Source organism: Paenarthrobacter sp. YJN-D, from assembly GCF_015040335.1.
Taxonomy (GTDB): domain Bacteria; phylum Actinomycetota; class Actinomycetes; order Actinomycetales; family Micrococcaceae; genus Arthrobacter; species Arthrobacter nicotinovorans.
In genome coordinates this window covers 3033236-3088710 of the sequence record NZ_CP053549.1, presented here as the reverse complement: position 1 = coordinate 3088710, position 55475 = coordinate 3033236, and the positions used below count along the sequence as shown (strand labels likewise).

Sequence of the window (55475 nt, the reverse complement as noted above, 5' to 3'; positions counted from 1 at the left end):
GCATGGTGTCCTCCGGTGCACGTGGTAACTGGATGCAGGTCCGCCAGATCGCGGGTATCCGTGGTCTTGTGGCCAACCCGAAGGGTGAGATCATTCCTCGCCCGATCAAGTCCTCCTACCGTGAGGGCCTGTCGGTTCTGGAATACTTCATCGCCACGCACGGTGCCCGTAAGGGTCTGGCCGATACCGCTCTGCGTACCGCCAACTCGGGTTACCTGACCCGTCGTCTGGTGGACGTTTCGCAGGACGTCATCGTCCGTGAAGAGGACTGTGGCACTGAGCGCGGTCTGGTCACCCCGATCGCCGTGCCGGATTCCAACGGTGAGCTCGTCCTGGACGAGAACGTCGAGAACAGCGCCTACGCACGTACGCTGGCTGTCGACGTCGTCGATGCCCAGGGCAACGTCCTGGCTGCCGGCGGCACCGACTGCGGCGACGTCGTCATCGACCAGCTGCTGGCTGCAGGCATCACCGAGGTCAAGGTCCGCTCCGTACTCACCTGTGAGTCCAAGGTCGGCACCTGCGCGCTCTGCTACGGCCGTTCGCTGGCCACCGGCAAGACCGTTGACATCGGCGAGGCTGTTGGCATCATCGCCGCGCAGTCCATCGGTGAGCCCGGTACCCAGCTGACCATGCGTACGTTCCACACCGGTGGTGCTGTTTCCGCCGGTGGTGGCGACGACATCACCCAGGGTCTGCCCCGTATCCAGGAGCTCTTCGAAGCCCGTACTCCGAAGGGTGTCGCACCGATTGCTGAAGCAGCCGGCCGCATCACCATCGAAGAGTCCGAGCGCCAGATGCGCCTGGTCATCACTCCGGACGATGGTTCCGAAGAGATCGCCTACCCGGTGCTGCGCCGTTCCCGCCTCCTCATCGAGGATGGCGAGCACGTCAGCGTCGGCCAGAAGCTGATCAACGGTCCGGTGGACCCGAAGCAGGTTCTGCGCATCATGGGCCCGCGTGCCGCACAGAAGTTCCTCGTGGACGAAGTGCAGGGCGTTTACCGCAGCCAGGGTATTGGTATCCACGACAAGCACGTCGAGGTTATCGTCCGCCAGATGCTGCGCCGCGTGACCGTCATCGAGTCCGGCGACTCCGACTTGCTCCCCGGTGAGCTTGCAGAGCGCGCCCGCTTCGAAGACGAGAACCGCCGCGTCGTGTCCGAGGGCAAGTCCCCGGCTTCGGGTCGTCCGGAACTCATGGGTATCACCAAGGCTTCCTTGGCTACCGAGTCCTGGCTGTCGGCAGCTTCCTTCCAGGAGACCACCCGCGTCCTGACGCAGGCGGCCATGGAAGGCAAGAGCGATCCTCTGCTCGGCCTGAAGGAAAACGTCATCATCGGTAAGCTCATCCCGGCTGGTACGGGTCTGCCCCGCTACACAGAGGTCACTGTGGAGCCGACGGAAGAAGCAAAGGCAAGCCTGTTCACGGGCCCCAGCGCTTTCACCGACTTCTCCTATGACGCCCTGGGTGGCGACGGCGCTCCCGAGTTCCACGCCATCCCGCTGGATGACTACGATCTCGGCAACGACTTCCGCTAGAAGCGGCAGTCGGCGTTATGACGGTCAGGCCCCGCACTTTCGAGTGCGGGGCCTGGCCCGTTAACGTCGCTTTTCCCCGGGTACCCGGGGGAGCGGGGCGACGACGGCGGCAGTCACCTGCCGCCGTCGTCCTCCATACACCCGATTAAGGCTCCAGATCAAGCCGTGCTAGACTTTCTGTAATTGTTCTGTGTGGCAGTGGATGAAGGCCGCCGCAGCATCATTTTGGTTTTGTTCTCATGGTGCTGGGTGGAGCCTGTTTCCGGGTTGCGGGCAACATGCGCAACGAATGCCGCACTTTTGCACGCCTACCGGAGTTTCGGCCGGCTGCACGAGCAACGCCAAAGTTCCCACGTTTACACCGGCTGGCGCCTGTGTGTGGGGGCAGAGATCAAACAACGGAGAACACGAAAGTGCCTACGATTAACCAGCTGGTCCGCAAGGGCCGCACGCCGAAGGTCTCCAAGACCAAGGCTCCCGCGCTGAAGGGCAGCCCGATGCGCCGCGGTGTTTGCACCCGCGTTTACACCACCACCCCCAAGAAGCCGAACTCGGCTCTCCGTAAGGTGGCACGTGTGCGCCTCAACGGTGGCGTGGAAGTTACCGCTTACATCCCCGGTGTTGGCCACAACCTCCAGGAGCACTCCATCGTGCTCGTCCGTGGTGGTCGTGTGAAGGACCTTCCGGGTGTCCGCTACAAGATCGTCCGCGGCGCACTCGACACCCAGGGTGTCAAGAACCGCAAGCAGGCCCGCAGCCGTTACGGCGCAAAGATGGAGAAGAAGTAATATGCCTCGCAAGGGTCCGGCCCCGAAGCGGCCGCTAGTTTCCGATCCCGTTTACGGCTCCCCGTTGGTCACTCAGCTGATCAACAAGGTTCTGGTTGACGGCAAGAAGTCCACCGCAGAGCGCATCGTTTACGGCGCACTCGAAGGTGCACGTGCCAAGTCCGGCGGCGACCCCGTTGCCGCTCTCAAGAAGGCCATGGACAACGTCAAGCCTTCCCTCGAGGTGCGTTCACGCCGCGTTGGTGGCGCCACCTACCAGGTTCCGGTTGAGGTCAAGCCGGGCCGCTCCACCGCCCTCGCTCTGCGTTGGCTCGTGGGCTACTCCAAGGCCCGCCGGGAGAAGACCATGACCGAGCGCCTCCAGAACGAAATCCTGGATGCCTCCAACGGTCTCGGTGCCGCTGTCAAGCGTCGCGAAGACACCCACAAGATGGCCGAGTCGAACAAGGCCTTCGCACACTACCGCTGGTAAAACTTCCCGAACGCCGCCGGCTCCACCGAGCCGGCGGCGGACGTGTAGTCCATCCGAAAGGGAGACCCCGTGGCACAGGACGTGCTTACCGACCTTAACAAGGTCCGCAATATCGGCATCATGGCCCACATCGATGCCGGCAAGACCACCACTACCGAGCGCATCCTGTTCTACACGGGTGTGAACCACAAGATCGGCGAGACGCACGACGGCGCCTCGACGACTGACTGGATGGAACAGGAAAAGGAACGCGGCATCACCATCACGTCTGCCGCCGTGACTTGCTTCTGGAACCAGAACCAGATCAACATCATCGATACCCCGGGCCACGTGGACTTCACGGTCGAGGTTGAGCGCTCCCTGCGTGTCCTCGACGGCGCAGTCGCAGTGTTCGACGGCAAGGAAGGCGTGGAGCCGCAGTCCGAGACTGTTTGGCGCCAGGCTGACAAGTACAACGTTCCGCGTATCTGCTTCGTCAACAAGATGGACAAGCTGGGTGCCGACTTCTACTTCACCGTAGACACCATCATTTCCCGCCTTGGTGCCAAGCCGCTGGTCATGCAGCTGCCGATCGGTGCCGAGAACGACTTCATCGGTGTGGTTGACCTCCTCGAAATGCGCGCCCTGGTTTGGCCTGGCGACGCAAAGGGTGACGTCACCATGGGCGCTTCCTACGAAGTGCAGGAAATCCCGGCGGACCTCCAGGCCAAGGCCGAAGAGTACCGCGCACAGCTCGTTGAGACTGTGGCCGAGGCTTCCGAAGAACTCATGGAGAAGTACCTCGAAGGTGAAGAACTCACCCTTGAGGAACTCAAGGCCGGCATCCGCAAGATGACCATCAACTCCGAGCTCTACCCCGTGTTCTGTGGCTCTGCCTTCAAGAACCGCGGTGTACAGCCGATGCTTGACGCTGTTGTCGACTACCTGCCGAACCCGCTCGACGTCCCGCCGATGATCGGTCACGATCCCCGCGACGAAGAGAAGGAACTGACCCGCAAGCCGTCTGCAGACGAGCCGTTCTCGGCCCTCGCCTTCAAGATTGCTGCGCACCCGTTCTTCGGCCAGCTGACCTTCGTCCGCGTGTACTCCGGTCACGTTGAGGCCGGCGCCCAGGTGGTTAACTCCACCAAGGGCAAGAAAGAACGTATCGGCAAGCTGTTCCAGATGCACGCCAACAAGGAAATGCCTGTTGAAGGCGCTACCGCGGGCCACATCTACGCAGCCATCGGTCTGAAGGACACCACCACGGGTGACACCCTGTGTGATGCCAACAACCAGATCGTCCTCGAGTCCATGAGCTTCCCGGAGCCCGTGATCTCGGTTGCCATCGAGCCCAACACCAAGGGTGACCAGGAGAAGCTCTCCACGGCCATCCAGAAGCTCTCCGCCGAGGACCCGACCTTCCAGGTCTCCCTCAACGAAGACACGGGCCAGACCATCATCGCCGGCATGGGCGAGCTCCACCTGGACATCCTGGTGGACCGCATGCGCCGCGAATTCAAGGTCGAGGCAAACGTCGGCAAGCCGCAGGTTGCTTACCGCGAAACCATCAAGCGCGCAGTCGAGCGTCATGACTACACGCACAAGAAGCAGACCGGTGGTTCGGGCCAGTTCGCAAAGATCCAGATTGCGATCGAACCGATGGACACCTCTTCGGGCGAACTGTACGAGTTCGAGAACAAGGTCACTGGTGGCCGCGTTCCGCGCGAATACATCCCGTCTGTCGACGCCGGTATCCAGGATGCACTGAACGACGGCGTCCTGGCCGGTTACCCGGTTGTCGGCATCAAGGCCACGCTGATCGACGGCGCGTCCCACGATGTTGACTCCTCGGAAATGGCGTTCAAGATCGCCGGACGTATGGCTTTCAAGGAAGCTGCACGCAAGGCGAACCCTGTTCTGCTTGAACCGCTGATGGATGTTGAGGTCCGCACACCTGAGGAATACATGGGTGATGTTATTGGTGACCTGAACGCCCGCCGTGGCCAGATGCAGTCCATGGAGGACGCAGCAGGTGTGAAGGTTATCCGTGCACACGTTCCGCTGTCCGGCATGTTCGGCTACATCGGTGACCTGCGGTCCAAGACACAGGGTCGCGCCGTGTACTCCATGACGTTCAACAGCTACGCGGAGGTCCCGAAGGCAGTAGCCGACGAGATCATCCAGAAAACCCGCGGCGAGTAATCTCCCGGTAACGGATGCAATTCCGGTATCGGGAAGGCATCTAAGCGCTTGAGGCGGGGCTGTGGCGAGAGCCGCAGCCCGGCCCCTGCGCAAACAGGCTCTAGGAACTATCATTGGTTCCTGAATCTGCAATTTCACCAAAACCAAGCCCCCAAGTAGACTTGCTAAAGTTTCTGCCGCGAAAAGCGCGGCCGAGGAGCACTTCACTTGAAATCGTTCTAGGAGGAACCTGTGGCAAAGGCAAAGTTCGAGCGGACTAAGCCGCACGTCAACATCGGCACCATTGGTCACGTTGACCACGGTAAGACGACGCTGACTGCCGCCATTTCCAAGGTGCTGTACGACCAGTACCCGGATCTCAACGAGCAGCGCGACTTCGCGTCGATCGACTCCGCTCCGGAAGAGCGCCAGCGCGGTATTACCATCAACATCTCCCACGTGGAGTACCAGACCGAGAAGCGCCACTACGCACACGTAGACGCCCCCGGTCACGCTGACTACATCAAGAACATGATCACCGGTGCTGCCCAGATGGACGGCGCAATCCTCGTGGTTGCTGCAACCGATGGTCCGATGGCTCAGACCCGTGAGCACGTTCTGCTCGCCCGCCAGGTTGGTGTTCCCTACCTGCTGGTCGCACTGAACAAGTCCGACATGGTTGATGACGAAGAACTCCTCGACCTCGTCGAAATGGAAGTTCGTGAGCTCCTGAGCTCGCAGGGCTTCGATGGCGATGAGGCTCCGGTTGTTCGCGTTTCCGGTCTCAAGGCTCTGGAAGGCGACCCGGTTTGGGTCAAGTCCGTCCAGGACCTGATGGCAGCTGTCGACGAGTCCGTTCCGGACCCCGTACGTGACCGCGACAAGCCGTTCCTGATGCCGATCGAAGACGTCTTCACGATCACCGGTCGTGGAACCGTTGTTACGGGCCGCGCCGAGCGTGGAACCCTCGCCATCAACTCCGAGGTCGAGATCGTTGGCATCCGCCCGATCCAGAAGACCACGGTTACCGGTATCGAGATGTTCCACAAGCAGCTCGACGAAGCATGGGCCGGCGAGAACTGTGGCCTCCTGCTCCGCGGTCTCAAGCGCGACGATGTCGAGCGTGGCCAGGTTGTCGTCAAGCCGGGTTCCATCACCCCGCACACCGACTTCGAGGCAAACGTCTACATCCTTTCCAAGGACGAAGGCGGACGTCACAACCCGTTCTACTCCAACTACCGCCCGCAGTTCTACTTCCGTACCACGGACGTAACCGGCGTTATCACCCTGCCGGAAGGCACGGAAATGGTTATGCCTGGCGACAACACTGAGATGACCGTTGCGCTCATCCAGCCGATCGCTATGGAAGAGGGCCTCGGCTTCGCTATCCGCGAAGGCGGCCGCACCGTTGGTTCGGGACGTGTCACCAAGATCATCAAGTAGTCACTGCTTGTAGATCGGTGATCTCCCGGCCCAGCCGGTAGTTTGCTCGGAAGAACCCCACCGCTTCTGTGGTGGGGTTCTTCTTTGCTATTATTTATCTATCGAATGGATAAAACGCTGGTTGACGCCCTATGCCAGTGATACCGAGGAGTCACAATGAACGCCCTGCTGATCGTGATGCTTCTTGCCATAGCCGGGGTGGTCGGCAATGCATTGGGCCGGAGCCAAGGGCGCCGGGCGGCGCTTCGCGATGGCACCCGCCCCGGGATGCCGAGCGCCCAGTACCAGGCGGGCTACCTGGCCGGACATATGGCAGGTTGGCGTGACGCCGAGGCCAAGCGCCAAGGGAGCAGTGCACAGCCACCGGCACAGCCTGCGCCTGCCATTGTCCTGCCCACGAGCCAGGGGACTGTTGCACCCCAGCCCGTCCCTGTGCCGTTCCCACCCGGGCGCCCTTCGTATGCAGGGCCAGCGCCCGTACATCAGCGGCCGGCCCAGCCGGCAGGAGCCCCGGTGCAGGGGCCGCCACCGGTGCAGGGTCCGCCCCCGGTGCAGGGACCACCGCCGGTGCGGGAGTCGCCCGCAGAGGTGGCGGCGAGGAAAGCCCGCCGCGACCAACAGAACATCAACATCACCCTCTATGTCGCCAGCCTCCTGTTGGTGGCCGCGGGGGCCCTGTTTGTAGGAACCAGTCTTCCGGAACTGTTCCGTTTCGCGGGGATCTGGTTCATCACGGCGTTGTTCTACGTCTCGGGATTGGTTATCCATGCGAAGATCCCGCGACTGCGGCCGGCGGCCACGGCCTTTGTAGGGACCGGACTCGCCCTCATTCCCGTTACCGGCCTTGCCATGTACAACTTCGTTCTGCACAACGGCCCCGCTGCCTGGCTGGCCACCTCATTGCTGGGGACCGCGGTCTATGCGTATACGGCGGTCAAGCTGGACAACAAGATCCTGGCCTACTTGTCGATCAGTTTCGTTGTCTCCACCGCATGGTCGGGAGTCTCCATCCTTGGCGGTGCGCTGGTGTGGTATTTTACTGCGCTCATCGGTGTTGCCATCGTCCTGACATTGGGTGCGTTGCTTCGTCCACGTTGGATTCCTCCGCTTTACGTGCGCCCCCTGATGGTGCTGCACCCCTATGTTGTTCCGCTGGTGGCCTTGGCAGTGACCTGCACGCCGCACCTTTTGTCCCACGGTGAGTATGCCCTGGTGATGCTGATGTGTGGTTGCTACTTCACAGTGATGGTCCTGGTGCCCCGCGCCCGGTACAGGCTTCAACACTTCTATGCGGCCAGGGCGGCGCTGACCCTGTCCTTCCTGGGTCTGGTGTGGGATGCCACAGCCGACGTCAGCGCAGTGCTGCTGGCGGCGGTGCTCTGCCTCGGCGTCCAGTCACTGGGGGTTGCGTTCGGTGGCGCCATGCTGGCTCCCCGCCTGCGATGGAATGACGCGGTGTCGTGCTGGGGCCTGCAACTGGCGGCCGCTGCCGTACTGACGGCGGCTCTGGGCTTCGGCAACTTCGATCTCCCCGTCCAGATGCCCCTGTACGTGAGCATGCTGACCTCCATGGTGTTGGGTTGGAGGCTTGCCAGGGGACCGGTGCCCGCCGCCGCTGTCCTTTTTGCGCCAGCTGCCGTCGCGGGGACCGGCCTCGTCTTCGCAGTCCTGTTGGGGGCACTGCCGGTTGCCGTGCTCTTGGCAGCGGCTGGTTCCTACTGGCTTCTGACCGCTTTGCTTCGACCAGCAGCCAACCGTCAGCACTTGGTCCTGGCTGGCCGGATAGCACTGACCGCGGCCGTCCCCAGTACTGTGGCAGCCATCTTTGAGCACAGCCAGGAAAGGGCTGCCTACACCCTGCTGGCGCTTATTGCTGCGGCGGCCGTTCAGGAACTTGGCAGTGCAATAATGAGGCGGCGCGGTGTCCGGCTTGTGGCACCGCAGGCAACTGCAGCTGTGTTCGGGGGCGTCGCGATGGCCACGCTCCTGCTGCTGCCCTTCGTTGACCACGCCGCGGGGCGTCCGAGTGTTTCGGTGGCGGTTCTTTTGGTCCTGGCCGCGGGGCTGGCCTCCGGAATGCTGCTTTTGCCCTCGGGAAAGGGCGTCGGAACCGGCCGGGAGACGTGGACGCCAACCGTCGGGGAGGTGCTGGCCCCCGTCACTGCCATCGTTGCCGGTGCCGTAGCCGCCGCTGCTGCTGTATCACTCACATTGGCCAACTTGGTGCTCCTGGTAACAACCGCATACTTCGGCGTTACCGCGCTGCGGGTCCGGTCGGCGAATCCTCGCCAGGGGTACTGGTGGCTTGCACGCGCGGCCGGAACCTTGCTGATGGCCTCTGCCTATGTGGACGCGCTGCGTGGTGGGTGGAACCTGCAGATCGCGGGGGAGACCCCTGGCGTTCCGCTTGTCGTAGCAGTTGCTGCAGCATTGCAGTTGGCTTTCCCCCTGACAGGCCGGTTCCAGCAAAGGTTCCCTCGGGCTTCCGTGGTGGACGCAGCGGTGACGGTCGCGGTCATGGCGGGAGCCACCACCGCATTGTCGTTTGCTGTGGCAGCGGGAGGGTGGTTGCCCAGGGACAGTTGGCAAGCAGGGGTGGCAGCCGTCGCCACCGCTTTCGCTGCGGCGGCGTGCACCGTGGCCCTGCGTGGTCGCGCTGGCGCCTGGATTTTTGCTCCGGCAGCGTTGGCACTGCTTTTGCCGCTTCGGCTCGGGCACGTCCGCGACGTCGAGATCCTCCTGGGCATCTTTGCCGGCTGCAGCGCCGTCATGATGGGCCTGGCCCGGGATTCCCGCATACGTGGCGCCTATCTGCTGGGGCTTCGGATTCTCGGGGCGTCCCTCATCACCGTAGTGGTGGCGGACGCTACGGACTCGTCGGCTGCTGTGACCATCGTGCTGGCCCTGCTTCTGCTGCTCCAGCACCTTGTGACCTTATATCTGCGTCACCGCCACGTTGATGTTGCCTTCCAACAACCGACGACGTGGGCCGCCTTGGGTGCGCAACTGTTGCTTCCTTTGACCTACTTGGCGTCCGGGGATTACGACGGCGGCGGCCGTTGGGTGGTCATGGCCTGCTTGGTCATCGTCCCGGCAGCGGTGGCTATCGCCTGGCGGTTCCTTGGGCTCCGTGGCGCCCAATACCTGGGTGCCGCTGCTGTCGGGGTCCTGGTACTGGTTTCGGGGCCGGCGCTTCGATTCCCTTCTTATACGTGGCTGGCCCAGCCGCTCTTGAATGGGTCGCAGGTGCCCGTGGCCTTGTTCGGACTCGCTGCTTGCCTGGTTGTCTTCCGGATTGCCTTCCCGCCGCGGATCCAAAAGCCTGGCTCGACGACCCTGATCGCGGCGGAGCGCTGGTTCTGGTTGGCGTCGTCGCTGGCCTTCGTTCTCGTCGGCGGTGTGCTGACCTTGCGCATTGACTACGCCCTGACCGGGTTGTCGGTGCTGACACTGGCCGGCGTCCTGTTCGCTGCCTCCCACGTGGAACGCCTGCCTCGTCTTTACGCTGCGGCCGCACCAGCGGCCCTGTTTGGTGCGGTACCCGCCGTCGAGGGCTTGCTCCGCAACCTGCCGTCGGACGTGTGGGCCCACTACGCCGTCTGGCTCCTGGGCGCCGGAGGTACGGCAGCCGGCTTGTACGCGGCGAAGGTCTTTGGCCCGCCTTCGATTCGCCGTCAGCTATGGCGCCAGAGATCCCTGGCCGGCACCGCGGTCGCCGGCCTGGCGACCGCGGCGGTGGCGGGTATGATCCACGACGAGACTGCCCTGATGGCCTTCGTAGTGGTGTTGGCTGCGGGCGCAGTGGTGGTGGCTGAAGTTCCCCGAGGGAAATGGCTGGCCGGAGAAGTTGCCGGGGTGATAGCCGTGGCTGCCCTGCAGCGGGCTTTGCTGTTCGTTGGTGGTGCCAGCCCCGACTGGTTCTGGACTGCCCAGTGGTACGTCGTGGCAGCTGCTGTTTTGGCAGGACTGCGCTACATCAGGGGACAGCGCGGGGAAGGCCTGCTGCGCCTGTGCATCGGAGCCGGGATCCTGTCCCTGACATCCGCGGGCACCATCTTCGGTGGAAGCTCCGGGCAGCAACTCTATGTACTTGTGGCACACGTGGTGCTGCTCGCCGTGGGACTTGTCGTAGCCGAGCGCCTGCTGGTGGCTTGGGGGGCCATCGGCGTGGTGCTGAGCATCATGTGGGCGCTTCGCACCTATGCCTTCGCAATGCTGGCCCTGGTAGCCGTGGGCCTCATTGTGCTTGCGGTGTGGCGCTTGAACCGTAAGCCGCCCGCTGGTCCCCAAGGCCCGGCCGCCGACGATGGTTCGGATGACACGGCGTCCTCGCGGGGCTATGGTGGCGTCCGATAGGGTTGGATTCTACGAAGAGGAGCACGGTGTGGAATTCCTGATTTTCCTGGCAGTGATAGCGGCCATCGGCGGTGGGGTGCTGTGGGGGCGCAAGAACTTCCGGCAAGAGATCGAGCGTGCCAAGCGCATCCGGCGCGCCAACAAGAACCAGTAGCTTCGGGCGGTGACGCCGGCTGCCTGACCAGCGCCCGCGGTCAAACCCGATAGCGATTTAACCCGGTAGCGATTTAACCCTGCTGCGCTACTCGTTGCGGCTACGCGCGCGAGCCAGCGCCCTGAGCCAGTAGAACGATTCCTTCGGGGTCCGTTCCAGGGTTTCAAAGTCAACGTGGACCAGGCCGAACCTCTGCGAGTAGCCCGCTGCCCACTCGAAGTTGTCCAGGAGCGTCCACACGTAATAACCGCGCAGATCCACGCCTTCCGCAGCGCCGCCGGGACCCGTCGCGGTGACGGCGTGGCCCAGATGCTCAGCCAGATACGCGATGCGGTTGGTGTCCGGGACAGGTCCGTCGACATGGGCGGGCTCCGGGAAACTCGCGCCGCCCTCCGTGATGAAAATTGGTGGCAGGGCCTCCCCGTACCGCTGCTTCATCTCCTGGAGAACCGTGGCGAGTTGTTCCGGGGCCTCGGGCCAGCCGAAGCCGGTGGTCTCGTACTCTTGGTAGGCGGCAAGGTGGAAAGGGATGTTGGCCATCTCTTCTGCCTGCCCGGTAGGGATCTCGGCAGGCCCCCGCCCGGAAGCCACCTTGATGGGGTAGTAGTAGTTCAAGCCGTAGAAATCCAAGGGCTGGTTTATTGTCTCGAGGTCACCGTCGAGCACGGGACCCAGGGAGCGGAACCAAGGCCACAGGGGAAGCGAAGGCTTGGGGTATTGGCCAAGAAGGACCGCGTCGGCGTAAATGCGGTTCAGTATCAGGTCCAAGGCCTCAGCCATCAGACGGTCCGAGAGCCGGTTGCTGGCCGGCCGTACGGGGGAGTGCATATTGGACAGACCGATCTTGCCCTTGGCCCCCTCTGCCCTGAGTGCTTTGACTGCCAAGCCATGGCCCAGCAGCTGATGATGGGCTGCAGGCAGGCTGTCGAACAGGAGCTGGCGGCCCGGGGCGTGCGCACCCAATGCGTAACCCTGCAGGGTAACGGAAACGGGCTCGTTCACTGTGACCCAGTGGTCCACCCGGTCGCCGAACCGGCGTGCGGCCACAGCGGCATACTCGGCGAGCCTCTGGGCAGTGTCCCTGTTCATCCAGCCGCCCTCATGTTCAAGGGCCAACGGGGTGTCCCAGTGGTACAGGGTGACCATGGGTGAAATGCCGGCGGCCAGGAGCTTGTCCAACAAGCGGTCGTAAAAGTCCAGGCCGCGCTGGTTGACCGCGCCCCGACCGTCGGGTTGGATCCTCGGCCATGACAATGACAAACGGTAGGAATCGACGCCCAGCTCCTGCATCAGGGCTATGTCTTCATCCGCGCGGTTGTAATGGTCGCACGCCACGGTGGGGGAGCCGCCGTCGACGATTGCTCCTGGCTTTTCCGCGAAAGCGTCCCACCCGGACGGGCCGCGTCCATCAGCCGTGAGGGAACCCTCAATCTGGAAGGCGGCCGCCGCTACCCCTAATGTGAAACCAGGCCGCAGGCGTGCAGCGAGATCTTCCACTGAGCCTGAATCCTGGACGGACATGCCACCATCATCCCCAGTTGGCGGGGGCCGGGCAATGCCCAATGCGGGCCGATTGGCCTTTGCTCCGGATTTCCGCCATACTGGATGAGTTGTTCAAGCGCTTCTTCGTGTCCCGATCCGGATAATGCCGGGTGTCAGGGTCCAGGTTGAAGCCCAAACATAACCCTGAACCCCATGGAATGCGGTCGAGTCTGCGTGGAAATCGCGACACGCCCGACCGCGGGGGTCGGTGCGCCGGCAGGTTGAGGAACCCGGGAATATCCGGATTCAGCTTGTGCGGCGTGTGGTGGTAAAACCTCAAACGCCTCGGCGGCCACATCAACAGGTAAGTAAACAGAGCAGCCCTAACTAGAGCAGCACTAGCTGAAAGAGAGTCAGGCGACATGGCGGGACAAAAAATCCGCATCCGGCTGAAGTCATATGACCACGAGGTCATTGATGTTTCAGCGCGGAAGATCGTTGAGACGGTCACGCGCGCAGGCGCAACGGTAGTCGGCCCGGTGCCGCTGCCCACGGAGAAGAACGTTTACTGCGTTATTCGCTCTCCTCACAAGTACAAGGACAGCCGTGAGCACTTCGAAATGCGTACTCACAAGCGTCTGATCGACATCATCGACCCCACGCCGAAGGCCGTTGACTCGCTTATGCGTCTCGACCTGCCTGCAGACGTGAACATCGAAATCAAGCTCTAGGGAGGTGCTGAGAGACTATGACCGCAACCCGTAACGTAAAGGGCCTGCTGGGCACGAAGCTCGGCATGACCCAGGTCTGGGACGAGAACAACAAGCTCATCCCGGTAACTGTCGTCCAGGCTGACTCCAACGTCATCACGCAGCTGCGCAACGCAGATGTCGATGGCTATGTCGCCGTCCAGATCGGCTACGGCCAGATCGACCCCCGCAAGGTCACCAAGCCGCTGGCTGGTCACTTTGAAAAGGCTGGCGTTACCCCTCGCCGCCACGTCGTCGAACTGCGTACCGCAGACGCCGCATCCTACGAGCTGGGCCAGGAGCTCTCTGTTGAGATCTTCGAAGCCGGCCAGAAGATCGACGTCGTCGGCACCTCCAAGGGTAAGGGCTTCGCCGGTGTTATGAAGCGTCACGGCTTCCACGGCGTTGGCGCTTCCCACGGTGCCCACAAGAACCACCGTAAGCCTGGCTCCATCGGTGGCGCATCCACCCCGAGCCGCGTCTTCAAGGGCCTGAAAATGGCCGGCCGCATGGGCGCCGAGCGTCACACCACGCTGAACCTCACGGTTCACGCTGTTGACGTTGAGAAGTCGCTGCTCCTTATCAAGGGTGCCGTCCCCGGTGCCCGCGGCCAGGTCGTACTCGTACGCACCGCCGTGAAGGGAGCCTAGTTCAATGACTAGCACTGTCAAGGTAGACCTGCCTGCAGAGATCTTCGACGTCCAGACCAACGTGCCGCTGCTGCACCAGGTCGTCGTCGCACAGCTCGCTGCTGCTCGCCAGGGTACTCACAAGACGAAGACCCGCGCCGAGGTTTCCGGTGCAGGTCGCAAGCCGTTCAAGCAGAAGGGCACCGGCCGCGCCCGTCAGGGTTCCATCCGTGCTCCTCACATGACCGGCGGTGGCGTTGTCCACGGTCCGACACCTCGTGACTACAGCCAGCGCACCCCCAAGAAGATGAAGGCTGCTGCACTCCGCGGCGCCCTGTCTGACCGCGCCCGCAACGGACGCATCCACGTCATCGCTGAACTGGTAGCCGGCACCAAGCCGTCCGCCAAGGACGCACTGGCTTCGCTGCGCTCTGTCACTGAGCGCAAGAACCTGCTCGTCGTTATCGAGCGCGCCAACGATGTTGCTGCACTTTCCGTGCGCAACCTCCAGGATGTTCACGTTCTGTACGCAGACCAGCTGAACACCTACGACGTGCTCATCTCCGACGACGTGGTCTTCACAAAGGCTGCTTTCGAGGCGTTCGTCGCTGACAAGGCAAAGAACGAGGAGGCCTCCAAGTGAGCGTAACCACCATCAAGGATCCGCGCGACGTCGTGCTTGCACCCGTCGTTTCGGAAAAGAGCTACGGTCTGATCGACGAAGGCAAGTACACCTTCCTGGTGGACCCTCGCTCGAACAAGACCGAGATCAAGCTGGCCGTAGAGAAGATCTTCTCGGTCAAAGTTGACTCGATCAACACCATCAACCGTGCCGGTAAGCGCAAGCGCACCAAATTCGGCTGGGGACAGCGCAAGAGCACCAAGCGTGCGATTGTCACCCTCAAAGAAGGCACAATCGACATCTTCGGCGGTCCGCTCGCGTAGCGGAGACCACTTTAACGAGGAAATAAATTATGGGAATCCGTAAATACAAGCCGACTACCCCGGGCCGTCGCGGCTCGAGCGTAGCCGACTTTGCTGAAATCACGCGATCGACTCCGGAAAAGTCGTTGCTGCGTCCGCTGCACAAGACCGGCGGCCGTAACAACTCCGGTAAGATCACCACCCGTCACAAGGGTGGTGGGCACAAGCGCCAGTACCGTCTGATCGACTTCCGTCGTCACGACAAGGACGGCATCAACGCCCGCGTTGCCGAAATCGAGTACGACCCGAACCGCACGGCTCGCATCGCACTCCTGCACTACGTTGATGGCACCAAGCGTTACATCATCGCCCCCAACAAGCTGTCCCAGGGTGACTTCGTCGAGGCTGGCCCCGACGCTGACATCAAGCCGGGCAACAACCTGCCGCTGCGCAACATCCCGGTTGGTACCGTAATCCACGCAGTTGAACTGCGTCCGGGTGGCGGCGCCAAGATGGCACGTTCCGCAGGTGCTTCGGTACAGCTCGTTGCCAAGGAAGGCCGTTTCGCCCAGCTGCGTCTGCCCTCCGGTGAAATCCGCAACGTTGACGTGCGCTGCCGCGCAACCGTCGGCGAGGTCGGCAACGCCGAGCAGTCGAACATCAACTGGGGCAAGGCCGGCCGCATGCGCTGGAAGGGCGTTCGCCCGACCGTCCGTGGTGTAGCCATGAACCCGGTTGACCACCCGCACGGTGGTGGTGAAGGTAAGACTTCCGGTGGACGTCACCCGGTTAACCCGAACGGCAAGCCTGAGGGCCGTACCCGCCGTCCGAACAAAGAGAGCGACAAGCTTATTGTTCGTCGCCGCCGTACTGGCAAGAACAAGCGATAGGAGCCTGGACACATGCCACGCAGCCTGAAAAAAGGTCCTTTCGTTGACCAGCACCTCTTTGTGAAGGTCGCACGGGAAAACGATAAGGGCACCAAGAACGTCATCAAGACCTGGTCCCGTCGTTCGATGATCATCCCCGACATGCTCGGGCACACGATCGCCGTACACGACGGACGCAAGCACATCCCGGTGTTTGTCACAGAGTCGATGGTCGGGCACAAGCTCGGCGAATTCGCTCCCACGCGGACATTCCGCGGCCATGTTAAGGACGACCGTAAGGGCAAGCGCCGCTAAGGCGCCTGACTTTACGTCTTAGACGAGAGAAGGAAAGCAATGGAAGCCAAGGCTATTGCGCGTCACATCCGCGTAACGCCTATGAAGGCCCGGCGCGTCGTCAACCTTGTTCGTGGTAAGCAAGCGAATGAGGCTCTGGCAATTCTGAAGTTTGCCCCCCAGGCAGCTTCGGAGCCGGTATTCAAGGTACTTCAGTCGGCAATGGCCAACGCACGTGTCCTCGCGGACCGTGACGGCGTTGCATTCGACGACAGCGACCTGTTCATCAGCGAAGCATTCGTTGATGAAGGCCCGACCATGAAGCGGTTCCAGCCGCGTGCCCAAGGCCGCGCCTACCGCATCAGGAAGCGGACCAGCCACATCACGTTGGTCGTGGCAACCCCCGAGAAAGAGGAGGCTCGCTAAGTGGGACAGAAAGTAAACCCGCACGGGTTCCGACTCGGCATCACCACCGACCACGTTTCGCACTGGTTCGCTGACAGCACCAAGCCCGGACAGCGCTACAAGGACTTCGTCCGCGAGGACATCAAGATCCGTCAGCTCATGTCCACCGGCATGGAGCGCGCCGGCATCGCCAAGGTCGAGATCGAGCGCACCCGTGACCGTGTCCGCGTGGATATCCACACGGCACGCCCGGGCATCGTCATCGGTCGCCGCGGCGCCGAAGCAGACCGCATCCGCGGCGAGCTCGAAAAGCTCACGGGCAAGCAGGTCCAGCTGAACATCCTCGAGGTCAAGAACCCCGAGATGGAAGCACAGCTTGTTGCCCAGGGCATCGCTGAGCAGCTGACTTCCCGCGTGGCTTTCCGCCGTGCGATGAAGAAGGCCATGCAGTCCGCACAGCGTGCGGGTGCCAAGGGCATCCGTGTTGCTTGCTCGGGTCGTCTGGGTGGCGCAGAAATGTCCCGCTCGGAGTTCTACCGCGAAGGCCGTGTGCCCCTGCACACCCTCCGCGCGAACATCGACTACGGCTTCTACGAAGCCAAGACCACCTTCGGCCGCATCGGTGTGAAGGTTTGGATCTACAAGGGTGACGTAACCGCCAAGGAACTGGCTCAGCAGGCAGCTGCTGCTCCGTCCCGTGGCCGTGCAGGAGACCGTCCGGGCCGCCCGGGTGGCGACCGCCGTCGTCGTAACGACCGTCCGGCAGCTGAGGCAGCACCTGCTGCCGTTGAAGCACCGGCCGCTGAAGCTGCTGCCCCCGCAGCAGAAGGAGGACAGGCTTAAATGCTTATCCCACGTCGAGTCAAGCACCGTAAGCAGCACCACCCGGGTCGTTCCGGCGCTGCTACGGGCGGCACGAAGGTCAGCTTCGGTGAGTACGGTATCCAGGCCCTGAGCCCGGCATACGTAACCAACCGTCAGATCGAGTCCGCTCGTATCGCGATGACCCGCCACATCAAGCGTGGCGGCAAGGTCTGGATCAACATCTACCCGGACCGTCCGCTGACGAAGAAGCCTGCTGAAACCCGTATGGGTTCCGGTAAGGGTTCTCCGGAATGGTGGGTCGCAAACGTCAAGCCGGGCCGGGTTCTCTTCGAACTCTCCGGTGTCAATGAAGAGGTAGCTCGCGAGGCCCTGCGCCTGGCAATCCACAAGCTGCCGTTGAAGGCACGCATTGTGCGTCGCGAAGGTGGTGAATAGAAATGGCAGTAGGGTCGAAGGATCTCGCACCCGCACAGCTGGACGGTTTCGACAACGAGCGTCTCGTTGAAGAACTCCGCAAGTCCAAGGAAGAGCTGTTCAACCTGCGTTTCCAGTCCGCCACCGGACAGCTGGAGAACCACGGTCGCCTGCGCGCGGTAAAGAAGGACATCGCACGCATCTACACCGTTCTCCGTGAGCGCGAGCTGGGCATTCGTGCCGAGGTTGCCGCACCGGTTGTGGAAGCCAAGGAAGAAAAGAAGTCCAAGAAGGCTGCCAAGGCTGAAAAGGCCGAGGTTGAAGCTGGAGAGGACGCCAAGTGAGCGAGAAGGAAACTGTGACGGAAGCAGCAGCCAGCGCTGAACAGCGCGGTTACCGTAAGACGCGTCGCGGCTACGTTGTCTCTGACAAGATGGAAAAGACCATCGTTGTTCAGGTTGAAGACCGCGTAAAGCACGCTCTGTACGGCAAGGTTATTCGCCGCACCTCGAAGATCAAGGCTCACGACGAAGAGAACACCGCCGGCATCGGCGACCTCGTTCTCATCTCTGAGACCCGCCCGCTGTCCGCTACCAAGCGGTGGCGTCTGGTGGAGATCCTCGAAAAGGCCAAGTAAATCCGACGCCGGGCGCGCCTGGCAGAGATTCACTGGAAAGGTCCGCATTCCCTATGGAATGCGGGCCTTTCCGCTTTCCCGGCCGTTTCGGTTACTGGCCCTGAACGTGCTAGGATATTGAGTTTGTATGGCGCCACTTGTGCGTCGTCCACTACCTCGTAAACAATCGTGCCGCTGCATACTGCCCCGCGCAGAGTTTTCTGCAAGGGAAGCTGATGCTTGTGGCACGGGCGTTTAGGCCTGTTCTGGCAAAATCCAGGCAGGTCAAGAGACACCCCGATCAACCGTTCCGCAAGGCTCATTCCGTATGCATGATTTCGGTCTGAGAACCGGCGCGACGCAAGGAGTAGAAATTGATTCAGCAGGAGTCGCGACTCAAGGTCGCCGACAACACGGGTGCTAAGGAAATCCTTACCATTCGCGTTCTCGGTGGATCCGGTCGTCGCTACGCAGGCATCGGCGACGTCATCGTCGCCACCGTCAAGGACGCTATCCCTGGCGGCAACGTAAAGAAGGGTGACGTCGTCAAGGCTGTCATCGTTCGTACCAAGAAGGAACGCCGCCGTGCGGATGGTTCCTACATCAAGTTTGACGAAAACGCAGCTGTGATCCTGAAGAACGACGGTGACCCCCGCGGTACCCGTATCTTCGGCCCGGTTGGTCGTGAACTTCGCGACAAGAAGTTCATGAAGATCGTTTCGCTGGCCCCGGAGGTGCTTTAGTCCATGGCTAAGATCAAGAAGGGTGACCTCGTTCAGGTCATCACCGGCGCCAAGCAGGAACGCGGCGGCGACCGCGGCAAGCAGGGCAAGGTCCTGCGCGTATTCCCGGCCACCAACCGCGTGCTGGTAGAGGGAATCAACCGCGTCACCAAGCACACCAAGGTCGGTCAGTCGCAGCGCGGCACCAAGACCGGTGGCATCGAGGTCGTTGAGGCCCCGATCCACGTTTCCAACGTTGCTCTGGTTGACCCGTCGACCAAGAAGCCGACCCGTGTTGGTTTCCGTCTCGACACCGTTGAGAAGGATGGCGCTACCAAGACCGTCCGTATCCGCGTGTCCAAGGCCACCGGGAAGGACATCTGATGAGTGAAACACTGTCTGAGACCACTGTCGCAAACAAGATCGTTCCGCGTCTGAAGACGAAGTACGCAGAGACCATCAAGAAGTCGCTGCAGGACGAATTCAACTACGCGAACGTGAACCAGGTTCCCCGCCTGGTGAAGGTTGTTGTGAACATGGGTGTTGGAGATGCCGCCAAGGACTCCAAGCTGATCGACGGCGCTGTCCGCGACCTCACCCTCATCACCGGCCAGAAGCCGCAGGTAACCAAGGCCCGCAAGTCGATCGCACAGTTCAAGCTGCGCGAAGGCATGCCGATCGGTGCACACGCAACTCTGCGTGGAGACCGCATGTGGGAATTCGTGGATCGTCTGGTTTCGCTGGCTCTGCCGCGTATCCGTGACTTCCGCGGCCTCAACGGCAAGCAGTTCGACGGTAACGGCAACTACACCTTCGGTCTGACCGAGCAGGTTATGTTCCACGAAATCGACCAGGACTCCATCGACCGCGTACGCGGCATGGACATCACGGTTGTCACCACCGCCAAGACCGACGACGAAGGCCGCGCGCTGCTCAAGGCGCTTGGTTTCCCGTTCAAGACCGAAAACTAACTACGTGACAGGTCCGACCGCGCAGGCTCGTAAGGGCAAGCGCAGCGGAAACCGGTACGAGGAAGGGCTATAGCCCAAATGACTATGACAGATCCTGTCGCAGACATGCTCACGCGTCTGCGCAATGCAAACTCGGCATACCACGACACCGTGTCCATGCCGTACAGCAAACTGAAGGCACGCGTTGCCGACATCCTGAAGGCTGAAGGCTACATTGCCGGCTGGAAGGAAGAGGACGCCGAGGTTGGCAAGAAGCTGACCATCGACCTGAAGTTCGGTCCGAACCGCGAGCGTTCCATCGCTGGCGTCCGCCGCATCTCCAAGCCGGGTCTCCGCGTTTACGCGAAGTCCACCAACCTGCCTCACGTGCTGGGTGGCCTGGGTATCGCAATCCTGTCCACCTCTTCCGGCCTCCTGACTGACAAGCAGGCCGGCAAGAAGGGCGTGGGCGGCGAAGTCCTCGCGTACGTCTGGTAACGGGAAAGGAAGAGAATAATGTCACGTATTGGACGTCTCCCCATCACCGTTCCTGCCGGAGTTGAGGTCAAGCTCGATGGCTCCGTCATCAGCGTCAAGGGTTCCAAAGGCGAGCTGAGCCACACTGTGGCCAGCCCGATCGAGGTCTCCCTGGAAGAGAACACTCTCACGGTCACCCGCCCGAACGACGAGCGCAACTCGCGTTCGCTGCACGGCCTGACCCGCACCCTGATCGCCAACATGATCCAGGGCGTTACCGAGGGCTACGAGAAGAAGCTTGAAATCGTTGGTACCGGTTACCGCGTTCAGGCAAAGGGTTCTGACCTGGAGTTCGCTCTGGGCTACAGCCACCCGGTTAACGTCTCTGCACCCGAAGGCATCACCTTCGTAGTAGAGGGTCCGACCAAGCTCTCTGTTGCGGGTATCAACAAGCAGCAGGTCGGCGAGGTTGCTGCCAACATTCGCAAGCTGCGCAAGCCCGACCCCTACAAGGGCAAGGGTGTCCGTTACGCCGGCGAAGTCATCCGCCGCAAGGTCGGAAAGGCTGGTAAGTAAACCATGGCCATCGCAATTAACAAGAAGCGTACGAACAAGAGCAAGTCGGCTGCACGCAACCGTCGCCAGCTTCGTATCCGCAAGCGCATCACCGGTACGGCTGCACGTCCTCGTCTGGTCGTCAACCGTTCGGCACGCCACATGTTCGTCCAGGTTGTCGATGACAGCAAGGGTGTAACCGTGGCTTACGCTTCCACTCTGGAAGCTGACCTTCGTGCACTTGACGGAGACAAGACTGCCAAGGCCAAGCGCGTCGGCGAGCTCGTTGCCAAGCGTGCAAAGGCTGCAGGCGTCGAAGCTGTTGTCTTCGACCGTGGCGGTAACAAGTACCACGGCCGCATCGCCGCCGTCGCTGACGGTGCTCGCGAAGGTGGGCTGGCACTGTGACCGTTGAAAATAACGAAAAGGACATTCAGGTGACTGAAGCTGTAGCTGCTGAAGCAACTGAGACCGCACCCGCTACCGATGACCGCCGCGGCGGACGTCGCGGCGAGCGTGGCGACCGTGGCCAGGGCCGCGGCGACCGTGGTGGCCGTGGTGGCCGCGACGGCGGTCGTGAAGCCGAGAAGAGCCAGTTCGTAGAGCGCGTTGTCACCATCAACCGCGTTGCCAAGGTCGTCAAGGGTGGTCGTCGCTTCAGCTTCACCGCACTCGTCGTCGTCGGTGACGGCAACGGCATGGTCGGCGTTGGCTACGGCAAGGCCAAGGAAGTTCCCGCTGCTATCGCAAAGGGCGTAGAAGAGGCCAAGAAGTCCTTCTTCCGCGTTCCCCGCGTTGGCAACACCATCCCGCACCGTGTGCAGGGTGAGGCTGCTGCAGGCGTTGTCCTGCTGCGTCCGGCTTCCGCCGGTACCGGTGTTATCGCCGGTGGTCCGGTCCGCGCGGTATTGGAGTGCGTGGGTATCCACGACATCCTCTCCAAGTCGCTCGGTTCTTCCAACGCGATCAACATCGTTCACGCGACCGTTGCCGCTCTGAAGCAGCTCGAAGAGCCCGCTTCCGTGGCTGCCCGCCGTGGCCTGCCGCTGGACGAGGTTGCTCCTGCTGCTCTGGTGCGCGCGCTCCAGAACCAGAAGGCAGGTGTTTAGTCATGGCTAAGAACCTGACTCCCTCCGACGCCAAGTTGGAGATCACCCAGATCAAGGGCGTCATCGGCGCCAAGCAGAACCAGATCGCCACCCTTCGGTCCCTCGGCCTGAAGCGCATCGGACACACCGTTGTCCGTACCGCTGACGCCGTGACCGTTGGCATGCTGAACACGGTTCCGCACCTCGTGAATGTAGAGGAGGCGAAGTAATGGCAGAGAACAAGACCGCCGCAGAGGCTGCTGAGAAGCAGAACACTCTGAAGGTCCACCACCTGCGTCCCGCCCCGGGTGCCAAGACAGCCAAGACCCGTGTTGGTCGTGGTGAAGGCTCCAAGGGTAAGACCGCTGGTCGCGGTACCAAGGGTACGAAGGCCCGCTACCAGGTAAAGGCTGGCTTTGCCGGCGGCCAGCTGCCGCTGCACATGCGCCTGCCGAAGCTGCGCGGCTTCAAGAACCCGTTCCGGGTTGAATTCCAGGTTGTAAACCTGGAGAAGCTCAACGAGCTGTTCCCGGAAGGTGGCACCGTCACCGTTGAGTCCCTGGTAGAGAAGGGTGCCGTTCGCAAGAACCAGCCCGTAAAGGTGCTCGGCACCGGCGACATCACCGTCAAGGTTGACGTCACCGTGCACGCATTCTCTTCCAGCGCTGCGGAAAAGATTGCCGCAGCAGGCGGATCCACCACCGCCCTCTAAGGGTTTGTGGGGCATCAGCCCGCTGTAACAAAGAATCCCGGTATGCGGGGCTTCGGCCCCGGATACCGGGATTTTTTTGGTGGTTGTGGACTCTCGATTATTCCGACGGCGTCACAAGCAGTTAGACTCGGTTGTTGGGTTTCATTGAGCCCGACCACATCCTTGTACTTTCTACTCAGGAGGACGCTTGCTAAGCGCATTCGGCCGGGCGTTTCGGACGCCTGATTTGCGACGCAAGTTGTTGTTCACGCTGGGAATCATCACAATCTTCCGCTTGGGAGCTTTCATCCCCTCGCCTGGTGTGAACTACCAGAATGTCCAGCAATGCTTGAACAACGGTGACACCTCGCAGGGCATCTACCAGCTGGTGAACTTGTTCAGCGGCGGCGCGTTGCTGCAGGTCTCGATCTTTGCCTTGGGCATCATGCCCTACATCACGGCGAGCATCATCGTGCAGTTGCTCCGGGTGGTTATTCCCCGGTTCCAGCAGCTGTACGAAGAGGGCTCATCGGGGCAGTCCAAGCTGACGCAGTACACCCGGTACCTCACCATCGCACTGGGCCTGCTGAACGCCACAACCCTGGTCTCCTTGGCTCGCTCGGGTCAGTTGCTGCCCGGCTGCAACCTGCCGATCATCCCCGATGAGAGCATCATCACCACCCTCCTGCTCATCATCACGCTGACAGCGGGCACGGGCCTGATCATGTGGATGGGCGAGCTCGTCACCGAGCGCGGCGTCGGCAACGGCATGTCGCTGCTGATCTTCACCTCGATCGCAGCCGGCTTCCCCCGCTCACTTGGCTCCATCTGGGAGACCAAGGGCCCGGGAACCTTCTTCATCGTTCTTGCCATCGGCCTGCTTACGGTGGCCCTGGTGGTCTTCGTGGAGCAGTCGCAGCGCCGTGTTCCGGTGCAGTATGCCAAGCGCATGATTGGTCGTCGCACCGTGGGCGGCACCAGCACCTACATTCCCATCAAGGTGAACATGGCCGGCGTCGTGCCCGTCATCTTCGCTTCCTCCATGCTGTACCTGCCCGGCTTGATTTCGCAGTTCAACCAGCCGAAGCCAGGGGAGCAGATGGCCCCGTGGGTTGAGTGGATCAACAACAACCTCACCCGTGGCGACCATCCCATCTACATGGCGCTTTACTTCGCCATGATCGTGTTCTTCACCTACTTCTACGTAGCCATCACCTTCAACCCTGAAGAAGTGTCGGACAACATGAAGAAGTACGGCGGGTTCATTCCGGGCATCCGGGCGGGTAAACCGACCGCGGACTACCTGCAGTACGTGCTTTCCAGGATTACTTTGCCTGGAGCCCTCTACCTGGGCTTCGTGGCGTTGATTCCGCTGGTTGCACTCGTCCTGATCAATGCCAACCAGAACTTCCCGTTCGGTGGCACGTCAATCCTGATCATGGTGGGTGTCGGCCTGGAAACCGTCAAGCAGATTGATGCGCAGCTACAACAACGTCACTACGAAGGGCTTTTGCGATGACGAGAATGCTGATCATTGGACCTCCCGGTTCGGGTAAGGGTACGCAGGCTGAGCGGATTTCGGAGCGCCTCGGCGTAGTCGCCATCTCCACCGGCGACATCTTCCGTGCCAACGTCAAGGGTGAAACGCCCTTGGGTATCGAAGCCAAGAAGTACATGGACGCTGGTGACTTCGTTCCGGACAGCGTCACGAACAACATGGTTCGCGATCGACTGAGCCAGAGCGATGTCGAGAACGGCTTCCTGCTCGACGGCTACCCGCGCACCACCGCGCAGGTTGACTACCTCGACCAGATCCTCGCTGAGGGTGAGCAGGAGCTCGACGTCGTGCTCCAGCTGACCGCGGATGACGAAGAACTGGTTGCACGCCTCCTGGGCCGTGCCAAGGAAACGGGACGTTCGGACGACAACGAGGCCGTGATCCGTCACCGTCTTGACCTCTACCACGAGCAGACCGAAGCCGTTGTGGCCAAGTACGCTGAGCGCGGCATCCTTACTCAGGTGGATGGCATCGGCGGTATCGATGAAGTTACCGACCGCGTGCTCACAGCCATCGAGTCGGCCAAGGCTGTCTAGCGTTTTTCCACATAGCCGGGGAACCGGAGCTGGAGTGAAGGGTGTGTCCCGTACCATGGGTGCGGGACACACCCTTTTTCGTTGACGCGGCACATTCTTGGGGGAAGCGCATGCAGACAGCTCTGTCAGGACGTAGCCGGATTTCGGGGCTTGAGGTCTACCTGCCACCGACGCGGCTGGATACGGCCGCCGTCGAACGCCGCATTGCCGAATCCAGCCCTGGCTTCCGCGTGCCGACAGGTCTGATTGGCCGGGTCACGGGGATCCGCTCGAGGAGTGTCATGTCCCCGACGGAGCAGGCGTCGGATCTGGCCGCCAACGCCGCTGCCAAGGTCCTGGCGGAATGCGGATTGCAGGCACCTGACGTGGACCTGCTGGTCTTTGCCTCTGCCAGCCAGGACATGGTTGAACCCGCTACGGGACACATGGTGGCAGCGAAACTGGGACTTTCATGCCCTGTGATGGACGTCAAGAACGCCTGCAACAGTTTCCTCAACGGTATGGAGGTTGCCGACGCTCTGATCGCCGGAGGGCGCTATGGGAGGGTTCTGGTGGTCACGGGGGAGTCGCCTTCCCGGGCGGTGCGGTGGTCGGTGCCGGACTTCCCGACGTTCGCCTCCAGCTTCCCCGGGTACACCATGAGCGACGGCGGCGCAGCAGTGTTGCTGGAGGCCGCGGTTGATCCCGCCGCAGCTGCAGACGGGGCGGCCGGAATCCTGGCCATGGGCTTCACCGCGCGAAGCAGCCATTGGTCCGTGGGTACCTTGGCGGCGGGAGGGTCGGCCTTCCCCCGTGATCCAGAGGCCAGCTACTTCAACATGGACGGGGAAAAGCTCAAGGATGCGTTCTTGGACCTCGGCTCCGACATCCTTGATGCGACTCTCGCGGAGATGCACCTCGCGTGGACGGACTTCGCTGTCGTCTGCGTACACCAGGTCAGCGCACCGTACCGGCATATATTCGCCGAAGGTGCCGGTGTGCCTGCGGAACTGCTGGTTCATTCCGTTGAGGACTTCGGAAACCTCGCCTCCGTCAGCCTTCCATTGCAGCTGAAGCTTGCCGTGGACAGTGGCAGGGCCGGACCCGGGGACCTGGTGGCATTGGTCGGTTTGGGCGGCGGCGTGAGCCTGGGAATGGCGGTGGTGCGGCTGTGAGCCCGCAAGAGGTTCGCAACAGGCTTGCGAGTGCGGCTTCCACAAAGTCCTTATGCGTGGCCATGCCGATGCTCAATGAAGAGAAGCTGGTACGGCAGGCACTGGACTCGCTGGCGGCGCAGACGTTTCAGGATTTCACGGTAGTGGTGGTGGACAACGGTTCCACGGATCTCAGCTGCGCCATCGTGACTGAGTTCGCGTCAGCGCACCCGGGGATGGATATCCGGTTGGTTCACGACAGCGAGAAGGGCACGGGCGCGGCAGCTGATACCGGCATGCGCTTCGGCGTGGAGCACGGTGCGCGGTGGCTGGCCCGCACCGATGCCGATTGCCTGGCCGCACCGGACTGGACAGAGCGGATCATGGCTGCATTCGATGACGGCCTGGAGCTGGTTGCCGGACAGCTGAATCCCAGGGAGGACGAGGGCATAACTGCCCGTGAGCGGATCATGATGTTGTTGGCCGTCGAGGTGGCGTCGTTCTTCGGCCGGATCCGCCCGGGAAACAAGGGCGAGGGATACTTGGGTCCGTACCAGATGCTTCCTGGTTGCAACATGGCCATCACAGCAGACATGTATCACCGCTCCGGGGGTTTCCCCAGGACCAGGATCGAAGATCTCCATGAGGACCGCGCCTTGTCCAACCGGGTGCGTAAACTGACGCGTAACTACGCCCTGCGACGCGATGTTGTGGTGTTCGGTTCCTCCCGACGGGTCAAAGCGTGGGGGCTGAAGAACACTCTCGCCTGGTACGCGGACCACCGGTACCGCCCCGAACACGTGGATATCCGGTGATGCGGGGCCTTGCAGCGATCAACCCGCAGTGCACGGCGGAACGTTGGGAGCGCCGCGTCCATCTGGGAGCCCACCCCGTGTTGTATCCCGTGATCCGCGGCCTGGGTGCCATGGGTCCTGTGGTTCGCATCCCGGGACTCGGTGTGCTGGTCAGCGAAGCGGGACTGGTTCGGGAGGTGCTGATGAGCCAGGACGCCTACGTCAAGAACGGCCCATCAGGCTCGGGTGCGCTGTGGACCCCCGTTGTGGGGCCCAAGGCCTTGGTGAACATGGATGGTGAGGAACACAGGCTGCTTCGGCGGCGCCTGGGTGACCTTTTCACTCCCCGCTCCGTGGAGGGCATCGTGGAACCGGCAGCGGCAGCTCTGAAGGCGCGCCTGCACGGTGATTTGGACGCGAACGGCCGCGTGGATCTGGTGGACTGCGTCAAAGAACTGGCCGGCGGGGTCATCTCGCGCCTGCTGGGGGTTCCCGACGATGCCCCGGGGAGGCTGGCGGACAGGGAGCTTTTCGACCTCGGCTCCTCCATCTCGTCGCTTGTCCGCCTGGGCCGGCCGACGCTGACGGCGGGCCAAGTGGCCAAAGGAAAATCCGCCGTCGCGGTTTTGGCTGGACCGGTCCGGACGGCGTACAGGGAAAGCGACCCGGATACCTTCCCCGGCAGACTGCGTGAGCTCGGTATGTCAGAGGACGAAGCCATGGGCATCATCAGTGCGTTCGTGATGGTGGGCACCGAGACGCTGGTGTCGTTTGTGCCAAGGCTGGTGGCGTTGCTTGCTGACAGTGGACGGCTCAGTGAACTGGCCGCGGACAGGTCCGTTGTTCCGGCCGCCGTCAACGAGGCTCTGCGCTTCACGGTTCCTTCGCCCATGATGCTGCGGGACGCAGTGGTTGATGGATACATAGGCGGTACGAAGGTCTTCGCCGGGGACAGGATCCTGCTCTCAACCATCCACGCAGCCAAGAGCCTGGGTGGATTTGATCCGGCACAGGCAACACCACAGCAGGCACGTCAACTGTGGTTCGGTGCCGGACCGCATTTCTGTATCGGCATGCCGCTTGCCATGGCGGAAATCAACAATACGCTCGAGATGCTCCTGGACATGTACGCCCAGAGGCCGTGGTTGATCGCTGCCCGCCAGGTCAGCAGGGGAGTGCTGATTCCCGGGTATCGGAAGTTGGAGTTGGCCCATGCCTGACGAGACACCCGGCCTACCCCTGATGGCAGAGGATCTGATCACCGCCGTCTATGCCGTGGCGGACCGTGTTCCGGACCGTCCCGCCATCACGGCACCAGGCAAAAGCCGGCTACCGTGGGCACGGCGGAGAAACGACGGCGTCCGGCCCGGTCGTACCATCATGTACCGCGAGTTGGTGGATGGCATTGAGGCCACGGCCCGGCGTTTGCAGGATGACGGATTCGGGACAGGGGAGCGGATGCTCTTCTCGGTCCGTCCCAGTCCCGAAGCGTTTATTCTGGCACTTGGAGCCGTCCGGGCGGGCGGCTCCGTGGTGTTCATCGATCCCGGCATTGGGCCTTCGCTCTTCCGGGACCGGGCAGAACTGGCTGCGCCGCGCTGGGCCGCGTCGGAGTCACTCCTGTATGCCGTCAGCGCCAGGAGCCCGCTCCGTCCCATCGCACGCGGCCGCGGCCTGCTGCTCCCGGACTACGGGGCCATGGATGTCCGCCACTACTACTCCGGGCCGTGGCTCCCCGGCGTCCCCCGCGGCGCTTCGCCGGTAAAAGGGCTTGCGGCAACACTCCCGCAGGGGCAAGAGTCCGCCAGACCCACAGAAACGGTGACCGAACAGGAAGCGGTGATCATCTTCACCTCCGGTACCACCGGCTCACCCAAAGGGGTCATCCACACGAGGGGTTCCCTGGCCGCAGGTTTCGGGCAATTATCGACGCGTTGCAGCTTCGGTGAGGGGGACCGGATCCACTCCGAGCAGCTCATGATGGGCCTTCCGGCCTTGATCGCCGGCGCCCACTGGACGATGCCCGGTTATGGTTTCTCGGCTCACATCGACCCGCTTCGCCTGGCCGGCGAGTTGGGTGCCGTGACCGGCAAAGAAACGTCGTACGACGCCGCCACGCACCTTTTCCTGGTGCCCTCCCAACTGGCGCCCATCCTGGACGCCATCGAAGACGGTTCCGTCACTCTGCCAGCGACACTGAGAACAGTGATGCTGGGGGCCGCCCCCATCCTTGCTCCCTTCCTTGAACGGGCAATGAAGCTCCTGCCCGGGGTCGGGTTCAAACTCATCTACGGCATGACCGAGGTGCTGCCCATCGCCATTGCCGATGGCCGGGAGAAACTGGCCTTCGCGTCCGGCGCCGAAGCCGGGTTCACTGCGCCCGATGGCAGCGGTGAGGGCGACTTCCTCGGGGAGCCGCTGCCCGCCGTCGGGATCCGTGTAGCAGCCGACCACGAGCTGTTCGCCCGTGGGCCGAACATGTGCCGTGGCTACTTGGGCGAGGACCCCATGGTGGAGCACGCCACTGGCGACCTCGTCCGGCTGGACCACGGAGGAACCGGTGCACCCAGGCTGGTCATGATCGGACGCAAGAAGGACATGATCATCCGGGGTAAGACAAACATCTACCCCGCGTTGTATGAGCCGGTCATCGCAGCTGTGCAAGGGGTCCGGACTGCCGTCATGGTGGGGGTACCGGACACTATCGGAGACGAGGCGGTATGGCTGGCGGTGGTCCCTGAACCGGACCAATCCGCTGTTGAGCTGAAGTCCCGGCTGGCCAGGGAACTGCCCATGCTCATCGACGAGTCCGCCCTTCCGGACCATATCGAAGTCCTGGAATCCATCCCATCCTCCGGCAGGCACAGGAAGCCGGACCGGGTGGCCCTGCGCGGGATGTTTGCCGCACGCCGGGACCCCGGGGAGGCCACGTGAGGATTGCAGTGACAGGCGCGACGGGGTTCGTTGGAGGAGCCGTGGCGGATGCGGCGGAAGCCCGTGGCTGGGAAGTCGTCCGCTATGCCCGCCGCCAGGGAGAGGGCTTGGAGTACTGGGACCTGGCGGGGCTGCCGCCTGCCCAGCTTCCGCACGTGGATGCGGTTGTCCACGCCGGTGCCCACGTGGCCGACTGGGGAGACGCTGCCGTCTTTCACCGGGCAAACGTCGAGGGGACAAGGGCGGTCGCCGAAGCGTTCGCCGGGACACGCCTGGTCCATATCTCAAGCTCCAGCGTCTATCCGTGGTGGGAACCATGCGTGGATCGCCCCGAAGATGAGGTTGCTGCGCGACACCTGAATGCCTATGGACGCAGCAAGGCGCTCGCCGACGTCGAAGCCAGGAAACACGGCGATGCCGTGGCACTGCGTCCCCACGCCGTGTACGGCCCGGGTGACCGGACGCTGTTGCCCCGCCTCGTCAGCAACATTCGTGCAGGGCGGCTGCTCAGCATCGGGCACCCCGGGGTGAAACATCAACTGACCCATGTAGATAACCTGACACGGGCCGTCCTGGCCGCCTGCCAGTCGACGGTGCGCGGTGCGGTGAACGTGGGGGATGCCCAGCCTGTGGAGCTGGGGGCTGTATTGAGGCAGGTACTCGATGTTTCAGGACGCAGCGATGTCCCCGTCACCTACCTTCCGGAGCCCGCGGCCATGGCGCTCGCGGGCGTTTCGGAAGCAGCTTCGCGGGCTACGGGCCGTGCTCCGAAGCTGACCCGCTACGCCGTCAGCCAGGTAGGAAAGCAGCGGACGTACCGTTTGGACCGGCTGCGGGACGAGCTGGGAATCGAGCCAATTTCGACCACGGTCTCGGATGCGGGAAAATGGTTGGAGCACGGGGCCTGATCGGTCCCAACAGCAAACCTTCCAGAGGAGAACATGGCGTTCGGTCAGCCCCGCATTGAATATAAGAACAACGAGCAGATGCGTACGATGCAGCAGGCCGGGCTTGTCCTGAGCAGGGCACTGGACGCTGCCGTTGCGGCTGCCAAGCCCGGCGTCACCACCAAGGACCTGGACGACGTCTTTGCAGCAGTCCTCAATGACGCAGGAGCCAAGTCCAACTTCCTCGGATACCACGGGTTCCCGGCGACCATCTGCGCCTCCGTCAACGAGGAAGTGGTCCACGGCATCCCCGGTGGACGTGTCCTCCAAGACGGAGACATCATTTCCATCGACGGCGGCTGCATCGTGGATGGCTGGCACTCCGACTCGGCGCGGACGGTCATCGTGGGCACCGCGGATCCCGAGGACCAGCGGCTGTCGGACGTCACCGAGGCCGCCATGTGGCGGGGTATCGCTGCCTTGGCCAAGAGCAAGTTCGTGGGAGACATCGGAAACGCCATCGATGACTACGTCTCCTCGATCCCGGGCAAGCCCCTGGGCATCCTGGAGGACTACGTCGGCCATGGCATCGGTTCCGAAATGCACATGGCACCTGATGTCCTGAACTACCGGACCAGCCACCGTGGTCCGAAGATCCGCCCGGGCTTGTGCCTTGCGATTGAGCCAATGCTGGTTCGCGGTGACATCGAAACGGCCACCCTAGACGACGACTGGACCGTGGTCACCACTGACGGCAAGCGTTCCTGCCAGTGGGAGCACTCCGTAGCAGTGCATGAAAAGGGCATCTGGGTGCTGTCCGCCCCCGATGGAGGCGCAGAGCAATTGGCGCCCCTCGGCGTCGTGCCTGTCCCCATCCCGTAACTGCTCCAAAAGGAAGAGCGCGGCTACCGAAGTAGCCGCGCTCTTTTGTTTTTTCCAGAGGGGTCAGGACTTCAGCTTCGGCTTGACGTCCTTGGTGTAGATGCCCTCAAGCGTCTTCTTCAGCTCGGTCATGGTCGCTTGGACATCGCCCTGCTGCGTGAGGATTTTGGCTGCTGACTTGGCCATTTCCTGATCGGCGCCCGGCAGGAACACGCGGGCGTTGTCCTGGACCTTGGTGGCAGCGAGCTGGTCCATGGCTGTTTTGATCTGCGGAGTGGCCGCGAGAACAGAGGACATGTCTGCCGAGAGCCTGGTGGGCATGTAGCCGGTGGCGGCTGAAAACGCGGCAGTGTTCTCCGGCTCGGTCATGAATTTAAGGAAGGTTGCCGCGGCCAGCTGTTCCTCCTTGGTGATGCCGCTGGGAATGCCGAGACCCGCACCGCCGGTAGGGCAGACGCTGCTCGGGACCTCGGGACCGCCGGGAAGGAACCCGACACCCACGTTGAACTTGGCTGCTTTCAGGACCCCCAGGAGCGAACCCGTGGAAGAAATGGTGGACGAGGTGATTCCGGCGGCAAAGTCGTCAGCGGCCTCCTTGGATGAAACACCGGCCCATCCATCCTTGTAGATGGAGTCCTGGGCCCACTGAAGCGCGGCCACGGATTCCTTGGAGTCGCAGGTGATGTCCCAGCCCTTGGACCAGGCACCGCCCCAACCCCACAGGTTGTTCTGCAGCGTCCACCCGGCATAGCCCGCCAGGGCCGGGTAGATGTAGGCGTACTGCGCTCCGGAGGTGGCCTTGAGTTTGGGAGCCCACTCCGCGAACTCCTGCCACGTGGCCGGTGCGCGGTCCGGCAGGCCTGCTGCCTTGAAGTGGTCCTTGTTGTAGTAGAACAAGGGGGTGGAACGGCCGTACGGAAGGGCCCATTGCTTGTTGTCGTACTTGTAGTCGTCGACCAGCGATTTCTGGAAGTCGTCGATCTTGATGTCCAGCTGCTTCACCAGGCCATCGATGGGGATGATGCTGCCGTTGGAGAAGTAGCGGAACCACCAAACGTCGGAGAGCACAACCAGCCCGGGCAGACCGGTTTTGGCTGCCTGGGACGTCTGGAACTTCTGCGCGATCTCTTCATAGTTGGCGCCCGCGGTGACCAGGTTGACCTTGATATCGGGGAACTTGGCGTGGAACTTCTCGATGATCGCCTTTTCCACATCCTGCGACTTGCCGGGGTGGTTCGTCCAGAAGTCGATGGAGGCGGCCGGCTTGACGCCACTGAAGTCGATAGTGGCGGTGTCGACGGCGTCTGCCGTGCCCGCCGTCGACGGTCCGCCGCATGCGGCGAGGGCCGCTGCTCCGGCTCCGAGGCCTGCCAATCCCAGGAAATGGCGGCGGTCAAGGTTGGTGCGCATGATGCTTCCTCTCAATTACTGACTTTGATGCGAATGGTGTGGTGGAGAATCAACCGGTGACACTGCCTTGGGTCAGACCGGCAACGATGTAGCGCTGGAGTGCTGCGAAGACCAGCAGGATGGGGACGATCACCAGTACCGCGCCGGCCATGAGGATTCCCCAGCCGGCTCCGTTGCCTTCGGAGTTCTGGAGGAGTGTCAGTCCTACCGGAAGCGTCATGGTTTCGGGCCGGTCCGTGATGATGAGGGGCCAGATGTAGTCGTTCCATTCGCTGACCACGGTCACCAACGCCACGGTGGCGATCGACGGGACGGACACGGGAACGATGATCTGCCACAGCCTGCGCCAGTGTCCGGCGCCGTCAATCTCCGCCGCTTCAAGGATCGACGGCGGCAGCGTCAGGAAGTGCTGGCGCAGGAGGAACGTGCCGAACGCCGTGCCGAGCCCGGGAAGGATGATGCCCCACAGGGTGTTCTTTCCGCCCATGCCCGCGATCAGGATGTAGTTGGGCAGGATCGACACCTGCGCGGGGACCATAAGGGCCACAAGAATCAGCACGAAGATCACGTTTTTGAACGGGAAGCGCACGAACACCAAGGCATAGGCGGTGAGGATTGCCAGAACCACTTTGACCGACGAGCCCACGATGGTGACGATCAGGCTGTTGGCGAAGAACTGTGCGAACGGAACGGTGGTCATGGCCGTGACGTAGTTCTGCAGGTTCAGTGACTGGGGAAGGATCCGAAGGTCCATGGTGACGATTTCGCCGGGTTGCTTGAAGGAACTCAGGAGCATCCACAGCAGCGGCAGGAAGACCACTAGCGTTGCGACGATCAGGGGAACATAGCCAGTGGCCACGGTCTGGAGGAGATTGGACCTGGACAGGGGGTTGGGCCTGGCGGGCGGACCCTCCGGTGAAGCAGTCTGTTGGGGTTCTTCACGCACGACGACAGGTGCTGGGGCGCTCATGAATAGTGGACCTTTCGCTCAACGAACCGCAGTTGGAGGACGGTGATGACCAGCAGGATGGCGAAGAGGATCACCGAAATTGCGGCCGAATAGCCTGCCCGGTTGTATGCCCCGAAGGCCTGCAGGTACGCCTCGTAGATCAGCGTGCTGGTGCCGTTGCCCAGAGGGGTCATGATGCGGATGAGGTCGAAGGCCTGCAGGGAGCTGAGCATGGTGGTGATGAGCAGGAAGAACGTGGTGGGGGAGAGCAGCGGCAAAGAGATGTTGAAGAACCGCCGGAAACTGTTGGCACCATCCAGTGCCGCGGCCTCCATCACGTCGCGGGGAAGGGACTGCAACCCTGCCAGGAAGACCACGGCGCAGTAGCCCAGGTTCTTCCACACGTAGACGATGATGACCATCACCAGGGACAGCTGCGGATCGTTGATCCATTGCGGGCTCTGTTGCCCGAGTCCGCGCAGGATCCAGGCCAGCACTCCGTAACCGGGATCGAAGATGAACAGCCACACCAGGCCGACGCCCACTCCGGAGAGTACGTAGGGCGCGAACACCGCTGACCGGGCGAAGGTGGTTCCACGGACTTTCGAATTGAGCGCGAGGGCCACCAGTAGTCCAAGGATCATGGAGCCGCCTACGGTGAACACCGTGAAGATGGCCGTGGTTCCGAGGACCTTGGACGCATCCTCACTGGTGAAGAACGTGACGTAGTTCTGGAGCCCGACAACGGTGGCCGAGGCCGAGCCCAAGGTCCAGTCCAGTGTGGAGTAGTAGATGTTGTTGATAAGGGGCCAGTAGGTAAACGTGCCGATCAGGATCAGGTTGGGCAAGGCCATGGCAAGGAACACCACGAAGTCCTTGCGGCTGCGACCGGACCAGCGTCGTCTTGCGGGCACGGCGGTGCTGTTGTTCATCAAAGGGACAGTCATGTACTACTCACGGTTTCGGCGGAATGTGGGGCGCCTGCTCCCTGCCAGGGGCGGCGAAGACAGGCCTAGCTCACCACATTGACGCCGCGTGCCCGGGCCAAAACGGTCGTTCGTAGCGAGAGTTGTCTTACACTTCCGGACCCGTTTACCGGGCGTTACTCACGAGTTCGTATTTGAGGTTCGACTCCCGTTTCATTCCCGGCCCGGGGGTGGAGAATGGACCCATGACGGCGATCACCAATGTCCCGGGTATCCGGGTTGGGCACATGCAGAAGAACGACGGCGGGTGGCTGAGCGGCGTAACAGTCGTCCTTCCGCCACCGGGAACCGTGGGTTCCATTGACGTCCGCGGCGGGGGCCCTGGCACACATGAGACCGACGCACTGGACCCAACCACCTTGGTGTCCACAGTCGATGCCGTGGTCTTGACCGGCGGCAGTGCTTTCGGTTTGGCTTCGGCCACGGGTGCCCAACTCTGGTGTGAGGAACAGGGCCGCGGCTTCGCCGTCCCTGGAACCGTCGTGCCGATCGTTCCCGCTGCTGCCATCTTCGACCTCGGGCGCGGTGGCGACGTGCGCGCCCGACCCGATGCCGACATGGGTTACCGGGCAGCCGCCGCAGCGTTCGCCTCAGGCGACCATGCCGCCGTCGAACGTGGAAACGTCGGCGCGGGGACCGGTGCCGTTGTTGCCCGCGGACAGTACAAAGGCGGTGTGGGCAGCTCCTCGATCACTCTCGACGGCGGCGTGATCGTAGGTGCGCTGGCGGTGGTTAACGCGCTGGGTTCGCCCCAGTTTGGTCCTGCGGACCTGCAGCCCTCTGCGCGCTCGGTCGTTCCTCCCTTAGACGCGCGCGGCCGGGCTCCAGTCCCGCAGGCCGAGGCTAAGCCAGCGCGGGTCGAACCCCAGGGACTCAACACCACGCTCGTGGTGATCGCTACTAATGCGGTGCTGGATGTGGCTGAGTGCAAGCGGACTGCCTCGTCCGGGCATGCCGGGCTGGCACGGGCCCTGGATCCTTCCCACACCCTCGCGGACGGTGACACCATTTTCGCCCTGGCCACAGGCTCCGTCGCTCTTGACCGCAGCACCGAACAAGCGCGGCAGGTATCGCTGATCACCCTCCAAAGCGCGGCGGCCGAGGCGGTCCGGTTGGCCATTCTGGACGGCGTCCTGGCGGCCGAAAGCATCACGACGGCGGCCGGTCACTTCCCGGCTTATCGCCAAGCGGGGGAGTGACGGCGGGGGACACGTGCGCTACCATGGTCGGATTTAACTTTCCAGCCTGATTGGCGTAGAGTTATTTGTTGGTTGTCTGTGCAGCCGCGCCCTTTTTGGTGTCGTGGTTCCAAGGCGGTCAAGCAAACAAAAAAACGTCCGCTGGATCTTCGGTGCCTCATCGGAGGACGGTGGCAAACAACAGTTAGCGGAGGATATGGCCAAGAAGGACGGGGTCATTGAGATCGAGGGCGTTGTGACTGAGGCGCTGCCCAATGCGATGTTTCGCGTTGAGCTCACCAACAAGCACGTCGTTCTCGCACACATCTCTGGGAAGATGCGTCAGCACTACATCAGGATTCTCCCAGAGGACCGGGTAGTGGTGGAGCTGAGCCCATACGACCTCACACGTGGTCGTATCGTCTACCGCTACAAGTAAATTGCTGGGCGGCAGGGCAATAGTGCCCAAGCCGCTCCAGCAGATCAACTGCAAAACACGCAAAGGAACGCCATGAAGGTCAAGCCGAGCGTCAAGCAGATCTGCGACAAGTGCAAAGTGATCCGCCGTAACGGCCGGGTCATGGTGATCTGCGAGAACCCGCGCCACAAGCAGCGCCAGGGCTAATTCCCCTTCCGGGAATCAGCGCCCGCAAGGGCAAACCTGGGTTGCTAGCCCACGCAAGTAAATAAAGGCAGCACAAGCTGTGCCAGGACTGCATTACAGAGCCTGGTCAGCGAACCCCCGGTCGGAGGCTGGGGCCGCACGGAACGTGCGGGTGTACTGCCTACGACCTCCGGTTTATTCAAGGAGTACCGCCACTATGGCTCGTCTCGCTGGCGTAGACATTCCCCGCGAAAAGCGGTTGGAAATTGCGCTTACTTACATCTACGGCGTGGGCAAGACCCGTGCACACGAAACCCTGGCTGCCACCGGCATCAGCGCCGACGTTCGCGTCAAGGACCTGACTGACGCCGAACTGGTTCAGCTGCGTGACTACATTGAAGGCAACTACAAGGTTGAGGGTGACCTTCGCCGCGAGGTAGCCGCTGACATCCGCCGCAAGGTTGAGATCGGCAGCTACGAAGGCCTGCGCCACCGCAAGGGCCTGCCCGTACGCGGACAGCGTACGAAGACCAACGCTCGTACCCGCAAGGGCCCGAAGCGCACCGTCGCCGGCAAGAAGAAGGCCGGACGTTAATCCCTCGGGATTGACCTGGTTTTCCCCCGATAACTTTCTGTAGGAGAAACAATGCCCCCGAAGACTCGTGGAGCGGTTCGTAAGCCGCGTCGCAAGGATAAGAAGAATATTGCGCTTGGCCAGGCGCACATCAAGAGCACCTTTAACAACACCATCGTGTCCATCACGGACCCGAACGGTGCTGTTATCTCATGGGCTTCCGCCGGTGAGGTTGGCTTCAAGGGCTCCCGTAAGTCCACCCCGTTCGCTGCCCAGATGGCTGCCGAAGCTGCTGCAAAGCGCGCCCAGGAGCACGGTCTGCGCAAGGTTGACGTCTTCGTCAAGGGACCGGGATCCGGACGCGAAACCGCAATCCGTTCACTTCAGGCCGCTGGCCTCGAGGTTGGCTCCATCCAGGATGTCACCCCCAGCGCCCACAACGGTTGCCGCCCCCCGAAGCGCCGCCGCGTCTAATTAGGTCTTCCCTGCCTGACTGGCCGGGCCTGCTATGGAAGTTTTCCTTCCATCAGCATGGCCCGGCTGGTCAGGCTGGAAACCGAAGCCGATTTCCACCACCTGTGTTGCGTCATATAGCGGATGCTCGCCGAAAGGAAACCTAAGTGCTCATTGCACAGCGCCCCACCCTGTCTGAAGAAGTTGTATCCGAGAACCGCTCCCGTTTCATCATTGAACCGCTGGAGCCGGGCTTCGGTTACACCCTCGGAAACTCCCTCCGCCGTACCCTGCTCTCCTCCATCCCCGGTGCCGCTGTAACCAGCATCCGGATCGATGGCGTGCTGCACGAGTTCACCACGGTTCCCGGTGTCAAGGAAGATGTCACTGAGATCATCCTGAACATCAAGAACCTTTCGGTTTCCTCCGAGCACGATGAGCCGGTTGTTGCATACCTGCGCAAGCAGGGCCCCGGAGTCGTCACCGCCGCGGACATTGCTCCGCCGGCCGGCGTCGAATTCCACAACCCGGATCTGCACATTGCCACTCTGAACTCGAAGGGCAAGTTCGAACTCGAACTGACCATCGAGCGCGGCCGTGGCTACGTTTCGGCAGCTCAGAACAAGTCCGGCGACTCCGAGATCGGCCGTATTCCGGTTGACTCGATCTACTCGCCGGTCATGAAGGTAACTTTCCGCGTGGAAGCTACCCGTGTTGAGCAGCGCACCGACTTCGACAAGCTCATTGTCGACGTCGAGACCAAGCAGGCAATCGCTCCCCGCGATGCTGTTGCTTCCGCAGGCACCACCCTGGTGGAACTGTTCGGTCTGGCTCGTGAGCTGAACACCGCAGCTGAAGGTATCGAGATTGGCCCGTCGCCGACGGACGCTGCCCTGGCAGCCGACATGGCTCTGCCGATCGAGGATCTGGACCTCACCGTCCGTTCCTACAACTGCCTCAAGCGTGAGGGCATCCACACCGTGGGTGAACTCGTTGCCCGCTCCGAGGCTGACCTGATGGACATCCGTAACTTCGGTGCGAAGTCCATCGACGAGGTCAAGGCAAAGCTCGTCGAACTGGGTCTGTCCCTCAAGGACTCCCCTCCCGGTTTCGATCTCGCAGCCCGCGCCGCAGCTATCGAAGAGGACGACGCCGCGTTCAGCGACGACGAGCTCTAAACAGCAGATCTTGGCCGCCGGGTCCAGCAATGGACCTGACCGGCTTACACAACAGGAGAAATAACTATGCCTACCCCCACTAAGGGTCCGCGCCTCGGAGGCGGCCCGGCTCACGAGCGTCTGATGCTCGCGAACCTGGCAGCTGCTCTGTTTGAGCACAAGCGCATCACCACCACGGTCACCAAGGCCAAGCGCCTCAAGCCGTACGCAGAGCGTCTGGTCACCTTCGCCAAGCGTGGCGACCTCGCTTCCCGCCGCCGCGTTCTCGGCCTGATCAGCGACAAGGGCGTTGTCCACGAGCTGTTCACCGACATCGCCGGCGCCGTTGCCAACCGCGATGGTGGCTACACCCGCATCACCAAGATCGGCAACCGCAAGGGCGACAACGCTCCCATGGCTGTCATCGAGCTCGTTCTCGAGCCGGTTTCCCCGAAGCAGGCCGTTGTTGCTGAAGCAACCGCTGCTGCTGCCAAGGCTGCTCCGGCTGCCGAGGAAGAGGTCGTAGAGACCGAAGCCGTCGAAACCGAAGCTGCTGAGTCTGAAGAGGCTCCTGCCGCTGAAGTCGCTGAGACCGAAGAGGCTCCGGAAGCTGAAGCTGCTGAAACCGAAGAGGCTCCGGCCGCTGAGGACAAGAAGTAATTCACTGAATTCTTCACAGTAGACTTAAGTCTATGAACGAACGAAAACCCGCTGCCCCCGTTATGGGGGGCGGCGGGTTTTTGCGTGTCCGGCTGGATCTTTCGTACGACGGCGGCCCGTTCAGCGGCTGGGCATTGCAGCCGGGGCTGCGTACCGTGCAGGGTTCTTTGGAAGAAGCACTGGCGCTGTTGTTGCAACGACCCGTCCGCGTTACTGTTGCCGGCCGCACCGATGCCGGCGTCCACGCCCGCGGCCAGGTAGTACATCTCGATGTCACCGAAGCCGAGTGGCTCTCACTGCCGCGTGGCCACGAACTTGATCCCGCCGTCGCCCTTTTGCGACGCCTCCGCGGAGCCTTGAGCCGTATCCTCGGCGACCTCACCGGTGCAGTGGAAGTGCACGACGCCGGTCTGGCGCCGGAGGGTTTCGACGCGCGCTTCTCGGCGTTGTGGCGCAGGTACAGTTACCGGATTGCCGACGGTCCGGGGAGATGGGACCCGGTGCTCCGTGGGATCACGCTGTGGCACAAGGCGCCCTTGGATGTTGCCTTGATGAACCAGGGTTCCCGGTCCTTGTTGGGGCTCCAGGATTTTCGTTCCTACTGCAAACCCCGGGAAGGTGCCACCACCATCCGTGAGCTGCAGAAGTTCTCGTTTGATCGCGGAAGCGACGGCGTCATCGTGGCTACCGTTCAGGCTGACGCTTTCTGCCACAACATGGTGCGTTCGTTGGTTGGTTCGGCTCTGCGGGTGGGGGAGGGGCTGGAAACTCCTGAATGGCTGCACTCGCGGCTGTTGGAGCGCCGACGCGATGCCAAGTCGGTGCTCGCCGCGCCTCATCCGTTGGTCCTCGAAGAAGTGGCCTACCCGTCGGACAGTGAGCTGCTCGCCAGGGCTGAATTGACGCGGGCCCGGCGGGAGTAGCCTTCCTGTCCTCGCCCGGATGTTGTTAGCCCGGACGTTGGAGGACCCCCTCCCGGCTCTGGGTACCGGAAGGGGGCCGTTGTGGCACTCCGTGGTCTGGGATCCGCGAAGTGCCGGTCTATTTCCCGCAGGACATAATCAGCCAAATGCCTGGATGATTCTGATGGCCGCGGGACCCAGAAGGACTATGAACAGCACCGGGAAGATGCAGAAGAGCAAGGGGAAGAGCACCTTGACGGGTAGCTTCATCGCCCGCTCTTCGGCGCTCTGCCGTCGCCTGACGCGTGCCTTCTTGGCCTGTGCTCGAAGTACGTTGGCGATGCCGATCCCGTATTTGTCGGCTTGGATCACTGCAAGGACGAAGCTACGGATGTCCGGGACGGCGCATCGTTCGGCCAGGGCATCATAGGACTCCTGCCGTGGGCGTCCCACCTGGATGTCTTGCAGAGTGCGCATCAGCTCCTGGGCCAGGGGACCGGCCCTTTGTACGGACGCCCGTTCCATGGCCGATTCGAACCCGAGGCCGGCCTCGACCGAAATCAGCATTTGATCGAGGGTGTTCGGGAACTCAAGTTTGATGGCCTCCTGCCGTTTGATCCCTGTGTTGTAAATCAAGAGATCGGGGAGGAAGTACAGAAAGATGGTCAGGAAGAGGCCAAGACCGACCATTCCTGGACCGGGGCTGAGGAGGAACAGGAAGACGCCGCCGACTGCTCCGGCCAGTGCCAGGGCCGGCTTTAGAGACATGAGCTTAGGCAGGGGCATCGACATCGGGCGCCCAGCCAGGGCAAGCCAGTGATCCAGCTTGGCCTCGTAGCTTCCAGGAGTCAGCTTCCTGGCAACACCCAGAAGGAGCGGCGGGCGCCGAAGACTCGCACCGCCACTTTGAGTGAAGCCGGAACCGAGGTTGTCCTGAATGGCAACGATGCCCTTCCGGTCAATGCTGAGCAATGACCAGGCAAAATAGGCCAGTGGAAGAACGATAAGGGCGATAATCAGCCATGCAGAGGGAGTCATGAGCTTTCTCTCCTAGAACTTGATCTTCACGGTGCGGCTCATCCAGAAGCCTCCGACGGCGAACAGGATCACGCTGAGAACTATCAGGGCAATCCCAAGGGGGTGGCCGGTGAAGACTTTCAGGTACCCGGGGTTTAGTGCTGACATCAAGATCCCTACTGCCACAGGGAGGATCATCAGAACCACGGCTGACATCTTTCCTTCAGCGCTCAAAGCACGCACGTGCCCCTTGATCTCGCTGCGTTCACGGATGGTTCCTTCAACTTGCTCCAGAACCTCGGCAAGGTCACCGCCCACTTCACGGTTGATCTGGATGGCTTGGCCAATCCAACGGAAATCTTCGCTGTCCATCCGCGCAGCGCAGTCCTCTATCGCCTGGCGTGCGTCTTTGCCGACTCTTACTTCGTTGACGATCCGGCTTAGCTCCTCTGATGTCGGAGCCTGGGATTCCTGGCCCGCGGCCTGCATGGACCTCATGATGCCGTGCCCCACTCGCAGGCCCCCGATCAACATCTGGATGGTGTCGGTCAGTTGTCCCTCGAACTTGGCGCGACGTTTCTGCGTTTTGGTAACCAGCACGAATTTCGCCAGGAACGGTACCGATAGTGCCAGGAGGATACCCACGAAGACGTTGACGACAAGGCTGCCCAGGACTGCTGTCACTACTGCACAGGCAACAACCATGACCATGAAGTCTGCCGGAGCCTGTTTGACTCCGGCGAGGTAAAGAACCTCCCGATTGAACGGTCCGCCCGAGCGTCCCAAGGCAGTGTCCATGAAGCGTACGGCGGTCTCGGAGACAAGGCCTACGGCTGAACTGTCGTTTGGAGTTTCCAGGCGCCGCCGCTCGAGGGGAATACTGTCGCGGCGTGGTTTCAGGACAATCACGACCAGAATGAGGAGTGCAACTACGCATAGCGTGACGGCGAGGATAAACAGTCCTGGTGATTCCACGGTTACCGCCTCCCTGTAGGCATTGGGGCGACGCCGAAGGCCGCGGGCGATACCTGGATCCCAAGTTCAGCGAACCGGTCCAGGAAACGAGGACGAATGCCCGTCGGGATGGCCTTGCCCAAGAACCGGCCTTGAGGGTCCAAACCGGCTGAGTAGTCGAAGAGGAAGACATCCTGCAAAGTCACGACGTCTCCTTCCATGCCCTGCACCTCAGTGACGTGGGTAATACGGCGACTTCCATCGCGCAGGCGGGTGACCTGAACAATGAGATCCACTGCCGATGAAGCTTGTTCGCGGATCGCCCGGAGCGGAAGATCCATACCGGCCATGAGCACCAGCGTCTCCAGGCGGGCGATCGCGTCGCGGGGAGAGTTCGCATGCACGGTGGATAGCGATCCATCATGGCCGGTGTTCATGGCCTGCAGCATGTCCAAAGACTCACCGCCGCGAACCTCGCCCACGATGATCCGGTCCGGACGCATGCGAAGGGAGTTCCGAACCAGGTCCCGAATGGTTATGGCACCCTTGCCTTCGATGTTCGGTGGCCGGCTCTCCAACCGGACCACGTGTCGCTGCTGCAGCTGCAGTTCGACCGCGTCCTCGATCGTGACGATGCGGTCAGATTCGGGGATGAAGGATGACAGCACGTTGAGCAGTGTGGTCTTGCCGGTGCCTGTGCCACCAGAGACGATGACATTGAGCCGGGCCCGGACGCACGCACTCAGCAGCTCTGCCATCTCCGGGCTCATCGATCCCCAGTCGATCAGGTTGCGAACAGTCAACGGAACATGGCTGAATTTCCTGATGGTCAGGGAGGGTCCGTTGACCGCCAGTGGAGGGATGATCGCGTTGACACGGGATCCGTCTTCCAGCCTGGCGTCCACCAACGGCGAAGATTCATCGATGCGGCGTCCTACCTTGGAGACGATTCGTTCGATTACCTTCCGTAGATGATCATCCGAGCTGAACTGGAGTTCAGTGAGAGCCAGATGACCGTGACGCTCCACGTAGATCTGGTCGAACCTGTTCACCATGACTTCCGTCACGGAGGGGTCTTCCAACAGCCTCTGAAGAGGGCCGTAACCCATCACTTCGTCGGAGATCTCCCGGATGAGTCGACGCCGTTCCTCTGGCGTAAGGGGTACTTGCTCGTCGTCGATGACCGCTGAAAGTTCCTCCACAGCGAAGGAGCGGAGGTCTTCTTCCGAAGATGAAGTGTCGCCCAAGCGGCTTCCTATGCGTTCAAAAAGGGAAGCTGCGGCACGTTTCTTGAGTCCCGCCAATGCATCCACGGCCGGGGCCGTTGGGGCACCACCCAACATCGGAGTCGAGGTCGAAGGGCGGGCGGCCCAGTCGGCCCCGTCGACCACTGCCGGCGGCTGCGAATCACCCGGGGCAAGGGTGGAAAGCGGATTGTTTTTCGAAAGCCTCTCTGAGAGTTTCATGACACAACCACCCTCCGGTGCAGCTTGTTCTGGGGAGTGGATTCCAGGCGGGGGTCGAAGCGCTGGACCAGCTTCTTCAGCCCTTTTAGAGCCGAATCCCTCGCCGTTCCCTGCAGCACTGGAATACCGCGATTGGTTGAATAAGGGAGCGTCCTGGATCGCGGTATGACAGTATCCACAGGGACTCCGATGGTGGCTTCGACATCCTGGACAGAGAGTCCACTCTTTCGGTCCGCAAAGTTCAGCACGGTGTGCCGGCCCTGTGGCAGAAGCTGGAGTTCTTTCAGGACGCTGAAACACTTCCGCAGGCCCCTGATGCTCGGCACATCCATCCCGCAGACCCAGACGCCGTCGGTGGCCAACTCCAGGGTTGCCAGGCAGTGTTCGCCGAGGCCCGGTGCAGTATCCACAACGACATACTTGAACTCCGTGGCCAGCTGGTTGAGCAGGCGGGTGACGTGTTCGGCAGTGATGTAGTCCGAGTCGGAAGGCCTCTGGGGTGCGCAGAGGGCATAGATCCCGGCCGGGTGGACGGTCAAAAACGCTTTAAGGACCATGGAGTCCTGTGCCGCCGCTCCATGCACAGCTTCAGTGATGGAGTGCTCCGGTTCAAGCAGCAGACCTGAAGCGACGTCCCCGAACTGCAGGTCCAGATCCACGATCACCACGCTCATTGGTGCGATGTTTCCCAGCCCGATGGCCAGGTTGGTGGCAACAGTGGTCTTGCCAACTCCGCCCTTCGGTGACATCACCGCAATGATCCGTCCCCGCTCCTGCCCGGATTCGGCGGCGGGCTGCATTCCTCGCCGCCGGCTTGCTGCGGCCAAGCACGCGCGCTCCAGAAGTACCCGGAGCTCGTTCACGTCTGCCTCAGGTGCTACAACATCCCTGACACCTGCGTGCATTGCTTTGAGCACAACGTCGGCAGTCGGGTCGGCAACCATGAGAAGGCTGATTTCCGGGTACTGAAGGTCGAGCACAGTGGCCAGTTTGAAGGCGTCGTCGGGATTGACTCCTGGGCCGAGAATCATGACCTCGGGAGGTGCCCCTGTGAGTTGCTTGAAGATTTCGTCGGTGCCGGTTTGGAGGACTGCGGGTGACAATGTTTGGAGGTCACCGTGCAGGGCCCCAGTGATTGCCTGGCGCACACGGGTCTCGAAATCGCGTACTGCAGTGATGGCTACGAAGCGGCTCATTGGACCAGCCCTCCGAACGTGGTTGTTGGTGGATCGCTCTTGACGGTTTTCTCTGTCTGCTTGGAGAGCCAGAGGGTGCCAAATTCTGCGCCAAAGACCATCTTGGCTGCGTTGGCGTCGCTTAGTGCCACGGTGACGTATGCCGACCCATTGGGAAGCGCTACGGCCTTTTCACTTCCGGCCGACTTTTCGGCATCGGGGGCAGCCTGCTGGACCGCCGTGACCAGAACGTCGTGGTATAGGAGCTCAGTGAAATCCTTCCATCCGGTCAAACCGGCCGGCACGTTGGCTCCTGCCGGTACAGCATCGTCAAGTTTGAACGATGCGAAGACCGTCACAGTGTCGCCGGCCTCGACCCGCCCTCCGAGCATGCGCTCAGGGGCAAGGACAAAAGTGGCTTCCTGCAAACCCTCCGGTACCGGAACAGTTCCCGGGACCAGCTCTTTGGGGCTGACCAGCTTTACCCCCAGAAGCTGTTCACCCGGCTGAAGGTCAGCCGAGGTCACCTTTCCTTTTTGATCGGTGAGGGTGTTGATGGTTCCCGGTGCCACCGCGGACTGAGGCAAAGTTTCGGTTTTGAGCTTGGACTGGATGTCCTCTGCCTTGGTGCCGGCAGGAATGCGTTCCTTGACGACAAGTACACTGACGGGATCAAGCCCTTGCTGTGCCCGTTTGTCTGCTCCCTGTACGTAGGTGACCAGTAGAACGATGCCTGTGACTGCCAACAGCAATGCGGCAATGCCTCCCAGTAGGCGTGTTTTCACTTTGTAACTCCCTTCGAGTTCTCGTGAGATTGGTGGCGAGGCGCTCATCGAGTGCCTATTTGGTGAGCGTGACCACCGACGCTCCATAGTTGGGAATGCCACCGGAGACTTGTGAACCTTCTTCGAGTGACACGAAACGGGAGAAAAATCCCTGTAGGGCCCTGCAGTTGTTGTTACAGCTGGGCGCTGCGGGGTCCAGCTTCTGGCCCCCGTCGAACTTGTACCCGGTCACCTGGAACGCTGCGAAACCAATGAGGGTGTATTTGGTCTTGTTGCCGTTTTGCGCTGCCGTCTTGAAAAGCGGGATTAGTGCGGGTTCATCCATAATGTGCGCAAGCACGGTGTTACAGGTGGCGGCATTGGGAAAATGGTTGCCGGGCTGGCCCTGCACCACAGCGCCGATGTTGATGTCTGTTGAACATGCCGAAGTGGTCTCCAGCCAGCCAAAACCGCCAGGCTGGTAGCCATTTTGCGCTACGCACCCACCCACAGCGGGTGCGTTGGTGTCGTAGCGAAGGGTGACGTGGGTGGGAACAGGATCGCCTGAGAACGTGCCGGTTGAGTTCAGCGAGGCAAGTTGGGCGGGCGATAGGTACTTCTTGAACACGCACTCGCTGACGGTCCAGGGGAGGGTCGTCGCTGACGACGGAGCTCCCCACGAGGCTTCGGCGGAAGCGTCAACCGAAGCAGTGTCGAAGCCCATGGACTGTGCGAAGAACAGCGAGAGGCTGTTTTGCCCGGCAGTGTCCCTCGCGTTGGTCACGACCCGAACGGTGGTGGCAGCGGGAAAGGTGACGACAGCGCCGCTGGTGTTGTCGTTGGCATTGCTGTTGGCGAACTGATTTCCTGTGGAAGTGCTGCTTCCACAGCTGCCTCCAGCACAGTCGGTTGCGATGGCCAGTGCCGCAGCATCGGCACCGTTCTGCAGTTGCGCCTTCTCCGCATAGATCGCCCCGACGTCCACTGCCAAAGCAGCAAATCCCAGAAGAACCACCATGAGGACTGCGACGATGACCGAGGACGCGCCGCGTTCATCGCCTTCACGCCTGCCAGTCTGAAGGATGCGCTGCCCGGCGTTGCTCAGCCACCGCATCTCATCACCGCCACTCCCGACAGGTTGAGAGGAAAGAGGCCAATTCCATCCAGGAAACCGGTCATCGATGGCAGGGTAACGCTGGTGGTGACTTTTACGCTGGACCCCGGAGCGCAACTTGAAGCATCGTTGGTGACGGTCACTCCCAGGCCATCCAATGCCGGCGCCGCAGATAGTGCCGCTCCGGAAACGTTCAAACTGCCGTCCTGATAGTGCACCGCTGCATAACGGGCTCCTTCACGCGCGGCCTGCGTCAGCGAAACCTGGACATTGTAGGCACGTCCAAACTCGATGATGCCGAACAGGATCAGCAGCAATAGTGGAAGGATGATGGCCAATTCCACGGCTGCTGCGCCACGCTCATTCGTCTTGGATTTCACGTCCATCTCCCGGTCCCAGATCCCAACAAAGTGTGCTCTTAAAGCAACGGGTTGGTCGTGGTTGCCAGATGGCAGCCGCGACCAACCGCGCCACGGTGTCGAGCTAGAGGAGGCCACCGAAGAGAGTGGCGACCTCACCGCCGAGAATCACGGCGGCAGCACCGACCACGACTGCGATTGCCGCGACCATCAGGCCGTATTCAACCATCGTCGCGCCCTTCTCTTCCTTGGTGAAGCGGTCCTTGACGCCGGCGATGAAAGCAATGGTGTTGATCATGAAAGCAGACATTGGAAAATCCTTCCCAGAAATGAATATGTTTTGGAAAATTGATTGGATATTACTGAGGCGTACTGATTGCTCGAAATCCGAAGGGTCTGTGCTTCTTATCCGTTCGAATTTGATGACACAAGAATTGCCCACTCGCACCAAAAGCCACAATGCGTAGCCGTACTCGATTTATTCGGGCAGCCAATACTTGCCGGATGGGGGCATGGGTGCGAAGTACTCAGTTCCGGCGCGCGGACAGCCGGAAACTACTTGGTTGCGGCAGGAGCCTTATACCTTGGAGAACGTCCTCTAGGCGAGGTAAGGGCGTACTAACCCAGGATCAGTTCAGGGCGAGGATGATGCCCAGGGTAGCGATGACCATCGCGGGCCCGTGGGCTGTTTCTGCGGGCTTTTTCGCCGAATGCAGGCGCAGCATGAGCACTGTGAGGACGCCGCCCACGATGAATCCCAGAAGTCCGCCAAAGAGTACTTGCTGCCAACCCAAGTAGCCTAAGTACATTCCAAGGGGCGCTGCGAGCTTCACATCGCCCATTCCGAGGCTTCCCGGCGAAATAAGTCCCAGGATCAGGTAGCCAAGGAAGAGTATGAGCCCTCCAGCAAGGGCGCGAAGCAGCACGGGCCACCCTGCAGTGAGTGCGGCGGACGCCAAAAGAAGTCCCAAGCCCCCGCCCAACAAGAGCAGAACAAGCGGATTCGGCAGCAAACGGAGTGTGAAATCAATACGTGAAAGTTGCACCCCAATAAGGGCCAGGAAAAGAAAAGCCGGCAATTCGGCCACCAATCCAAACCGCCACGCAAGCAGAGCGAAGAGCAGCGCGGTGACCACCGCCGTCGTGATCCGTATCTTCAGGGAGGGGAGGCCGCCGAGTCGCGGCAGCGTCCGCGCGACCAGCAACTCGGCCGCGGGACTCAGAAGGAGGCCGGCGAGAGCCAGCAGAAGCGGCATGGCAAGTCCGTCAGTCACGTGCACTCCCTCATTAACACAGGTTCACCCCTGCGTGCTCACCCCATTTTGACCCGGGCGCCCCGTTGAAGGTATTGTTTAGAGTCGTTGTGCGTGTCCTATCTCGATGACACATGCCTACAGGGGGATCCAGTTGCAGGATCGCTAACTCCATGGGCATTTCGAGATCCTGGGATAACTGGTACATAGAGCCCTCACCTCTGCTCCGGTAGCGCATACATAGTAGGTACACGCCTCACTGCGTGTCGCCTAAAACATGAACGCCAGAACAAGAACGAGGCAAAACCGTGCGTACGTACACCCCGAAGCCCGGCGATATCAACCGCCAGTGGCACGTCATTGACGCCACCGACGTTGTCCTTGGTCGTCTTGCCAGCCAGACCGCAACACTGCTGCGCGGAAAGCACAAGCCGACCTTTGCGTCCCACATGGACATGGGCGACTTCGTCATCATCATCAACGCTGAAAAGGTTGCCCTCACCGGCGCCAAGCTGGAGCAGAAGCGCGCATACCGCCACTCCGGTTACCCGGGCGGCCTGACCTCCGTCAACTACGCCGAGCTGTTGGAATCCAACCCGGTTCGCGCTGTTGAGAAGGCCATCAAGGGCATGCTCCCCAAGAACTCCCTCGCAGCTCAGCAGCTGGGCAAGCTCAAGGTCTACGCAGGCCCCGAGCACCCCCACGCTGCACAGCAGCCGAAGACTTTCGAAATCACCCAGGTCGCCCAGTAGTCCTGGCCACCAACTAAACTTTTTATTACAAGGAGAACCGTGGCTCAGAACGAAGAACTGACCGCCGAAGCCGTCGAGGCTGAGGAAACCCTCACCAGCTACACCTCTGAAAGCAGCGCCGCTGCTGAAGATGCTCCCAAGAAGGAGCGCCCGGCACTGACCGTTGCCGGCGCAGCTGTTGGCCGCCGCAAGGAAGCCGTTGCACGCGTTCGCGTTGTTCCGGGTTCCGGCAAGTGGACCATCAACGGCCGCACGCTGGACAACTACTTCCCGAACAAGCTGCACCAGCAGGACGTCAACGAGCCCTTCAAGATCCTTGATCTCGAAGGCGCCTACGACGTCATCGCCCGTATCCACGGCGGTGGCATCTCCGGCCAGGCCGGTGCCCTGCGTCTCGGTGTTGCCCGCTCGCTGAACGAGATCGACGTCGACAACAACCGCGCCACCCTGAAGAAGGCCGGTTACTTGAGCCGTGACGCCCGCGTCATCGAGCGCAAGAAGGCTGGTCTCAAGAAGGCACGCAAGGCCCAGCAGTACTCCAAGCGTTAATTCGCTGCGCCCCATTACAGGGGTATCGGAAGCCCGTTCCGCCGTTTCGGTGGGGCGGGCTTCCGTCGTTTAACGCTGCCGTCACTGCGCACGCGCGTGGACCGGGTCAAGACGCTCCGGTGGCCCGATGAACAGGTGGTGCCGTGGCGTCGTCTAAACTTGACCCGATGTCTAGATTATTTGGAACAGATGGCGTGCGCGGTCTCGCGAACGGATTACTCACCGCTGAACTGGCTATGCAGCTCGCGCAGGCAGCCGCCGTCGTACTCGGCCACGACCGCGCGACAGACGGAAAGCGGCCCCGCGCGGTGGTAGCCAGGGACCCCAGGGCCAGCGGTGAATTCCTCGCCGCCGCCGTGGAGGCCGGGCTTTCCAGCTCCGGTATCGACGTTTACGACGCCGGTGTCCTCCCCACCCCGGCTGCGGCCTACCTGGTGGCAGATCTCGACGCAGACTTCGGCGTCATGCTGTCCGCCTCCCACAACCCTGCGCCGGACAACGGAATCAAGTTCTTCGCCCGGGGCGGCCAGAAGCTTCCCGACGACGTCGAGGACGCCATCGAAGCGCAGCTTGGCAAAGAGCCACAGCGGCCCGTAGGCGCCGACGTCGGACGCATTCAGCGCTTCTCGGACGCGGAGGACCGGTACATCGTGCACCTGCTCGGCACGCTCCCGAAGCGCCTGGACGGCCTGAAGGTGGTGCTTGACTGCGCCCACGGTGCCGCGAGCGGATGCTCGCCCCAGGTATTCAAGGACGCCGGCGCGGACGTGGTGGTCATCGGAGCAGAGCCTGACGGACTGAACATCAACGAAGGCGTAGGTTCAACCCACCTGGGTCCGTTGAAGGAAGCCGTGGTCAAGCACGGCGCAGACCTTGGCGTGGCGCACGACGGCGACGCGGACCGCTGCCTGGCCGTCGACCACGAAGGCAACGAAGTGGACGGTGACCAGATCATGGCGATCCTGGCGCTGGCACTCAAGAAGGCCGGCAAACTCAAGGATGACATCCTGGTTGCCACGGTCATGAGCAACCTCGGGCTGAAGATCGCCCTTCGCGATGCCGGCATCACCATCCGGGAGACCGGCGTCGGCGACCGCTACGTGCTTGAAGAAATGCGCGACGGCGGTTACAACCTTGGCGGCGAACAGTCCGGCCATGTGATCTTCTCCGATTACGCAACCACAGGCGACGGCGTCCTGACCGGACTGCAGCTGGCAGCCCAAGTGGCCCTCACTGGCCGCACGCTCCAGGACCTTGCCGGCGCGATGACCAAGCTTCCGCAGCTCATGATCAACGTCAAGGGTGTCGACAAGGCGCGTGCCGCCACTGACGAAGGCGTTGCCGCGGCAGTGGCTGCAGCCGAGCTCGAACTCGGTGAGACCGGCAGGGTGCTCCTCCGCCCTTCAGGCACCGAGGCCCTGGTCCGCGTCATGGTGGAAGCGGCGGACATGGAAACGGCCGAGCGCATCTGCACCGAGCTCGCTGCCGTGGTCAAGGAGCGCCTGGGCGCCTCCAGCGAACTGGCTGTCTAAGAACCGGGCTACAGGTAGTCCGGAGCAGCTTCAAGCCCGAAGTACTCTTCGAGAGTCGTGATGCCGCGTGTGGCCATGTCCACCGCGGCATCCACTCCGATGTACCGGAGGTGCCACGATTCGTAGAAGTAGCCTGTGGTGTCGTGGAACATCCAGGGGTACCTGACGACGAATCCGAACTTGTGCGCATTGGCTTTGGCCCAGACGGCTGCAGGCTGCTCGGCGAAGCATGGCTGGAAGCTGCACGCTCCGCCTCCGTCGCCGATATCGAATGACCAGCCTGTCTGGTGTTCGGAGTGTCCGGGCCGCGCGGAGGCGCGATCGGCTGCGGCCTGCCCTGTGCTGGCAACATATCCGTTGTAGGTGGACACCTGCGTTGTGTAGGAACGGTAGCCCGAAGCCAGCGTCATGATGACGCCCTCCGATGCCGCTGCCCCGAACATCCTCTCTGCGGCAGCCGCCGTCGTGCTGTTCAAAAGGGCCGCTTCGCCGCTGACGGCGAGTCGGATGGCCGGCTGCACCAAGTCGGCCGGCACGAAGTCCTGAGGATTCAGCGGCCTGTGCTTGTTGACGATCACCCAGGGGCTGGTCGGATCGGTCAGGGAGTGCTGGGTCTTGATGGTGCTGGAAGGGGCCGGGCCCGGGCTGGTGGCCGCGGTGGGCTCTGCTGTGGCGGACGGCGTTGGTGTTGCGGCAGCGGCGCTTGAAGCTGGTGCAGGAGCCGCCACGTCGGTCTGGGCCGGCATGCTTGCGGCAGCAGGGGAGGGAGCCCCGTCCTGTGGCGTGCACGCCGTCAGGGCGGCGAGGCCGGCACTGACTGTGAGCAACCCGGCGAAAGCCCGGCGGCTGGGCATCGGTGTGATTTCGTTCGGCAACTAGACCTTCCTCAGCAGCATGCGCCTGATGGAGTGGTCTGCATCCTTGGTGAGCACCAACTGTGCCCGACCACGTGTCGGCAGCACGTTTTCCTTGAGGTTGGGCTCGTTGATGCGCTTCCAGATACCCCGGGCGGTGGACTCGGCGTCGTCGTCCGACAATGTGGCGTAACGGTGGAAGTATGACTCGGGCTGGGCGAAAGCCGTACTGCGCAGCTTCCGGAAGCGGTCCACGTACCATTCCTCGATGTACGAGGTCTTGGCGTCGACGTAAATGGAGAAATCGAAGAAGTCGCTGACGGCCAGGCCCTGTTTGCCGTCCATGCGGGGCCGTGCCGGTGCCAGCACATTCAAACCCTCGACGATCAGGACATCGGGGCGGCGTACAACAACTTCCTTGCCCGGCACGATGTCGTAGGTAACGTGCGAGTACCAGGGTGCCCGGACTTCCTCTGCGCCGCCTTTGACCTCCGAAACGAAGCGAAGGAGCCCGCGTCGGTCGTAGGACTCCGGAAAGCCCTTGCGCTCAAGCAGGTGCCGGCGTTTGAGCTCAGCCAGGGGGTAGAGGAAGCCGTCCGTCGTAATGAGTTCCACGTTCGGCGTTCCTGGCCAGCGGCGCAGCATCTCGCGGAGAACGCGGGCGATGGTGGACTTGCCTACTGCCACGGATCCGGCCACGCCGATCACGAATGGCGTGCGCTGGGTTTGCTCACCAAGGAAGGTGGTGGTTGCGGCGTGAAGCTGGTGGGATGCCTGGACATAGAGGTGAAGGAGCCTTGAGAGGGGGAGGTAGACCTCCCGGACTTCCTTCATGTCCAGGGGATCGCCGAGCCCGCGCAGACGGAAGATGTCCTCTTCGTTGAGGGGCTGCTCCATCTGTGCTGCAAGCCTGGACCAGGTCTGGCGGTCCAGCTCGACAAACGGGGAAGCGCCGTCGCCATTAGCTTCGGTGCGTTGCAAAGTCACGATCATGATTCTGCCCTCCGCGCGGCTGATCAGGAAATGCGCGATGGCTGGGGGATGAATTTATGGGTGCCGTAAAGGTCGCCAGGGACCCATGAAATGGGATGTCCCACATCAGTTGTTTGCGTTAGCCGTTAGGCTTGTACCCATGTGTGGAATCGTAGGCTATGTTGGCAATTCGTCTCGCGAGGCAGCTGGTTACAGCGCCCTTGACGTCGTGGTGGAAGGGCTGCGCCGTCTGGAGTACCGCGGCTATGACTCCGCCGGCGTCGCAGTAGTGGCTGATGGGGCCATCTCATCCCGTAAAAAGTCCGGCAAGCTGAGCAACTTGATCGAGGAACTGGAAGCGCATCCCGTTCCCAAGTCCCTGACAGGCATTGGCCACACCCGGTGGGCCACGCACGGCGGCCCCACCGACCGCAACGCCCACCCGCACCTTTCCGATGGTGGGCGGTTGGCTGTCATTCACAACGGAATCATCGAGAACTTCGCCGAGCTCCGTCAGGAACTGCTCGCCAAGGGCGTCACGTTCGAATCCGAAACGGACACCGAGGTCGCTGCGGCACTTCTGGGAGACATCTTCCGGAACCAGCTCAACGGCGACGGCGGCAACCTCACCGAAGCGATGCGCCTCGCCTGCCAGCGGCTCGAGGGTGCTTTCACGCTCCTGGCAGTGCACGCTGACCAGCCGGACGTAGTTGTTGCTGCCCGCCGTAACTCTCCCCTGGTCGTGGGATTGGGCGATGGCGAGAACTTCCTCGGCTCCGACGTCTCCGGCTTCATTGACTACACGCGCCGCGCTGTGGAACTGGGCCAGGACCAGATCGTCACGATCACCGCGGACAGCGTTGAGATCACCGACTTCTTCGGTGCACCGGCTGAAGGCAAGGAATACCACGTTGACTGGGACCCGGCTTCGGCCGAAAAGGGTGGCTTCAGCTCCTTCATGGAGAAGGAAATCAACGACCAGCCCGACGCTGTGGCACAGACCCTCCTGGGACGCTCCGACCTCAACGGCAAGCTGACGCTGGACGAACTCCGTATCGATCCCGAGCTCCTCAAGCAGGTGGACAAGATCATCGTCCTCGCCTGCGGTACGGCAGCCTATGCGGGCCTGGTGGCCAAGTACGCCATCGAGAACTGGTGCCGCATCCCCACCGAGGTGGAGCTCGCCCACGAGTTCCGTTACCGTGACCCGATCGTGGACTCCAACACCCTGGTGGTTTCCATCAGCCAGTCCGGCGAAACCATGGACACCCTCATGGCCGTCCGTTACGCCCGGGAACAGGGTGCCAAGACGATCTCGATCTGCAACACCAACGGTTCCACCATTCCGCGCGAGTCCGACGCCGTGCTCTACACGCACGCCGGTCCGGAAATCGCTGTCGCCTCCACCAAGGCGTTCCTTGCGCAGATCACGGCTGCCTACCTCCTGGGCCTCTACCTGGCCCAGCTGCGCGGCAACATCTTCTCCGGCCAGATCAAGGATGTCCTCGCGGACCTGAACAAGATCCCGGCCAAGATCCAGACAATCCTGGACAACGCAGGACCCCTGCGCGAGCTGGCCCGCAGCATGAAGGACGAAAAGTCCGTGCTGTTCCTCGGCCGTCACGTTGGCTACCCGGTTGCCCTCGAAGGCGCCCTGAAGCTCAAGGAAATCGCCTACATCCACGCAGAAGGCTTCGCCGCCGGCGAGCTCAAGCACGGGCCGATCGCCCTGATCGACGACGGCCAGCCGGTTTTCGTCGTCGTGCCGTCCCCGCGTGGCCGTGACTCCCTGCACTCCAAGGTGGTCAGCAACATCCAGGAAGTCCGCGCACGTGGTGCACGCACCCTGGTCATCGCCGAAGAGGGCGACGAGTCGGTCAAGGACTACGCAGAGCATGTCTTCTACGTACCGGAGACGCCCACGCTGCTCATGCCGCTGCTCACCACGGTTCCGTTGCAGATCTTTGCTGCCGAACTGGCCGGGGCGAAGGGATACGACGTCGATCAGCCGCGTAACCTCGCCAAGAGCGTGACCGTAGAATAACGGCATGATTGTTGGCATTGGCGTAGACGTCGTAGACATTGAGCGGTTTGGCCGGCAGCTTGAACGGACTCCCGGGCTGAGGGATCGCCTGTTTGTGCCCGCCGAGCGTGAACTCAACACACGGTCCTTGGCTGCCCGTTTCGCAGCCAAGGAAGCAGTGGCCAAGGTCCTGGGCGCACCGGCAGGCATGAACTGGCAGGATTGCTGGATCGGCCTTGACCAGAATGGTCCAACCATCCAGGTCAAGGGAACTGTGCTTGCCGTCGCTGAGGCCAAGGGCGTCAAGCGTTGGCACCTGTCGATGAGCCACGACGGCGGCATCGCCACGGCAACCGTCCTCGCTGAGGGCTAGACGGACACCTAAACAATGATCAGCGCCTTCACCGGACAACAGATCAGGGACGCGGAACAGCCGCTCCTGGACTCCGGTGAGGGCGCTGTTCTTATGCAACGGGCAGCGTACGGC

Annotated in this window: 64 protein-coding genes (2 of these 64 running past the window's edge); 49 read left to right on the top strand and 15 right to left on the bottom strand. The window is 62.0% G+C overall.

Annotation, left to right across the window (positions count from 1 at the left end):
• The 7 genes from HMI60_RS14320 to HMI60_RS21180 all read left to right on the top strand — a co-directional run.
• On the top strand, positions 1-1541 hold the 3' end of the coding sequence (locus tag HMI60_RS14320) for a DNA-directed RNA polymerase subunit beta' (protein WP_018776691.1). 2359 nt of this gene lie to the left of the window's left edge; 1541 of the gene's 3900 nt are visible here — the last part of the coding sequence; the start codon falls outside the window, past its left edge; it ends in the stop codon at positions 1539-1541.
• 413 nt (positions 1542-1954) lie between these two features.
• On the top strand, positions 1955-2329 hold the full coding sequence (gene rpsL / locus HMI60_RS14315) for a 30S ribosomal protein S12 (protein ID WP_009358312.1): 375 nt from the start codon (positions 1955-1957) through the stop codon (positions 2327-2329).
• Between the two features lies 1 nt (position 2330).
• Positions 2331-2801 carry a 30S ribosomal protein S7 gene (rpsG, locus tag HMI60_RS14310; RefSeq protein ID WP_003803829.1) on the top strand — a complete coding sequence of 157 codons (471 nt, stop codon included), beginning with the start codon at positions 2331-2333 and terminating at the stop codon, positions 2799-2801.
• A 69-nt stretch (positions 2802-2870) separates the two neighbouring features.
• Entirely contained in the window at positions 2871-4985 is a 2115-nt protein-coding gene (fusA, locus tag HMI60_RS14305; protein WP_018776690.1) for an elongation factor G, read from the top strand.
• Positions 4986-5216: 231 nt separating this feature from the next.
• Entirely contained in the window at positions 5217-6407 is a 1191-nt protein-coding gene (gene tuf / locus HMI60_RS14300; protein WP_018776689.1) for an elongation factor Tu, read from the top strand.
• 156 nt (positions 6408-6563) lie between these two features.
• Positions 6564-10763, top strand: a complete 4200-nt coding sequence (locus HMI60_RS14295; RefSeq protein ID WP_227453539.1) for a hypothetical protein — start codon at positions 6564-6566, stop codon at positions 10761-10763.
• 28 nt (positions 10764-10791) lie between these two features.
• A complete protein-coding gene (locus tag HMI60_RS21180) occupies positions 10792-10917 on the top strand; it encodes a hypothetical protein (RefSeq protein WP_255520211.1) in 126 nt (41 codons plus the stop codon).
• A gap of 87 nt (positions 10918-11004) precedes the next feature.
• On the opposite strand, the gene HMI60_RS14290 is transcribed toward HMI60_RS21180, so the two are convergent.
• Positions 11005-12438, bottom strand: coding sequence for a GH1 family beta-glucosidase (locus tag HMI60_RS14290; RefSeq protein WP_018776686.1), 1434 nt, complete (start codon positions 12436-12438; stop codon positions 11005-11007).
• Between the two features lie 383 nt (positions 12439-12821).
• Here HMI60_RS14290 and rpsJ point away from each other — a divergent pair, with 383 nt between their 5' ends.
• The 28 genes from rpsJ to map all read left to right on the top strand — a co-directional run bounded on the left by rpsJ (position 12822) and on the right by map (position 31331).
• A complete protein-coding gene (rpsJ, locus tag HMI60_RS14285) occupies positions 12822-13130 on the top strand; it encodes a 30S ribosomal protein S10 (protein WP_003803825.1) in 309 nt (102 codons plus the stop codon).
• A 17-nt stretch (positions 13131-13147) separates the two neighbouring features.
• Entirely contained in the window at positions 13148-13798 is a 651-nt protein-coding gene (rplC, locus tag HMI60_RS14280; RefSeq protein WP_018776685.1) for a 50S ribosomal protein L3, read from the top strand.
• Positions 13799-13802: 4 nt separating this feature from the next.
• The gene (gene rplD, locus HMI60_RS14275; RefSeq protein ID WP_018776684.1) at positions 13803-14420 is read left to right on the top strand and encodes a 50S ribosomal protein L4; all 618 of its coding nucleotides are present in this window, start codon (positions 13803-13805) and stop codon (positions 14418-14420) included.
• Positions 14417-14722 (top strand): 50S ribosomal protein L23, encoded by a 306-nt coding sequence (rplW, locus tag HMI60_RS14270; protein ID WP_011775593.1) that lies wholly within the window; start codon positions 14417-14419, stop codon positions 14720-14722. Before rplD ends, rplW begins: the two co-directional genes overlap by 4 nt.
• Positions 14723-14751: 29 nt before the next feature.
• Positions 14752-15591, top strand: a complete 840-nt coding sequence (gene rplB / locus HMI60_RS14265; protein ID WP_011775592.1) for a 50S ribosomal protein L2 — start codon at positions 14752-14754, stop codon at positions 15589-15591.
• 12 nt (positions 15592-15603) lie between these two features.
• A complete protein-coding gene (gene rpsS, locus HMI60_RS14260; RefSeq protein ID WP_011775591.1) occupies positions 15604-15885 on the top strand; it encodes a 30S ribosomal protein S19 in 282 nt (93 codons plus the stop codon).
• Positions 15886-15924: 39 nt separating this feature from the next.
• Complete coding sequence (gene rplV / locus HMI60_RS14255) at positions 15925-16290, top strand: 50S ribosomal protein L22 (RefSeq protein WP_018776683.1); 366 nt, start codon at positions 15925-15927, stop codon at positions 16288-16290.
• Positions 16291-17112, top strand: coding sequence for a 30S ribosomal protein S3 (gene rpsC / locus HMI60_RS14250; RefSeq protein WP_011775589.1), 822 nt, complete (start codon positions 16291-16293; stop codon positions 17110-17112).
• Complete coding sequence (gene rplP, locus HMI60_RS14245) at positions 17113-17529, top strand: 50S ribosomal protein L16 (protein WP_003803795.1); 417 nt, start codon at positions 17113-17115, stop codon at positions 17527-17529.
• 2 nt (positions 17530-17531) lie between these two features.
• The gene (gene rpmC, locus HMI60_RS14240; RefSeq protein ID WP_014922387.1) at positions 17532-17852 is read left to right on the top strand and encodes a 50S ribosomal protein L29; all 321 of its coding nucleotides are present in this window, start codon (positions 17532-17534) and stop codon (positions 17850-17852) included.
• Positions 17849-18145, top strand: coding sequence for a 30S ribosomal protein S17 (gene rpsQ / locus HMI60_RS14235; RefSeq protein WP_011775587.1), 297 nt, complete (start codon positions 17849-17851; stop codon positions 18143-18145). The genes rpmC and rpsQ overlap by 4 nt, the downstream gene beginning before the upstream one ends.
• A 353-nt stretch (positions 18146-18498) precedes the next feature.
• The gene (gene rplN / locus HMI60_RS14230) at positions 18499-18867 is read left to right on the top strand and encodes a 50S ribosomal protein L14 (RefSeq protein WP_003803789.1); all 369 of its coding nucleotides are present in this window, start codon (positions 18499-18501) and stop codon (positions 18865-18867) included.
• Between the two features lie 3 nt (positions 18868-18870).
• Positions 18871-19230, top strand: a complete 360-nt coding sequence (gene rplX, locus HMI60_RS14225) for a 50S ribosomal protein L24 (protein ID WP_018776682.1) — start codon at positions 18871-18873, stop codon at positions 19228-19230.
• Complete coding sequence (gene rplE / locus HMI60_RS14220) at positions 19230-19817, top strand: 50S ribosomal protein L5 (protein ID WP_018776681.1); 588 nt, start codon at positions 19230-19232, stop codon at positions 19815-19817. The genes rplX and rplE overlap by 1 nt, the downstream gene beginning before the upstream one ends.
• 78 nt (positions 19818-19895) lie before the next feature.
• Positions 19896-20294, top strand: a complete 399-nt coding sequence (gene rpsH, locus HMI60_RS14215; RefSeq protein ID WP_011775584.1) for a 30S ribosomal protein S8 — start codon at positions 19896-19898, stop codon at positions 20292-20294.
• 18 nt (positions 20295-20312) lie between these two features.
• Positions 20313-20849 (top strand): 50S ribosomal protein L6, encoded by a 537-nt coding sequence (gene rplF / locus HMI60_RS14210; RefSeq protein ID WP_018776680.1) that lies wholly within the window; start codon positions 20313-20315, stop codon positions 20847-20849.
• A 3-nt stretch (positions 20850-20852) separates the two neighbouring features.
• A complete protein-coding gene (gene rplR / locus HMI60_RS14205; RefSeq protein WP_018776679.1) occupies positions 20853-21236 on the top strand; it encodes a 50S ribosomal protein L18 in 384 nt (127 codons plus the stop codon).
• A 29-nt stretch (positions 21237-21265) separates the two neighbouring features.
• Entirely contained in the window at positions 21266-21937 is a 672-nt protein-coding gene (gene rpsE, locus HMI60_RS14200; RefSeq protein WP_179128297.1) for a 30S ribosomal protein S5, read from the top strand.
• A 2-nt stretch (positions 21938-21939) separates the two neighbouring features.
• Positions 21940-22146, top strand: a complete 207-nt coding sequence (rpmD, locus tag HMI60_RS14195) for a 50S ribosomal protein L30 (RefSeq protein WP_018776677.1) — start codon at positions 21940-21942, stop codon at positions 22144-22146.
• On the top strand, positions 22146-22628 hold the full coding sequence (gene rplO / locus HMI60_RS14190; RefSeq protein ID WP_018776676.1) for a 50S ribosomal protein L15: 483 nt from the start codon (positions 22146-22148) through the stop codon (positions 22626-22628). Before rpmD ends, rplO begins: the two co-directional genes overlap by 1 nt.
• A 187-nt stretch (positions 22629-22815) precedes the next feature.
• Positions 22816-24126 carry a preprotein translocase subunit SecY gene (gene secY, locus HMI60_RS14185; protein ID WP_039242402.1) on the top strand — a complete coding sequence of 437 codons (1311 nt, stop codon included), beginning with the start codon at positions 22816-22818 and terminating at the stop codon, positions 24124-24126.
• A 5-nt stretch (positions 24127-24131) separates the two neighbouring features.
• On the top strand, positions 24132-24701 hold the full coding sequence (locus HMI60_RS14180; protein WP_018776674.1) for an adenylate kinase: 570 nt from the start codon (positions 24132-24134) through the stop codon (positions 24699-24701).
• Positions 24702-24811: 110 nt separating this feature from the next.
• A complete protein-coding gene (locus HMI60_RS14175; RefSeq protein WP_193589839.1) occupies positions 24812-25855 on the top strand; it encodes a 3-oxoacyl-ACP synthase III family protein in 1044 nt (347 codons plus the stop codon).
• Positions 25856-25917: 62 nt separating this feature from the next.
• The gene (locus HMI60_RS14170; RefSeq protein WP_018776672.1) at positions 25918-26649 is read left to right on the top strand and encodes a glycosyltransferase family A protein; all 732 of its coding nucleotides are present in this window, start codon (positions 25918-25920) and stop codon (positions 26647-26649) included.
• A complete protein-coding gene (locus tag HMI60_RS14165; protein ID WP_193589838.1) occupies positions 26649-27848 on the top strand; it encodes a cytochrome P450 in 1200 nt (399 codons plus the stop codon). The genes HMI60_RS14170 and HMI60_RS14165 overlap by 1 nt, the downstream gene beginning before the upstream one ends.
• Positions 27841-29562 carry a class I adenylate-forming enzyme family protein gene (locus HMI60_RS14160; protein WP_193589837.1) on the top strand — a complete coding sequence of 574 codons (1722 nt, stop codon included), beginning with the start codon at positions 27841-27843 and terminating at the stop codon, positions 29560-29562. Before HMI60_RS14165 ends, HMI60_RS14160 begins: the two co-directional genes overlap by 8 nt.
• On the top strand, positions 29559-30470 hold the full coding sequence (locus tag HMI60_RS14155) for an NAD(P)-dependent oxidoreductase (RefSeq protein WP_227453538.1): 912 nt from the start codon (positions 29559-29561) through the stop codon (positions 30468-30470). The genes HMI60_RS14160 and HMI60_RS14155 overlap by 4 nt, the downstream gene beginning before the upstream one ends.
• A 33-nt stretch (positions 30471-30503) precedes the next feature.
• Complete coding sequence (map, locus tag HMI60_RS14150) at positions 30504-31331, top strand: type I methionyl aminopeptidase (RefSeq protein ID WP_193589836.1); 828 nt, start codon at positions 30504-30506, stop codon at positions 31329-31331.
• 63 nt (positions 31332-31394) lie between these two features.
• Here the strand turns inward: map and HMI60_RS14145 are convergent, their stop codons facing one another.
• Genes HMI60_RS14145 through HMI60_RS14135 form a run of 3 tightly spaced genes read right to left on the bottom strand, consistent with a single transcriptional unit; the run spans position 31395 to position 34622 of the window.
• Positions 31395-32741, bottom strand: a complete 1347-nt coding sequence (locus tag HMI60_RS14145) for an ABC transporter substrate-binding protein (protein WP_018776667.1) — start codon at positions 32739-32741, stop codon at positions 31395-31397.
• A 49-nt stretch (positions 32742-32790) separates the two neighbouring features.
• Positions 32791-33711: a carbohydrate ABC transporter permease gene (locus tag HMI60_RS14140; protein ID WP_039242392.1), complete on the bottom strand. Its 921-nt coding sequence runs from the start codon at positions 33709-33711 to the stop codon at positions 32791-32793.
• Positions 33708-34622, bottom strand: a complete 915-nt coding sequence (locus HMI60_RS14135; RefSeq protein ID WP_018776665.1) for a carbohydrate ABC transporter permease — start codon at positions 34620-34622, stop codon at positions 33708-33710. Before HMI60_RS14135 ends, HMI60_RS14140 begins: the two co-directional genes overlap by 4 nt.
• 239 nt (positions 34623-34861) lie before the next feature.
• On the opposite strand from HMI60_RS14135, the gene HMI60_RS14130 reads away from it, so the two are divergent.
• The 8 genes from HMI60_RS14130 to HMI60_RS14095 all read left to right on the top strand — a co-directional run bounded on the left by HMI60_RS14130 (position 34862) and on the right by HMI60_RS14095 (position 40225).
• The gene (locus tag HMI60_RS14130; protein ID WP_193589834.1) at positions 34862-35875 is read left to right on the top strand and encodes a P1 family peptidase; all 1014 of its coding nucleotides are present in this window, start codon (positions 34862-34864) and stop codon (positions 35873-35875) included.
• 196 nt (positions 35876-36071) lie between these two features.
• On the top strand, positions 36072-36293 hold the full coding sequence (infA, locus tag HMI60_RS14125; protein WP_011775571.1) for a translation initiation factor IF-1: 222 nt from the start codon (positions 36072-36074) through the stop codon (positions 36291-36293).
• A gap of 72 nt (positions 36294-36365) precedes the next feature.
• The gene (gene rpmJ / locus HMI60_RS14120) at positions 36366-36479 is read left to right on the top strand and encodes a 50S ribosomal protein L36 (RefSeq protein ID WP_011775570.1); all 114 of its coding nucleotides are present in this window, start codon (positions 36366-36368) and stop codon (positions 36477-36479) included.
• 196 nt (positions 36480-36675) lie between these two features.
• Positions 36676-37053, top strand: a complete 378-nt coding sequence (rpsM, locus tag HMI60_RS14115) for a 30S ribosomal protein S13 (protein ID WP_011775569.1) — start codon at positions 36676-36678, stop codon at positions 37051-37053.
• Positions 37054-37104: 51 nt separating this feature from the next.
• Positions 37105-37506, top strand: coding sequence for a 30S ribosomal protein S11 (gene rpsK, locus HMI60_RS14110; protein ID WP_014922380.1), 402 nt, complete (start codon positions 37105-37107; stop codon positions 37504-37506).
• A 146-nt stretch (positions 37507-37652) separates the two neighbouring features.
• Positions 37653-38663 (top strand): DNA-directed RNA polymerase subunit alpha, encoded by a 1011-nt coding sequence (locus tag HMI60_RS14105; RefSeq protein WP_011775567.1) that lies wholly within the window; start codon positions 37653-37655, stop codon positions 38661-38663.
• 66 nt (positions 38664-38729) lie between these two features.
• Positions 38730-39302, top strand: a complete 573-nt coding sequence (rplQ, locus tag HMI60_RS14100; protein WP_026267001.1) for a 50S ribosomal protein L17 — start codon at positions 38730-38732, stop codon at positions 39300-39302.
• 32 nt (positions 39303-39334) lie between these two features.
• A complete protein-coding gene (locus tag HMI60_RS14095; protein ID WP_227453537.1) occupies positions 39335-40225 on the top strand; it encodes a tRNA pseudouridine(38-40) synthase TruA in 891 nt (296 codons plus the stop codon).
• A 138-nt stretch (positions 40226-40363) separates the two neighbouring features.
• Here HMI60_RS14095 and HMI60_RS14090 read toward each other — a convergent pair whose 3' ends face one another.
• From HMI60_RS14090 to HMI60_RS14050, 9 genes are all read right to left on the bottom strand, one after another.
• On the bottom strand, positions 40364-41242 hold the full coding sequence (locus HMI60_RS14090; protein WP_193589833.1) for a type II secretion system F family protein: 879 nt from the start codon (positions 41240-41242) through the stop codon (positions 40364-40366).
• Positions 41243-41254: 12 nt separating this feature from the next.
• Positions 41255-42196: a type II secretion system F family protein gene (locus HMI60_RS14085; protein ID WP_079580731.1), complete on the bottom strand. Its 942-nt coding sequence runs from the start codon at positions 42194-42196 to the stop codon at positions 41255-41257.
• Between the two features lie 2 nt (positions 42197-42198).
• Positions 42199-43518, bottom strand: a complete 1320-nt coding sequence (locus HMI60_RS14080; protein ID WP_227453729.1) for a CpaF family protein — start codon at positions 43516-43518, stop codon at positions 42199-42201.
• A gap of 119 nt (positions 43519-43637) precedes the next feature.
• Positions 43638-44837, bottom strand: a complete 1200-nt coding sequence (locus tag HMI60_RS14075; RefSeq protein ID WP_079580727.1) for an AAA family ATPase — start codon at positions 44835-44837, stop codon at positions 43638-43640.
• Complete coding sequence (locus HMI60_RS14070) at positions 44834-45601, bottom strand: Flp pilus assembly protein CpaB (RefSeq protein WP_079580725.1); 768 nt, start codon at positions 45599-45601, stop codon at positions 44834-44836. Before HMI60_RS14070 ends, HMI60_RS14075 begins: the two co-directional genes overlap by 4 nt.
• 55 nt (positions 45602-45656) lie before the next feature.
• Complete coding sequence (locus tag HMI60_RS14065; protein ID WP_110503836.1) at positions 45657-46694, bottom strand: Tad domain-containing protein; 1038 nt, start codon at positions 46692-46694, stop codon at positions 45657-45659.
• A complete protein-coding gene (locus HMI60_RS14060) occupies positions 46682-47080 on the bottom strand; it encodes a TadE/TadG family type IV pilus assembly protein (protein WP_354626913.1) in 399 nt (132 codons plus the stop codon). The genes HMI60_RS14065 and HMI60_RS14060 overlap by 13 nt, the downstream gene beginning before the upstream one ends.
• Positions 47081-47177: 97 nt before the next feature.
• Positions 47178-47363, bottom strand: coding sequence for a Flp family type IVb pilin (locus tag HMI60_RS14055; protein WP_110503837.1), 186 nt, complete (start codon positions 47361-47363; stop codon positions 47178-47180).
• A gap of 319 nt (positions 47364-47682) precedes the next feature.
• On the bottom strand, positions 47683-48333 hold the full coding sequence (locus tag HMI60_RS14050) for a prepilin peptidase (RefSeq protein WP_370584025.1): 651 nt from the start codon (positions 48331-48333) through the stop codon (positions 47683-47685).
• 281 nt (positions 48334-48614) lie between these two features.
• On the opposite strand from HMI60_RS14050, the gene rplM reads away from it, so the two are divergent.
• From rplM to glmM, 3 genes are all read left to right on the top strand, one after another.
• Positions 48615-49058, top strand: coding sequence for a 50S ribosomal protein L13 (rplM, locus tag HMI60_RS14045; RefSeq protein WP_011775554.1), 444 nt, complete (start codon positions 48615-48617; stop codon positions 49056-49058).
• Positions 49059-49097: 39 nt separating this feature from the next.
• Complete coding sequence (gene rpsI, locus HMI60_RS14040; protein WP_018776652.1) at positions 49098-49607, top strand: 30S ribosomal protein S9; 510 nt, start codon at positions 49098-49100, stop codon at positions 49605-49607.
• Between the two features lie 167 nt (positions 49608-49774).
• Positions 49775-51139 (top strand): phosphoglucosamine mutase, encoded by a 1365-nt coding sequence (gene glmM / locus HMI60_RS14035; RefSeq protein WP_026266997.1) that lies wholly within the window; start codon positions 49775-49777, stop codon positions 51137-51139.
• A gap of 8 nt (positions 51140-51147) precedes the next feature.
• On the opposite strand, the gene HMI60_RS14030 is transcribed toward glmM, so the two are convergent.
• Together HMI60_RS14030 and coaA are read right to left on the bottom strand one after the other, a co-directional pair.
• Positions 51148-52014, bottom strand: a complete 867-nt coding sequence (locus tag HMI60_RS14030; protein WP_370584024.1) for a D-alanyl-D-alanine carboxypeptidase family protein — start codon at positions 52012-52014, stop codon at positions 51148-51150.
• Positions 52015-52986, bottom strand: a complete 972-nt coding sequence (gene coaA / locus HMI60_RS14025; protein WP_018776649.1) for a type I pantothenate kinase — start codon at positions 52984-52986, stop codon at positions 52015-52017. It abuts the gene before it with no gap.
• A 139-nt stretch (positions 52987-53125) separates the two neighbouring features.
• Between coaA and glmS the strand changes: the two genes are divergently transcribed.
• The 3 genes in view from glmS to HMI60_RS14010 are tightly spaced (at most 15 nt apart) and all read left to right on the top strand, a layout consistent with a single transcriptional unit that may run on beyond the window.
• Entirely contained in the window at positions 53126-55009 is a 1884-nt protein-coding gene (gene glmS / locus HMI60_RS14020) for a glutamine--fructose-6-phosphate transaminase (isomerizing) (RefSeq protein WP_018776648.1), read from the top strand.
• Positions 55010-55013: 4 nt separating this feature from the next.
• Positions 55014-55361, top strand: a complete 348-nt coding sequence (locus tag HMI60_RS14015; protein WP_018776647.1) for a holo-ACP synthase — start codon at positions 55014-55016, stop codon at positions 55359-55361.
• A gap of 15 nt (positions 55362-55376) precedes the next feature.
• A protein-coding gene (locus HMI60_RS14010) for an NAD(P)H-hydrate dehydratase (protein ID WP_179128294.1) crosses the window boundary here: on the top strand, positions 55377-55475 show its 5' end (the start). Its footprint extends 1479 nt past the window's final position; only the first 99 of its 1578 coding nucleotides appear in the window; the start codon lies at positions 55377-55379; the stop codon falls past the right edge of the window.

What these genes read in the sequence shown, in the direction of transcription:
- HMI60_RS14145 (WP_018776667.1), bottom strand. Translation starts at nt 32,741, where the DNA reads ATGCGCACCAACCTTGACCGCCGCCATTTCCTGGGATTGGCAGGCCTC.
- HMI60_RS14060 (WP_354626913.1), bottom strand. Translation starts at nt 47,080, where the DNA reads ATGGACGTGAAATCCAAGACGAATGAGCGTGGCGCAGCAGCCGTGGAA.
- HMI60_RS14295 (WP_227453539.1), top strand. Translation starts at nt 6,564, where the DNA reads ATGAACGCCCTGCTGATCGTGATGCTTCTTGCCATAGCCGGGGTGGTC.
- infA (WP_011775571.1), top strand. Translation starts at nt 36,072, where the DNA reads ATGGCCAAGAAGGACGGGGTCATTGAGATCGAGGGCGTTGTGACTGAG.
- rpsG (WP_003803829.1), top strand. Translation starts at nt 2,331, where the DNA reads ATGCCTCGCAAGGGTCCGGCCCCGAAGCGGCCGCTAGTTTCCGATCCC.
- glmM (WP_026266997.1), top strand. Translation starts at nt 49,775, where the DNA reads ATGTCTAGATTATTTGGAACAGATGGCGTGCGCGGTCTCGCGAACGGA.
- rpsK (WP_014922380.1), top strand. Translation starts at nt 37,105, where the DNA reads ATGCCCCCGAAGACTCGTGGAGCGGTTCGTAAGCCGCGTCGCAAGGAT.
- rpmD (WP_018776677.1), top strand. Translation starts at nt 21,940, where the DNA reads ATGGCTAAGAACCTGACTCCCTCCGACGCCAAGTTGGAGATCACCCAG.
- HMI60_RS14095 (WP_227453537.1), top strand. Translation starts at nt 39,335, where the DNA reads ATGAACGAACGAAAACCCGCTGCCCCCGTTATGGGGGGCGGCGGGTTT.
- rpsM (WP_011775569.1), top strand. Translation starts at nt 36,676, where the DNA reads ATGGCTCGTCTCGCTGGCGTAGACATTCCCCGCGAAAAGCGGTTGGAA.
- rplV (WP_018776683.1), top strand. Translation starts at nt 15,925, where the DNA reads ATGGAAGCCAAGGCTATTGCGCGTCACATCCGCGTAACGCCTATGAAG.
- HMI60_RS14090 (WP_193589833.1), bottom strand. Translation starts at nt 41,242, where the DNA reads ATGACTCCCTCTGCATGGCTGATTATCGCCCTTATCGTTCTTCCACTG.
- rplX (WP_018776682.1), top strand. Translation starts at nt 18,871, where the DNA reads ATGGCTAAGATCAAGAAGGGTGACCTCGTTCAGGTCATCACCGGCGCC.
- rplR (WP_018776679.1), top strand. Translation starts at nt 20,853, where the DNA reads ATGGCCATCGCAATTAACAAGAAGCGTACGAACAAGAGCAAGTCGGCT.
- map (WP_193589836.1), top strand. Translation starts at nt 30,504, where the DNA reads ATGGCGTTCGGTCAGCCCCGCATTGAATATAAGAACAACGAGCAGATG.
- HMI60_RS14055 (WP_110503837.1), bottom strand. Translation starts at nt 47,363, where the DNA reads ATGTCTGCTTTCATGATCAACACCATTGCTTTCATCGCCGGCGTCAAG.
- rplE (WP_018776681.1), top strand. Translation starts at nt 19,230, where the DNA reads ATGAGTGAAACACTGTCTGAGACCACTGTCGCAAACAAGATCGTTCCG.
- rplF (WP_018776680.1), top strand. Translation starts at nt 20,313, where the DNA reads ATGTCACGTATTGGACGTCTCCCCATCACCGTTCCTGCCGGAGTTGAG.
- rplB (WP_011775592.1), top strand. Translation starts at nt 14,752, where the DNA reads ATGGGAATCCGTAAATACAAGCCGACTACCCCGGGCCGTCGCGGCTCG.
- rplO (WP_018776676.1), top strand. Translation starts at nt 22,146, where the DNA reads ATGGCAGAGAACAAGACCGCCGCAGAGGCTGCTGAGAAGCAGAACACT.
- HMI60_RS14165 (WP_193589838.1), top strand. Translation starts at nt 26,649, where the DNA reads ATGCGGGGCCTTGCAGCGATCAACCCGCAGTGCACGGCGGAACGTTGG.
- rpsH (WP_011775584.1), top strand. Translation starts at nt 19,896, where the DNA reads ATGACTATGACAGATCCTGTCGCAGACATGCTCACGCGTCTGCGCAAT.
- rpsJ (WP_003803825.1), top strand. Translation starts at nt 12,822, where the DNA reads ATGGCGGGACAAAAAATCCGCATCCGGCTGAAGTCATATGACCACGAG.
- rplC (WP_018776685.1), top strand. Translation starts at nt 13,148, where the DNA reads ATGACCGCAACCCGTAACGTAAAGGGCCTGCTGGGCACGAAGCTCGGC.
- rpmJ (WP_011775570.1), top strand. Translation starts at nt 36,366, where the DNA reads ATGAAGGTCAAGCCGAGCGTCAAGCAGATCTGCGACAAGTGCAAAGTG.
- HMI60_RS14130 (WP_193589834.1), top strand. Translation starts at nt 34,862, where the DNA reads ATGACGGCGATCACCAATGTCCCGGGTATCCGGGTTGGGCACATGCAG.
- HMI60_RS14140 (WP_039242392.1), bottom strand. Translation starts at nt 33,711, where the DNA reads ATGAGCGCCCCAGCACCTGTCGTCGTGCGTGAAGAACCCCAACAGACT.
- coaA (WP_018776649.1), bottom strand. Translation starts at nt 52,986, where the DNA reads ATGATCGTGACTTTGCAACGCACCGAAGCTAATGGCGACGGCGCTTCC.
- HMI60_RS14175 (WP_193589839.1), top strand. Translation starts at nt 24,812, where the DNA reads ATGCAGACAGCTCTGTCAGGACGTAGCCGGATTTCGGGGCTTGAGGTC.
- HMI60_RS14170 (WP_018776672.1), top strand. Translation starts at nt 25,918, where the DNA reads ATGCCGATGCTCAATGAAGAGAAGCTGGTACGGCAGGCACTGGACTCG.
- rpsS (WP_011775591.1), top strand. Translation starts at nt 15,604, where the DNA reads ATGCCACGCAGCCTGAAAAAAGGTCCTTTCGTTGACCAGCACCTCTTT.
- HMI60_RS14160 (WP_193589837.1), top strand. Translation starts at nt 27,841, where the DNA reads ATGCCTGACGAGACACCCGGCCTACCCCTGATGGCAGAGGATCTGATC.
- HMI60_RS14075 (WP_079580727.1), bottom strand. Translation starts at nt 44,837, where the DNA reads ATGAGCCGCTTCGTAGCCATCACTGCAGTACGCGATTTCGAGACCCGT.
- rplQ (WP_026267001.1), top strand. Translation starts at nt 38,730, where the DNA reads ATGCCTACCCCCACTAAGGGTCCGCGCCTCGGAGGCGGCCCGGCTCAC.
- HMI60_RS14015 (WP_018776647.1), top strand. Translation starts at nt 55,014, where the DNA reads ATGATTGTTGGCATTGGCGTAGACGTCGTAGACATTGAGCGGTTTGGC.
- HMI60_RS14080 (WP_227453729.1), bottom strand. Translation starts at nt 43,518, where the DNA reads ATGTTGGGTGGTGCCCCAACGGCCCCGGCCGTGGATGCATTGGCGGGA.
- rpmC (WP_014922387.1), top strand. Translation starts at nt 17,532, where the DNA reads ATGGCAGTAGGGTCGAAGGATCTCGCACCCGCACAGCTGGACGGTTTC.
- rplP (WP_003803795.1), top strand. Translation starts at nt 17,113, where the DNA reads ATGCTTATCCCACGTCGAGTCAAGCACCGTAAGCAGCACCACCCGGGT.
- rplD (WP_018776684.1), top strand. Translation starts at nt 13,803, where the DNA reads ATGACTAGCACTGTCAAGGTAGACCTGCCTGCAGAGATCTTCGACGTC.
- glmS (WP_018776648.1), top strand. Translation starts at nt 53,126, where the DNA reads ATGTGTGGAATCGTAGGCTATGTTGGCAATTCGTCTCGCGAGGCAGCT.
- HMI60_RS14065 (WP_110503836.1), bottom strand. Translation starts at nt 46,694, where the DNA reads ATGCGGTGGCTGAGCAACGCCGGGCAGCGCATCCTTCAGACTGGCAGG.
- HMI60_RS14290 (WP_018776686.1), bottom strand. Translation starts at nt 12,438, where the DNA reads ATGTCCGTCCAGGATTCAGGCTCAGTGGAAGATCTCGCTGCACGCCTG.
- HMI60_RS14135 (WP_018776665.1), bottom strand. Translation starts at nt 34,622, where the DNA reads ATGAACAACAGCACCGCCGTGCCCGCAAGACGACGCTGGTCCGGTCGC.
- HMI60_RS14180 (WP_018776674.1), top strand. Translation starts at nt 24,132, where the DNA reads ATGCTGATCATTGGACCTCCCGGTTCGGGTAAGGGTACGCAGGCTGAG.